Genomic DNA, 55,260 nt, shown 5'->3' with positions numbered 1-55,260 from the left:
TCGAGAACCACAAGGACGGCGGCGATGTCGGCCGCCACGTCGGCCCGCATTTCTTCGGCGAGGAAGACAGCCACTTCTTCCAGACCTTCAACCGCAACAAGCGCAGCATCACGCTCGACCTCAAGCATCCCGAAGGCATGGCGGCTTTCCGCAAGCTCGCGGGCGGCGCCGACGCGGTGCTCGACAACCTGCGCGGCGACCTGCCGGTGAAGCTCGGTCTCACCTACGCGGCGCTCAAGGACGTGAACCCGGCCATCGTCTGCACGCACTTGTCGGCGTATGGCCGCGAAGGCTCGCGCAGGGCCTGGCCGGGCTACGACTACCTCATGCAGGCCGAGGCCGGGCACCTCACGCTGACCGGCGAGCCGGAAGGCCCGCCCACGCGCTACGGCCTGTCGATCGTCGATCTCATGACCGGCCTGGTGGCGGCCTTTGCGCTGCTGGCCGGCGTGACGCGCGCGCGGCAGACGGGCGTAGGGCTGGACATGGACACGTCGCTGTTCGACGTGGCCCTGCACAACCTCAACTACCCCGGCACCTGGTTCCTCAATGCGGGCGTGGTCACGGGTCGCACCGCGCGCAGCGGGCATCCGAGCCTGGTGCCGAGCCAGCTCTACCGCACGCAGGACGGCTGGATCTTCATCATGTGCAACAAGGAAAAGTTCTGGCCGATCCTGGCGCGCGAACTCGGGCACCCCGAATGGGCGACCGACCCGCAACTTGCCACCTTCGCCGTCAGGCTCGCGAACCGTGATCGAGTGACGCGCCTGCTGGACGACGCCCTGATGCAGGCGCCGACGGCCCACTGGATCGAGCGACTGTCCGGCAAGGTGCCGGTGTCGCCCGTGTTCGACGTCGCGCAGGCGCTGGAGAACCCGTTCGTCCACGAGCGCGACGGCGTGGTCGACTATGACTACGAAGACGGTCGCGCCGCACGCATGATCGCCAATCCGATCCGCGTTCCGGGCGTCACGTTGCCGCACCGCGCCGCGCCATGCATGGGCCAGGACAATGACGCGCTGCTGCGCGAAGCGGGGTTCGATGACACGGCGATTGCCAAGCTGCGCGACCTCGGGGTGATTGCCGAAACGCGCGAAGAACATGCCCTTGCCGAAGACGTCGGCCACGCGGCTGGCCCCTGAGCCGCAAGCTTTAAACCCGCAAGCAAAACGGCGCCCTGAAGCGGGCGCCGTTTGTCCTTGAGATGAGGCTTATTCGGCCGCAGCGGTCTTGCGCGCGCTCTTCTTCACCGGTGCCTTGCTGCTTGCCGCTGCCTTCGCGCTGGCCGGTGCCTTCTTGCTGGCAGCCACTGCCGCGGCCTTCTCCTTCGCGGGCGCCTTGCGTGCCGGCGTCTTCTTCGCCGGTGCGTCGATCACGGCGACCTCTTTCTTCGTCGCTTCAGGCGCGGGCGGCGGCGGTGCGGCGGTCTTCCTGGCCGCGGCCTTGCCGGCAGCGCCGGCCGACGTGGCATCGCCCGGCAGCGTCTTCGTGAGTTCCAGCAACAGGCGGTGCTCGGCCAGCATGTAGTCGCCCAGGTCCGTGAGGTCGGGCAGTACGCGGCGGCAGGCGATCAGGCCGTAGTCCATGCGGCCGTTGTAGCTCTGCACGGTGATGTTGAGCGCCATGCCATGGCTCGCGATCGACACCGGGTAGTAGCAGGTGACGTAGGCGCCGGCAAAGTACATCGGGAACGGCGCGCCCGCCACGTTCGAGATGGCCACGTTGGCCATGGGCGGCAGCACGTTCACCAGGCCGGAGCGGCCGTACATCGATGCCATGCCCGACATCAGCCACGGCGCCGCGAACATCGGGAAGTCGTCGATCATCACCGACTTGAAGCGGTTCATCACGCCCTTCGAGGCGGTCGACGAGACATTGATGGCCCGCAGCCGTTCGATCGGGTCGACGATGTCGGTCGCCAGGCTCACCAGGATCATGCTGGCCTGGTTGTTCTGGGTATCGTCGCCGGCTTCGCGCGTGCTCACCGGCACACCGGCCACCAGCGACTTGTCGGGCAGCTCGTTGGTTTCCTTGAAGAAGTTGCGCAAGGCGCCGGACACCGTCGCCATCACGACGTCATTGAGCGACACGCCGAAGTGCTTGCCGATTTCCTTGGTCTCGGAGAGCGGAATGGTGCGGCCGGCAAAGGTGCGCTGGTTGGTGATGGCAACGTTCAGTACCGTGCGCGGCGCGAACAGGTTGAATTTCTTCGGCGCCGACTTGGCGTCCTTGCCTTCCGCGCTTTCCACCGGCTTGGCCAGCCCCGCGACGGCCTTGGCCAGTGCCGGCGCCATCTTGTACAGCTTGATGTATTGCTGCACCGTGTTGCGCATCGCCGCGCTCGCGAGTTCGGCCATGCCGAGCTGGTACTTGTTGCCGCGCGACTTCACGCGTGGCGGCTTGATCACGCGGCCGGTCGGCGCGGTGTCGAAGATCGCCTTGCCGACCTCGACGCCGGCCTGCCCGTCGATGCCCGCATGGTGGACCTTCGTGTAGAGGGCAACCTGCCCGCTCTTCAGGCCGTCGATGATGTAGAACTCCCACAGCGGGCGGCTGCGATCGAGCAGCGCCGAGTGCAGTCGCGCCACGACCTGCTGCAATTGCCGGTTGCTGCCGGGGCTGGGCAGCGTGACGTGGCGGAAATGGTGGTCGATGTCGAGATCGTCCTCCTCCACCCAGACCGGGTTCGACAGGTCGAACGGCATCAGCGCCAGCTTGCGCGTGAACACATCGGCCAGATGGATGCGGGCGAGCATGTTGGCCTTGGCGTCTTCGAAGAAGTCGCCCTTGTAGCCCTCGGGCAAGTCGAGCACGTTGAGCGAACCGACATGCATCGGCATCTCGGGCGTCTCGAGGTGCAGGAAGGTTGAGTCGAGTCCGCTCAAATGCTTCATGGGTTGTCTCCTCTTCTCGTCATCATTGAAATGTGGCGTCCGCCGGTCAGTCTCGACGGTCCGGACTGCCGGCAGGATACAGGGCGCGCTCGATGCCGGTGGGCTTGAAGTGTGACCATCCGTCTTCGGTCTGCGCCAGGCGATTGCCGATGGCATAGAGCGCCAGCGGGTGCACGCCGAGCCCCGAATGCGAGGCGCCGACGATCTCGATATTGTCTGTGAGCGGACCCTTCTTCTCGATGCTGCAGCCCCAGCCGACGATGCCGTCGGTGCGCGTGAAGATCGCGGTCATCGGTACGCCGGGCGGCGGGCCGTCGCCGCGTTCGCCGCGGTCGACATCATTGCGGCCGCTGACGAACTTGTAGAGGCCCGACGCGTTGCTGCTGGTGTCCGGGTTGCCATACAGCGGGCTGCCGAGCGAGATGACCTGGCGCACCTTGTCAGGCGATTCACGCGCCAGCTCGCGCGCATAAACGCCACCCAGGCTCCACCCGATGACGCTGACCTTGCGGCCGGTGCGCGCGTGGAAGTCGTCGAAGGTCTGGCGCAAATTCGAGAGCACGCCCCTGCGCGGGCCGAGGTTGCGGCCCTGCCTCCAGCCGCTGGTTTCGTAGCCGCGCGACCTGAGAAAGCGGCGCAGCGGAATGGTGGTGGCGTCGTCGGCCAGCAGTCCCGGAAGCACCAGCACCGGATGCCCGTCGCCGCGCGGCACGCGTGACATGAGCCAGGGCATGGCCAGCGGCAATGCCGACAGCTCCCAGAGCGCCCGCCCTTCGAGCAGCAGCAGCAGCCTGGAGGGCCGGCTCTCGTCGGGCGTGTTCGTGAAGATGCCCTTGAAGGGCAGGACGTCATTGAGCTTCAAAAGATACTCCCCGTCGGATATATGGGCGGCAAGCCGCATTCTGAGAGCATGCGCTCAAAAGTGGAGCACTGCCCGGTCGCCGCCGCGACTAGGGTTTACCGCAGGCAAGGAGGGCGATGCGGTGGATGGGGCGCCCCGGCCATTGCGCCCCGGTATGAATCGGACAGAAACGCTATATTTCGTCACCGTCACTGCACAGTTCCCGCCCGCATGGACAACGACGAGGTCAAACAGCTGCTCGTACGCATCGGCCGCGAAGACCAGGCGGCGTTTCGCCAGCTGTACAAGGCGTTCAGCCGCAAGGTGTTTGCCTACGTGCTCAACATGCTGAACGATCATGCGCGGGCCGAGGAAGTCGTGGTGGACACGCTTTACGAGGTCTGGCGCCATCCCCAGCGCTTTCGCGGCGATTCGCAATTTTCCACGTGGCTCATCGGGATCGCGCGCCGGAAGGCCCTGATGGTCTACCGTGCACGCCGGCCCGACGAGGTGCATGGCGACCTCGACGACATCGCCGAGACGACTGCCTCGGACACCCCTGACGCCTACGCGGAACTCGCGGACAAGCAACGGCGCGAAGGCGTGCAGCACTGCATGGGCAAGCTGTCGGACGAGCATCGCGAATGCCTGCACCTGGTGTTCTACGAGGGCATGAGCCTGGCGGAAGTGGCAGAGGTGCAAAACTGCCCCGAGGGCACCGTCAAGACGCGGCTGTTCCACGCCCGCCAGAAGATCAAGAATTGCCTGCAATCGCTGCTGCGCAGCGAAGGTAGTAGTCCAAACGTCAAGGGCGCGCTCGCATCCTGAACTTGCAGCCGAATTGACAAGCGCGCAGAAAAATAATTTGAACCATTCGCGGATCCCGCGCAACCCAGCGGCGACACGGGCATGCCCCGTGCAGGTTGATCGGGGTCCCATGGACATCGATTGAGTCAGTTACGGGCTCGCAGGAGCCAAAGAATTCTGGTGATCACCATGGTCGAGAACTTTTCATCGCAGCCGCACCCCAAGCGTGCGACCCTTGCCGCGGGAGCGCACACATCATGAAAGAACGATTCGAAGAACTTCTTCCCTGGTATGCCAACGGCTCGCTGGGCGCCGAAGACCGCGCCTGGGTCGACGCCTACCTGAAACAGAATCCCGAGGCCCAGGGCGAACTGGACTGGTATCGCTCGCTACAGGCGCGCGTCCAGGAAAACGCGCCGGCCGTGCCGGCAACGATCGGCCTGGCCCGCGCCATGCGCCTGATCCAGGGCGACCGTCCGACCCTGGTCGAGCGCATCGGCGCCTTCTTCGGCAACTTCGGCATGCGCCCGAGCTATGCGATGGCCGCGCTGGCGGTCGTGGCGGTGCAAGGCGGCGTGATCGTGAGCCTGCTCGGCGATGTGCGCGACAACGACGCCGAAATCCGCGCACTGCACGCGGTTCGCGTCGAAGAGGGCCCGATGCTGAAGATCAGCTTCGCGCCGGACGCGAAGGAGACCGACATCCGGATGCTGGTGGTCCAGGTTCAGGGCGAGTTGGCGGGCGGCCCCGGCCAGCTCGGCGACTACTACCTGCGGGTGCCGGCCGGCAGCGAAGCCACCGCGCTCGCCCGCGTGCAGGCCGCGCCGATCGTCCAGGCCGCCTCGCTGGCACCCGGCGTCCCGCCGCGGGAGTAGCCACCATGACCACGCTGTTGACCCGCCGTATGCTGCTGCGCTGCGCATTGGGCGCTGCAGCGCTGCCTTTCGGACCCGCCATGGGCGCCCCCGCCAATGCCAATGCCAGCGACGCCGCGTCGCGCATCGCCCTGGTGATCGGCAACGGCGCGTATCGCGCTGCACCACTGAAGAATCCGCCCGGCGACGCCACCGCCGTCGCCGCGTCGCTGCGCAACCTTGGCTATGACGTGACCCTGCGCCAGAACACGCGGTTGACGGAATTGATCGAGTCGCTGCGCGAGTTTTCGATGCGCGCGTCGAAGGCGTCGGTTCGCATGCTGTTCTATGCGGGCCACGGCGTTCAGGTGAAGGGTCGCAACTACCTGGTGCCCATCGACGCCGACCCGAAGTCGGAAGAGGACATCCAGCGGCAAAGCGCGGACGTCGGCGAGTTCGTCGACCGGCTCAGCGCCATTCGCACCGGCACCAACATCGTGGTGCTCGACGCCTGCCGCGTGAACCCGTTCGCCGGCGGTGTCATCGTCGGTCCTGATGGACGGCGCCTGAAATTCCGCGGCGCGACGCCGGGCGGCCTGGCGACGCTGGACGCGCCCGTGGGCACGCTGGTGGCTTTCTCCACCGCACCGAACGGCGTGGCGCTCGACGGCGCGAACAGCGAGCACAGCGTCTACGCGCGCCACCTGCTGGCCAACCTGCCGACACCGGGGCTGCAGATCGAGCAGCTTTTCAAGCGGGTGCGCATCGGCGTGGCCGAAGACACCGGCCGCGCGCAGGTGCCCTGGGAATCGTCGAGCCTGACCGCCGACTTCTGCTTCAAGCCGGACGACAAGGGGCGCTGCGGGTAGGTCATGCGTGGTCGTCCAGGAAGCGCTCGAGGTCGCGCGAAAAGCGCAGCGGCTCGCTGACATGCGGCGAATGGCCGGCATGCGGGTAGATCGAGACCTGCGCGTGCTTCACCGTGTCGCGATACCAGGCATCGAGCGGCAGGCCCGCATAGTGCGGGCTGCGCGCCCCGAGCACGACGAGCAACGGGGCGTCGAGGCGCGCCAGCGAAGCGCGGAAGTCCGCCAGCGCCATCGATTCGGCGAGGTCGAGCAGCGGCTGGACATCGATGCGTCCCAAACGCCGGCGCAGCAACCGCCCGAGCGGTGCCTCCGCACTCAGCTGGCGCCTTAACCAGCTGCCGCCGAGTGCGCCGACCTCGTTCAACAGCGTCTCGGCCAGATCCCGGCGCGCGCCCGCGATCAGCCCCGACAGCATCGCCGCGCTGCAGCCGCCAAACAACCCGAGACGCCAGCTGTCGTCCGTCACGATGCGCGGGGACTGGTCGACCAGCGTGACCGCCGCGACGCGCTGCGTGCCATAAAGATGCAAATACTGCATCAGTGTCAGCGCGCCCATGGAGTGGCCGACCAGTACCGAGCGCTGCAGCCCGAAGTGGTCCAGCATCTCGGCCAGGTCGGTTGCCAGTCGCGCCAGCGTGATGCTGCCGTGCACCGGGCGGCAACTGCCATGGCCGCGTGCGTCCCAGGCGAGCACGCAGTGGCGCCGCGCCAGCCGTCGCGCCACCGGCATCCAGTCGCGATGCGAGCACCCGACCCCGTGCACCAGCACCAGCGGCGACCCGTCGCCGAGCACGTACACGGGAACGACCTGGCCATCGCTGGCGGTGAAGCTGTCGTATTCGCCGGCACCCGGCGCGCCGAGGCTCACCAGTCCGAAATTGCGCAGCGCGCTCCAGGCGCCGCGCAAACCCGTCAGGCGGGATGGGTGCGGAGGCGGGTCAGGCGGAACGCTGTCGGGCATCGCGGGCGATCCTACGCCGGCAAGTCATCCGCCCGAAATTTGTTTGAACCGATTCCGGACGGGCCGCAACCCATGAGCGGGAAGGCAAGCAGTTCCGCAAGCCCCACCGCAATCCCTGTCACCATCCTCTGGAGTTCATCATGCAAATCGTTCGCAAAGCTTCCATCCTCGTGGCCCTCGGTTTCGCCTTCAGCGGCGCAATGGCGGGCGAAATCTCTGGCTCGACCGTGCTGTCGACCAACTCGACGAACGGCGCGTCGGGCTTCCTGTCCAGCGCGAAACAGAACGTCGGCGTGGCCGAGCAAAACGGCAAGATCACCAACAGCACGGTGATCTCCAACGGCGCAAACAACAGCGCCTCCGGCTTCCTGTCGTCGGCCAACCAGAGCGTCGGTCGCGCCACGCAAAACGGCAAGATCACCAACAGCACGGTCATCGGCACGAACCTGAACAACTCGGCGTCGGGCTTCCTCAGCAGCGCCAACCAGGAAGTGGGCTTCGCCAAGGGCAACGGCACCGTGCAGAACTCGACGGTGATCGCCAACGGCGCCACGAACCGCGCCTCCGGCTTCCTGTCCTCGGCCAACCAGCAGATCGGTGGCGCGCAAGGCAACGGCAAGCTGACCAACTCGACCGTCATCGCCACCGGCACGGGCAACTCGGCGAGCGGCTTCCTGTCCAGCGCGGACCAAACCGTCGGCGTCGCCAAGTAAGCCTGCGCCGGTCGCTCCGGCCCCCTCGACCACCTGCCCGCCCGCGCATCCGCGCCGGCGGGCTTTTTTCCTTGATGGTGGTCGCAACGGGGCACGGATTCCTGCGCAGCAGCTGCAATGCCTTTGAACCGATTCCGCAGCAGGCGCAACCCATGAGCGGGAAGGCAAGCAGTTCCGCAAGCCCCACCTTCAACCCCCTCTTCATCACTCCCTGGAGATCATCATGCAAATCGTTCGCAAAGCTTCCATCCTCGTGGCCCTCGGTTTCGCCTTCAGTGGCGCGATGGCCGGTGAAATCGCTGGCTCCACGGTGCTGTCCACCGGCGCCAGCAACACCTCGTCGGGCTTCCTGTCCACCGCGCGCCAGAACATCGGCGTGGCCGAGCAAAACGGCAAGATCACCAACAGCACGGTCATCGCCAACGGTGCCACCAACTCCGCCTCCGGCTTCCTGTCGACGGCCAACCAGAGCATCGGTCGCGCCACCCAGAACGGCACGATCACCAACAGCACGATCATCGGCACGAACCTGAACAACACGGCGTCGGGCTTCCTCAGCACGGCCAACCAGGAAGTGGGCTTCGCCAAGGGCAACGGCAAGATCGAGAACTCGACGGTGATCGCCAACGGCGCCACCAACCGCGCCTCCGGCTTCCTGTCCACGGCCAACCAGCAGATCGGCGGCGCGCAAGGCAACGGCAAGCTGACCAACTCGACCGTCATCGCCACCAACTCGGTCAACACCGCCTCCGGCTTCCTGTCCACCGCGGAACAAAGCATCGGCGTCGCCAAGTAAGCCAGCTTCCCCGCTTTCGTCCCTTCCCCGCCGGCGCCACCCACGCCGGCGGCCCTTTCCCCAGGAGATCCGACATGAACGCCAACTTCGCACGCAGCACCCGCATCGTCCTCGTCGCAGTCACGCTGGGCGCCTGCGCCAGTGCATTCGCAGGGCAGGAACTGCTGGGTGTCGACTCGCACTTCCGCGCGAAGATCGCCAAGGAAAAGATCCGCGCGTCCGCGCAGGAGCGCAGGACCGAGGAGCAGGAGAAGAAGCTGGGCCTGAGCCAGGACCAGGGCTTTGGCCAGAACCAGAACAGCAGCTGCGGCAGCCAGAACATCGGCAACGTCGACACGGGCGGGCGCATCGGAGCCCAGCCGCGCGAGGTATTTGTATTCGCGCCAAATGCGATCAATATCGTCGGCCGCGGTGGTTGCAACTGATCCCCAACCCTCTGATAAACGGAGCTGTCATGAACCCGCCCCTTTTCGTGCGCGTCCTCGCCCTTGCCGCTGTCGCGACACTCGCAGGCTGCCAGACGCTCGAGGTCAAGAAGCCCACGGTCGAGCAGACCGCCGAGATTCGCAAGGGCCCCGAGGATCGGCCCCAGCGCTCGATCACTGGCTTCTCGCATGCGCTGCGTTGCATGGACACGCTGCTGCTGGACTACGGCGTTCGTGACGTGACCATGCTGACCGAGGAAATCACCGACGAAACCAAGAAGCTGAACGCCGGAACGCGCGACATGCTGATCTCGTCGGTGTCCGACATGTCGCGCCGCAGCCGCGCGGTACGGCTGGTCGCGTTCGGCAAGGACACCCTCAACGTGGTGACGTTCCTCGCGTCGGCGCAGACCACGGCGGCCTACCAGGCGATCCCGCTGTACGACATCAAGGGCTCCGTGTCGCAGTTCGACGAGAACCTGATCAAGAACCAGAAGGACATGGGCTTCGGAATTTTTCCCTACCTCAACCTCGGCATTGCAAAGGACGCAGCCTCCAGCATGCTGGCGCTCGACCTGAGCGTCATGACGACCAGCGACATGGGCGTGCTGCCGGGTGTCACCTCGCGCAATTCGGTGGTGATCCTGAAGCAGGGCAGCGGCTTCGACGGCGATGCCGCGTATCACAAGTTCGGCATCAACTACAGCATGAACCTGGCGCGCTCCGAAGGCCAGTCGCAGGCATTGCGCGGGCTGGTCGAACTGGCGGCGGTCGAGCTCATCGGCAAGCTGACCAAGACACCCTACTGGACCTGCCTGGGCGTTTCAGACCCCAAGGCGAACGAAGAAACCAAGCTCGAGATGTTCGACTGGTACCACGCGATGGCCTCGACGCGCATCGAGCTGATCGCCTACTTCCAGAACCAGCTGCGTCGCCGCGGCTTCTACGACGGCCCGATCGACGGGGAGTTCAATCCCGCCATCGACGAGGCGATCTCCAACTATCGCGCTGCGCTCGGCCTCAGCCGCGAAGCCTTGCTCAACGAGGATTTCTTCTACGCCTTCCTGGCCGCCGACCACACGAAGATCCAGCGACCCGCACAACCGGCCCACTACGTGGCGCCTGCAGCGGTTGCCGGAGCGCCGGGAGCGCCAGGATCGCCTGGGGCACCCGCCCCCGCTGCACCGGCTGCGCCGCTGAAGCTGTCGGTGTCGGCACCGAAGCAGCAAACCCGGTTTGCCCGCGGGGAGGCGATCAACCTCTCCCTGCAACCGTCGCAGGACGCGCATGTCTACTGCTACCTGCAGGATGAGGACGCCAAGGTCATACGCTTCTTCCCCAACCGGTTCGCCCGCGACTCACGCATCGCCGCGGCCAAGCCGCTCACGCTGCCCGGCGCGATGCGCTTCCAGCTCTCGATGAATACGAAGGGCGTGCCCGAGACCATCGTCTGCTTCGCCACGACACGCGACGTGATGGCCTCACTGCCACAAGCGATGGTCGGCACCGACTTCGAACCCTTGCCCGGCGCCACGCTCGAAATGGTCAGCGCCGCCTTCGACAAAGCCAGCGGCGGCACGCTCGCCAAGGAGAACTTCCGTGTACAAGCCAAGTGACTTCATCGATGGTCGGAAACAGCACGGCGGCCTGCTGGCCGCGATGACCGGGGTTGCCGTGGTCGCCGCGGCCGGCGTGATGCTGCAATGGCATCCCGGCGCGAGCGCAGGTATCGCAGCCACCCGAGGCGACGACCTCGTCGTGACCCAGGTTCCGCCCGCGCCGCTCCCGCCGCCGCCTGCCCCGCAGGCACCGACCCGCAAGGCATCCGGCACCTATCAGCTCCGCTGCTGGCAGTACGGGCGCCTGCTGTTCGAGGAGGGGCCGGTCACCCTGGGCTCCGATGTACGGCAGGGTGCGAAGCTGGTGGCGTTCGACCGCCATGGTGGGGCCTTGTTGGTCACCGCCGATCTTGGCGGGACCACCTGCCTCGCGCGCCCCTCGGCGCCGGCGCCCAGCCTCGCGCTGCCGCGCTGAGGCCCGCGCCCGCCGCAACCAGGAGCCGCACCATGCGCTGGTTTACCCACGCGATCCCGACACCGCGGCCGCTCCGGGCCCTGGTTGCTGGCTGTGCCGCGGTTCTTGCCGCGAGCCTTTCCGGGCCGGCGCAGGCGGCCACCGAAACCCGCAGCGTCGCCGACTTCGACGAGGTCGTGTTCGCCGTCGCCGGAGAAGTCAGCATCGAACAGGGTCCACGCGAGTCGCTGACCCTGGATGCCGAGCCCGCGGTGTTGCGAAAAATCACGACAGAGGTCCGCGACCGGCGCCTGCTGATCGGCCTTTCGCCCGGCCGGACCGAGACCAAGCAGCCGATCCGGATGAAGATCGGCGTCCGGACGCTGCGCGCCTTCGAGTCGCGCACCGCCGGTGAAATCAGCATCGGACCGCTGCGCAGCGACGCGCTTGCGCTGGTGCTGGCGGGCGGCGGCTCGATCCGCGTCGATCGCCTGGACAACGCGGCCAGCCTCAAGGTGCGGATCACCGGCGCCGGGGAAATCGCTGTCGGCGGTGGCAAGGTGACGGCGCAGCAACTGGCCATCACCGGCACCGGCACCTATTTCGCACCCAGGCTCGCCAGCGAGCGCGCCGAAGTCGCCATCGATGGCAGCGGCGAAGTGCAACTCGCCGCCAGCAGCACGCTGGCGGTACGCATCGACGGTATCGGCAACGTGCGCTACCACGGCAACCCGGCCGTCACGCGTTCCATTCACGGCATCGGATCGATCGAGAAAGATTGAACCGGCGAGGCGGCGCGCGCAACCCATGGGCATCGACGAATCCACCGCCCAAGGAGCTCCGAAATGATCCGCTACCTCAGCACCCTCGCCCTCGCCCTCGCCGCCGCCGCCGCCCTGATCGCCATTCCGGCGAAGGCCGAGAAGGTGGTCGTCTATCGCGAAGGCCAGCTCGTGCTCCCGCAGGACGTGGCGGATGTGCTCGGCAACACCCGTTCGATCCGCCTGCTCGACGATGCGCCCAAGGCTTCGGCCCCCGCCCCGGCGCCGGCGAAGCCCATCGTGGTGGCGGCGGCCTCCAAGGCGAGCACGTCGGCGCGACCATCCGCCCCTGTGCACGCCGCCCCCGCCCCACGCGTCGTGCGTGATGACCCGAGTTCCGAGGCCCCCTCGGCGCTGTCCCTCCCGGTGCAGTTCGGCTTCGACTCCGCCGAGATACTTCCGGCCGCACGGACCCAGCTCGACGCACTCGCGGCAGGCATCAAGCTGCTGTCGCCGGAAAGCATTGTCACGATCGAAGGCCACACCGACGCCTCGGGCAGCGCGGCCTACAACCTGGAATTGTCGCGTGTCCGTGCACGCGCCGTGCGCGACTACCTGGTGCAGCGCCACGGCATCGACGCCGCACGGCTGAAGACTGTCGGATACGGCAAGGACCGGCCGATCGAAGACTCCGACCCGCACGCCGCCATCAACCGTCGCGTGCAGTTCCGCGGCTCCTGAACCGCGCCCGGCAGACTCCGCAGCGGTGCCAGGGCGGGGTCGCGGCGGCCTCGCACTCCCCTTGTGCCGCCGCAGCGCTCCACCGAGAATGGGATGCGAGCGCCAGTGGAGTCCGCCACACTGTCTGGTCACTGGATCTCTCTCTCTCCGCGCCGGTCCGCAGCACACACTCTTCCCGCCGCACCATGAGTCGCCGTCGCCTGCTCGCCTGCCTTGGCCTCAGCCTCTTGCCAATGTCGTGGAACGCGGTCTGCCAGGCGCAACCCAAGGTCAAGGTCGACGCCCCCGGACAACGCCGCGTCGCACTCGTGATCGGCAACGGGCGCTACCCTGAAATGCCCCTGAACAATCCCGAGCATGACGCTCGACTGGTCGCTCAGACATTGCGCACCCTCGACTTCGAGGTGGGCGAATACCTCAACCTCAACGCCCGTGACTTCAAGCGCGTGCTGCGGGAATTCGCGCGCCGCATGGACGACGACCAGGTCGCCTCGGTCTTCTACTACGCCGGCCACGGCGTGCAGATCGGCGGACGCAACTTCCTGCTGCCGGTCGACATCGCGCTGCGCGATGAGGCCGAAGTGCGCGACGAGGCCATCGACATGCAGGAAGCGCTGCTCTCGCATGTCGAGCGGGTGCGTCCACGCGCCCGCATCTTCATCATCGACGCCTGCCGCAACGACCCCTTCGCGACGCGCGGCCGAGGTTCGCGCAACGCCAACGGCCTGGCCGAGATGGCGGCGCCGGGGGCCCTCATTGCTTTCTCCGCAGCGCCCGGCCGCGTCGCCGAGGACGGCCCGGTCGGCGGCAACAGCGTCTACACGCGCCACCTCGCGGCCGAGCTGCGCACCCCTGGCGTGGATGTCGAGGACATGATGAAGGCGGTACGCATCAAGGTGCTGCGCGACACCGAGGAGCGCCAGATCCCCTGGGTCAATACGTCGATGGTGGTGAATTTCATGTTCAACCCCGGTCCGGCGCCGGCATTGGCCGGGCCCAAGCGAAACCTGCAGTTGCTGGTGCAGGCGCAGCGCAGCCTGAATACCGATGCGCGCAATGCCTCGGCATCGTTGGCGCTGCGCATCTATGTGCTGCGCGATGCCAGCGGATTCGAGAAGGCGACCTTCGACAGCCTCTACGACGATGACGAGGCGACCCTCGGGTCGAACGTTCTGGTGCGCGAGAACCTGTTCCTGCGCCCCGGAGAAGCGCGCGAGCTGGCCCTGGAGATCGGCGGCGACGCGCGTGCCGTCGCGGTGTTCGGCGCGTTCAGGGAACTCGAGCGCTCCCAGTGGCGCGCCATCCTGCCGCTGCCGGCCGGAACGCTGGCGCCGCGTGCGCGCGTCGACGCGCAGGCGCGCCAATTGCAACTGGGGTGGGCCAAGTGAGCGGACCCGGCGCCGCGCTCGCGTCGCCGGCTGTCGGCGGATCGGAAAGCGTCGACGAGCCGCCCGCCGTGCGCGCGCTGCGCGCCGAGGCCCTCCCCCTCGTCGCATTGATTTCACGCTTGCGCGATGCGACGCCCGTCGACGTGGCCGAGCTGCGTCGCTCGCTGTCCGCGGCGGTGGCCGAATTCGAAGCCGAGGCGCGCGTCGCGGGCGTCGCCGAGGGCAGCGTGGCGGCCGCGAGCTACGTGCTCTGTGCCTGGGGCGACGAGCAGTTCGCCGCGGCGCCGTGGGGCGCTGGCGGCGCCGGATTGCTGCAGCGTTTTCACGGCGAAGCCAACGGCGGCGACAAGCTGTTGCGCCTGCTGTCGCGGCTCGCCGAAAAGCCGCGCGAACACCGCGCGCTGCTCGAACTCTTCCACGCCTGCCTGAGCCTCGGGTTGCGCGCGGGCATGGCCCCCGGCAACCGCGACCACGAAACCCTGCGCGCACGCGTGCAACTGGCGCTGCAACAGGTGGCGCCGGTGCCGACGCTGGTGCCTTCATGGCACTGTGCCGCGGCGGCCGCCAGTCCACCGCGGGCGCCGCGCATTGCGTTGCCGGCGGTCCTGCTGCTCGGCGTGCTGGCCCTGGCCATCTACAGCGCCAGCCAGCTTCAGCTGGCGGCGCGTGTGGACGGCGTGCTGGCGTCGTTGCAGCAACTCGTGCCCGCACCAAGCGTTTCCGCGCAGGCCGTCGCAAGCACGGCGGCGCCGGCGCCGCCGCGGCTGGCCTCGAACCTGCGCGACGACATCGAAGCGGGTCGCCTGTCCGTGCGCGACGAGGCGCTGCGCAGCGTGGTCGTGGTCGGTGCCGATGCACTCGGCAACGCCGCCGGCCCCTTGACGCGCCTCGGCGCAGCGCTGAAGAAGCTGCCGGGAAAGGTGCTCGTAGTCGGCTACACCGATGGCAGCGATCCCCCGACGGCGCGTACGCCATCGGCCTGGCATCAGGCGATGGAATGGGCGCGGGGCGCCGCCGACGTCTTGCGACCCCAGCTCGGCGATGCGCGCCTCGCTGTCGAGGCCCGTGTCGATGCCTCGGGCAGCGCGCCACTCCGGCGCGTCGAGATCGTCCTGTTCCCGGAATGAAGGCGTCGAACCGCTTCGTGCAAGGCGCCGTGAACTTCGGCGCGACAGGCGTCTTGCTGTGGTTCGCGGCACCGCTGCTCACCTTCGGCACTTGGCATCCCTTCGACGACATCCGCGCCCGCCTCGCCTTGCTGGCGCTGGCCGCGCTGTTGCTGGCTGGCCTGCAGGGGCTGCATGTCTGGCTGAGCCGGCGACGCAACGAGCGTCTGCTGAAGGGCCTCGAACAAGGCGATGCGGGCCAGGAACTGAGCCAGCGCTTCCGGGAGGCGCTGGCCATGCTGCGACAGGGCGTCGAGGCCAAGGGTGCCCGCCACTGGTGGCAGAGCCGGCGACAGGTGCAGCAACTGCCCTGGTACCTCATCATCGGCGCGCCCGGCGGCGGCAAGACCACCGCGATATGGCATTCGGGCCTGCGCTTTCCGCTTGCCGAGAAGCTCGGGCGCGACCCGCTCGCGGGCATCGGCGGCACACGCCAGTGCGATTGGTGGTTCAGCCAGGACGCCGTATTCATCGACACGGCAGGACGCTATCTGACGCAGGACAGCGACGCTGCGGCCGACGCCCGGGAATGGCAGCAATTCCTCGCGCTGCTGCGCCGGCACCGGCCGGTGCAGCCGATCAACGGCGTGATCGTCAGCGTCAGCGTGCCCGACCTGCTGCATGGCGGCGCGGAACTCGCGCGCCAGTCGGCAGCGGTCGCGGCACGCCTGGACGAACTGCGCCGCGTGCTCGATCTCGCCTTCCCCATCTACCTGCTGGTGACCAAGGCTGACCTGCTCGCCGGTTTCGTCGAAACCTTCGGCGATCTCGACGCCGCGCAACGCGAGCAGTTCTGGGGCCTGGTGTTCGACGCCGATGTCGCCGGCGTGCCGGCCGATCTCAGGGCGCGCCTGGACGACCTGGCGCAGCGCCTGGCACAGCGCGGTCCCGAGTCGCTCCAGCGAGAACGCATGCTGCCTCGCCGCCTGCAGATCTACGCATTCGCGGCACAGTTCGAAGCCCTGCTCGCGCCGCTCGAAGGGTTCGTGCGCGAGGCGTTCGCCGGCATTGCCGTCGAACCGGCGCAGCGCTTGCGCTCCATTGCGCTGACGAGCGGTACGCAGGAGGGCAATCCGATCGACCGGGTGATCGGCGAACTCGCCCGCAGCCATGGCTTGGCGCTGAAGGCGCTGGCGCGGCCCGATGCCCGCGGCAAGTCGTACTTCCTGAGCGCACTGCTGAAGGGCCTGGTGATCGCGGAAGCGCCGCTGGCGGGCCTGCGATTGCAGCGGCTGCGCTTGCGTCGGCGCGTCGTCATGGTCGGCGCAGGCATTGCGGCGGTCGCGCTGCTCGCCGTCTCCGCGCTGTGGTGGCAGAGCTATCGGCGCAACCTCGACTATGTCGACACCGTGCGCACGCGCCTCGAGCAATTGACCGAGCGCATCGGTCCGCTGGAATCGGCAAGTCTCGAACAGGTGTTGCCGCTCTACGCGCTGCTCGAGCGCCTGGCCGCGAACGACGGGGTCGATCCGGATGAGCCGCCCGCCGGCTTCGGCTTCGGCCTGTTCCAGGGGCCGCGCCTGGCGCGTTCGGCAGAGCAGGCGTATCGCGAGATGCTCGATCGAAGCCTGGCGCCGCTGCTCATCGAACGGTTGCGCCGCGACCTGCGCGGGGCCGAGGACAGCGCGACTCGCTACGAGGCGCTGCGCGCCGCATTGATGCTCTCCAATCCGGCGCGCCTGGTCCGCCCGGAGTTGCGGGGCTGGGTCGAGCAGGCGCTGGTGCCAGCGAGCGGCGCCGGCGAACGCGCCGAATGGACGCGCCACGTCGAGACCCTGATCGAGCGCAGCGGCCTGCCCGAGGCGATGCGCCCCGACGAGGCCGGAGTGCGCGCGGCGCGCAGTGCCCTCGCGGCGCTGCCGCCGGCGCAACGCGTGCACGACCTGCTGCTGCAACGCGTTCCCGATCCCGACCCGCCGCAGGACTTGCCGACGCGCCTGGGCGCGACGGGCGCCCTCGTGTTCACGACGTCGAGCGCTGGCCCGATGCCGGCGCATTCCACTGCCGCCGACTGGCGTCGCAACATCTTGCCGGCGGTCGAGCCGACCTTCGACGCGCTTGCGAACGAGGCCGACTGGGTGCTCGGCGACGCCAGCAGCGATATGCGGCGACTGCAGAAGGACCGCGGCTGGCGCGACGACATCGCCGCGCAGGTCGGCAAGCGCCAGGCGCAGCGCGTGATTGCGGCCTGGTCGCGCCAACTCGATGCGCTCGCGTTGGCGCCCGTCGCCGATGCGGAGAGTGCCTCGCGCAGGGCAACGGAACTCACGGCGCCTGATTCGCCACTGCGCCGCCTCTTCACGCGCCTGGCGGACGAGTTCAGCGCACCGCTCCAGGGCGGCAGCGCCGCCGAGACCGGCTTCAATGGCGCCTTGCGGGCACGATTCGGCACCCTCGGCGACTATGCCGCCGGCGCCGGACCGCAGGCGCTCGACCGCCTTCACGCCCTGGCCGTCACCGGCAAGCGCGACGAGAGCGCGGCTGCCGAACTCGACGCGACACTGCGCGCAGAAGCCGCCCGCGCGCCGGCCGAACTGCGCAAGCTCTACGTCGACCTCGGCACGTTGATCCGCTCGCGCGGCGGCGCCAGGCCGGGATTCGACGCGGCGCTGGCCGAGCTGGCCCAGGCCTGCGGCGCACTGACACGCGAGCGCTTTCCGTTCGGCTCGACCGCTTCGCGCGACATGGCGCCGTCCGATTTCGCGCGCCTGTTCGGGCCGGGTGGCCTGTTCGACGACTTCCGGCGCAATCAGTTGGGCGAACGCGTCGACACGTCTAGCCGGCCGTGGAAGGCGCGCGGCGCGAGCGTCGATGCCGGTGTGCCGGCCGCCTTCGAGCGGGCGGCGGCGATCAGCACCCTGTTCTTTCCCCAGGGTGCGCCGTTGCCCGAACTCAGGCTGCGCCTCACGCCGCAGCGCATGGATGGCGCGCTGCTGCAGTTCAGCATCGACGTCGATGGCCAGTTGCTGCGCTTCGAAAACGGCCCGGCACGCGCCAAGGAGCTGGTCTGGCCGGGACCGGCCACGACGCAGAAAGTGCTGTTGCGCATCTTGCCGCCCGGGCCCGCCGGCGTCGGCGCCGAAGTCCATGAAGGTCCGTTCGCCTGGCTTCGGGTTCTGTTGCGCAACGACTGGAAGGGCGAGCGCGGCGCGCCGGCCCGGCTGACCTTTGTCGTCGACACGCGCACCCTCGACGTCGAGGCGAGCGCAGCAGCCGGCGCGCCCGACGCCGACATCTGGACGCTCCAGGAGCTGGCACGATTTCGTTGCCCGCCGGCATCATGGTGAAGACCCCGCCGCGTCGCGTCTGCTGGTACGGCAAATTGCCCGCGCGTGGAGACTTCGCCGGCCGCGGCCTGCCGCCACGCTGGCGCAGCGACTGGGACGGCTGGCTGCAGCGTGGCCTCGCCCTCGCCGCCGCGAGGCTGGACAGCACCGCACTGCGCGAACGCCTGGGCGCCTTCGCGCCGTGGCGCTATCTCGCGCTGCCTGCGCCCGGCGAGATCTGGTGCGGCGTCATCGTGGCGTCGCACGATCGTGTCGGCCGGGCTTTTCCACTGACGTTGGTGGAACGCCTTGATGCGCCGGCCTCGCCGGCTGAAATCGCTGCACGGCTCGCGCTCTTGCTCGACGCGGTCGCGGAGGGGCCCGATGCGCTCGAGGCCGCGATTGCCGCCTTGCCGCCGCGTGCGAATCAGGTTTTCGAACAACTTCCTGGCTGGCCGCCGGCGCCGGCCAGCCTCTGGTGGCCGCTCGCCGCTGCGCGCGGTGCCGTTGCACGGCCCGCGGCCTGGCCGCCGGAACCCGAGTTGCTGCTCGAACTGCTCGACGTTCAACCCTCCTCGCACCAGATCGCGAGCGCTGAATAGTTGTCCTGGTTGCTGCGATCGGCTTGCTGCACACCCGCCTCGAGGCGATCGAGCCAGGCTTCGACGCCGTTGCAGCCGATCACGCTGCGCGCCATCGCCGCATCGTCGAAGGCCGACCAGAGGCCGTCGCTGCACAGCAGCAGCGCATCGCCGCCAGCGAGCACCTGTGGCGTTTGCACGACCTCGAAATCGAAGCCTCCGGGCGAGCCGAGCGCCGAGGTCAGCTGCCCCGACGATACGGCGGTCGTACTCAGCCCGGCATCCCGCAAGCTCTGTTCGAGGCTCTGGTCGCGCGTGCGCCCCAGCAGCCGGGCCTCGTGCCACCGGTACAGGCGCGAGTCGCCGGCATGGGCCCAGAGCGCCGTGCCGCTGTGGAGGTCGAGCAGCAGCACCACGATGGTGGTGCGCATGTCGGACGTCGGCGTGCCGGCAACCTGTTGCGCGACGACGGCTTCGTTGGCCCCCTTGACCAGCCATTGCAGGGCATTCAGGCTGACCTCGGGCCGCAGCGCAAAGGCTTCCAGCACATGCGTCACGGCGGCGCGCGACGCCGTCTGCCCGCCACCATGCCCGCCGGCGCCGTCGCACAAGGCGGCGACAAGGGAATCGGCGCCTTCCCAATAGCCGAAGGCATCTTCATTGCACTCGCGCCGCCCCGTTTCCGACAGCGCAGCGAGCGAAACGCTCAATGCGCGCCCGGCCATGGCGGCGACTCCAGCGGCGAGGGATTGGTGTCATCGTCGTCGCGCGACTGGGCTTCGTAGGCGCGGAGGAATTCGCGTCCGAAGATGGCCTCGAAGTCGTCGTCCAGGTGCTCGAGCAACTGCGCGTGCTGCATGCAATGCCGCTGCCAGAGCGCCGCGGCGCGCAACGAGGGCAGGCGTCGCGACATGCCATGCGCGGGCCCTTCCATGCCTTCGGCAGCCTCGGGACTCAGCCTGGAGAAAAGCTCGAACACCGCGGCGCGCATGCCGGCCACCATCGCCACCTGGTGCACCAGCAAGTCGTGATGCGCGTCCCGCAACGCCGCCACCGGGTCGAGGAAGCCGGGGCTCGGGTCACGTTGCAGCATGCGGGTCAACGCTTCGGTCGCGTCCGGAGAGAACTTCAGGGGGTTGTTCTCGCGTGGCGCAATCACCGTGCGCTCGGCGCGCATGTGGCGTTTCGCGACCGCGCGGCTTTTCAACAGCGCGAGCGTGCCCTCGGCGGTTTCCCGCAGCAGCGCGCCGAGATGCTCCATCCACTCCGGCGTCATTGGCGCCACCCCGGCGCCAAGCCGGGCGCCGCGAGCGAAAGCCGCCGCAAGCTCCTGCAATTCCGGCGAACGGGATGCCGCGGGGGCCGGCGCAGGCGAAAGCGGCGTGGGCGCAGCGGTGGGCGGCCACGATGTCGACGCCGACGCGACGCCCTGCACATGCGGCGCGGGCGGCGGTGGCGTCGAGAGCGCACGCAGCATGGCCGGCGTGCCGGTACGCACCACATGCCGGCTCGTCTGCCAGGACACGACCGCGCTGGCCGACGGCGCCTCGGCCGGCGATGCAAGTGGCGACGCCGAGGGTGCGTGGGGTGACGGTGACGATGCAAGGGGCGGTAGTGACGGCACGGGAACCGACGGCGACGGCGCGGGAACCGACGGTGCCAGTGGCGGCAGCGGCGACGCGGCAGCGAGCGGGTCCTCCACGCTGTCCAGATCGAACCAGCGATCCAGACGCGCGCGCGGCGCGGCCGCGGCGGCAGCGGTCTCGACCGCGAGCTCGAACCCACCGAGGCGCAGCCGGTCGCCCACCGACAGGGGCAGTTCGCCCCCTGGGGCAACCTGTGTGCCGTTGACCCACAAGGGTGCGTTGCTGCTGACGCAGCGCACGCGTCCGCCTTCACCCACCGCGACCACCAGTGCGTGCTGGCGCGACACCATGCGCAACGGGTCGGCCAGCACCAGGCCGCAATCGACGGCGCGGCCGATCACGAGTCCCTTGGGCGGGAGCGGAAGCGCCGTCTCATCGGGTACTGTGGCGCCAGGGCGGCGCGTGACACGCAACGCGATCACGGCAGGCTCGATCTCAGCCGAAGGCACGCCACAAATCGGCCTGCACGCGGCGGGCATCGACGTTTGGCGTCAGTTGTTCGAGCACGTGGGCAACGAACTGCTCGCGCGTGGTTGACTTCGCGGCGCAGCGCTTGGCGACGATCCGTGCGATCGGTCCCATGGAGGACAGCAGCGCGGCAGCCGCCTTGTCGACATCGCCCTGGCGCATCGGCGCCCCGCCCGGCGCCCCGTTCGGCACTTCGCCCGCGACCTGCGAGGACTGGAAATCGGTGACCGCTTGCGCGGTCGCAGTGATGACGGTGCGGGTCCCACCGGCCTTCGCCAGGAAGTGTTCTCTCGCTTCGAAATCGACGATCGCACCGGCAACGGCATGCCGCACCTCCGCCGGCGAGGTCAACCCACGCGCAGCGCGGCGCACCAGCACGCGCGCCACCGCCCCGACATGCTCGGCCAGTTCGTGTTCGATCTCCGCCAGTGTGCCGACGTCCCATCCGGTCGGTGCAGGAACCGATGGCGGGCTGGTGCCGGCCAGCGACGTCGCGGCTGTCCGGGGGGTCGTGGGGGGAGCATGGGGAGTCGTCGCCGAGCCCGTGACCAGCGGCAAGGATGGAGAGGATGGCGGGGAGGATGGCGCGGGGACGGGCACGTCCCGCGCCTTCGGGGCAGCCCGCGTGACATCGGGGTCTTCGAGCACAGGCGCCAGCAGGATGTGGGCCGGGAGCACCTCCGGCAAGGTCTCCGTGGCAAGCGCGAGCAGCGCCGTGCGCATCGCCAGGGCGCTCGAATAGCGCTCTGCCGGATTCTTCGCGAGCGCCTTGTCCAGCACCGCATCGAAGGGCGCAAGCGCGGCGTCCTTGGCCTGCTCGCTCAGCGGCTTGTGCGCCTCGTAGACGATCTTGTACATGATCGCGTCGTCCGTGCCGACGAATGGCGTCGTCCCGCTCAGCATCCGGTAAAGCAGCACGCCTGCGGAGAAGACATCCACCCGGCGGTCGATGTCGCGGTCGGTGTACTGCTCGGGCGCGATGTAGCCGGGCGAGCCGATGATCGAAGTGGCGCGGGTCAGGTTCGACGATTCGGTTCGCGCGATACCGAAATCGGTGATCTTCAGACGCCCCTCATCGGTAATCAGGAGATTTGCCGGCTTGATGTCCCGGTGCACGATGCCGCGCTCGTGGGCGTAGTGCAGGCCGTCGAGCAATTGCTGCATCACGCACAGCACCTGCGGCACCTCCAGCTTGCGCGGCGGCTGTACATACTCGCGCAGGTTGCGCCCGGCAACGTACTCCATGACGATGTAGGCGCAGTCGCTGTCCTCTCCAAACTGATAGACCGACACGATGTTGCGGTGCGTCAGCCGCCCCGCCGCCTTGGCTTCCACGCGAAAGCGCGCCGCCACGCTCGTTTCGTCGCTCGACTCGAGCAGGCGGCGGTGAATCGTCTTGATGGCCACGGGACGGTCGATGACCGGATCGTGCGCCAGGTACACCATGCCCATCGCGCCCTGACCAATCACGCCGCGGATCGGGTACGGACCGACATGGGAGGGTACCGACATAAGGGTGGCGGACCTCAGGTATCTATCATTTTGATGGCCTGGTCGAGGCTGTTGCGCATGCGCGCGAACGACTTCGCCAGTGTCCCGATTTCGTCACGCCCGCCCGTCGCGAATTCCGGCACATCGGCTTCGCCCAGGCTGACGCGGTTGGCCACCTTCGCCAGCGCCGACACCGGTCGGATCACGAGCAGGTAGAGCATCAGGTTCAACACGATGCCGATGGCCACGAAGATGGCGACGAGCGAAGTCATGAAGACCCTGAAAGTCTGCTCGGCGCGCGCCAGCGGCACCGTCATGGGGACCGACACGACCTGCGCGCCGATCACTTCATTCATCTGCCAGCCGAAGCCGTTGGCCGGCCCGTACTTGTCGATCACCGTGCGCGGCGCCGCCTCGACCGTGCTGTGGCATGCCAGGCAGGCGGCATTTGTTATGCGCAACGGGCGCGCGATGTAGAGCGCCCGTCCGGTACCTGACTCGCGCTCGCCGATGAACTCCTTCTGGTCGGCCTGGGTGCGAAAGCGATTCACGATGTCGGCTTCCCAGTCGACCGCCCGATCGCGCGGGTTGGTCGGATTCAGGGTGGCTTCCTTGTAGGTGTAGTCGGGGAAGGTCTTGGACAGCGTCGCCAGCACTTCCGTGGCGGAATAGGCGGGTACGGTTTGCGGCAGGAAGGTGTACTTCATCTGCGTTTCAAGCAAGGGGCGGATCTGGTCGTTGGTGTAGGCGCGTACCGCGATCGCCTTTTCCATCGTGAGGCGCGCATGGTTGAGCACTTCCTGCTTGGCGTTGCTTTGCAGGAGGTCATGGGAAACCTTGCCTGCGCCGAGCACGCCGGCGACGAAGACAACCAGGAAGATCAGGTTGAACTTGAGTAGAAGGCGCATGAGATTCTCCAGTCCTGCATTTCAGTTTCCACCACGCTATCGCGTGACCCGCGGCGCATGAAACCGGCGCCGTCGGTCCCGGGGATACCGTGGAACCGGCTTTGCCGGGCCGTGTATCGCCCCTTCGAGGGAAGGCGCCGCAGGCGCTTCGGGGGTGTTTCATTTCACTCCGCTGAGTTGCGGTACGACGTGCAACGGTTCACTGAGATTTGTCCCGCCCGGCGTTGTTGGCCGCTGCTGCCGCTGCCGCCGCAGCGGCAGCAGCGGCCTTGGCCCGTGCCGCAGCAATTGCGGCTTCCCGCGCGCGGCGGCGTTCGGCCTCTTCGGCCATGCGGCGCGCATAGCCCTCGGGGTCGGCATACTGCTCCCATTCGGGGTGCTGCGCCAGGTCCGCCTTGGCCCCCGCGCGGAAGGCCGGATCGGCGACTGCACGCGCTTTCCACAGCGGCAGCAACGGAAGCCGCAGCGCCGGTTCGGTGCGCAGCCACGGACCCACATCGGCGTAGCTGATATCGCCGAGCGCCTTGGGTGCGACGTTGCGCTTGGCGAACTGTTCGCCGCGAGAGGGTAATCGGTCGCGAAACTGGCGCGGCACCTTATTCAGGAATTCGGGCGGGGCGCGCGACCCGACCGTCGGCGTGGCGCCTTCACGCCGTTGTGCGAAGTCGCCGGTGGCCAGTTGCGCATTCGCCTGGGTGCTATCGCGCAGCGTCAGCTTGGCAGTGCCGCTTTCGAGAAACACCTCGTACTGCATGCCCTTGGTGTAGATCACGGTGATGGCGGCTTGCGTCGCAACCTCGAAGGCGGGGCTTGCGTAGCCGAAGGCCCCGCTGGCGCTGGTCTTGAGCCAGCCTTCGAGCAGGTACAGCGGCGGTGCCGTCAGCCCCTTGCCCACGCGGGGCCGCAGCATCAGCCGCGTCGACTCGCCGATACCGACAAGAACGCCCCCCGGGAGTTCGATCTGGGCAAATGCGCCGGGCGCAGTCTCGATGATGTCCTGCTCGTTCAACTGCACGCCCTCGGCGAGCGTGTAGCGTGTGGTCTGGCGGATCAGCGTGGCAGCGCCATCGACGATGCCGACGATGCTGGTGGATTGCGCCCACGGCAATGTGGCGCCAGTGGATTGCGCGCAGGCCAATGACGACGCGAGCACGCTCGCGCCGCACAGCAGGGATCCGAACAAGATCTTGGTGAGCCGCAAGACGTTACTCCGTTGGCGTCGAACATCGTTGGTCTGGTTGTAAGCCAAATGACGAACGATGTTACCTAAGTCCCTTGCGCCATGTTCGTCTTTTTCCAGGGCGGGAGCCGCGCGCCCTCGCCGCGGCGAGCGCCCTGCTGACAGCCTTGCTCTCTCGCATGCCTTTTGCCGGCGCGGATGCCTTGGTGGCCTACGGCGGGCTGGATCCGCGTGCCCATGACTCGGGACGCAGTCGAGGTCGTCGGCGCCTGTCCAAGCGCGGCGCCCCGGCATTGCGCTACCAGATGTACATGGCGGCCATGTCCGCCTCCAAAACCAAAACATTTGCGCCGACATACCAAGCGCTGCGCGCGCGAGGACTGCAAGCCACAGAGGCATTGGTGATCCTGGCGCGCAAGCTGTTGCGCATTGCCTTTGCCATCTTGCGCTCTGAGAAACCCTTTGAGGCTCATCGCTTCAGCCCAGGTACTGGACAAATACCATGGAACCCTTTGCCGGGCCGGCGGGTGCGCCCCTCAAGGGAGGCGCCGCGGGCGCTTCGGGGGTGTTTCATTCCCTTCAAGTGCAACCTCATGCAAAGAATGTTGGTGGCGGGTGGGCGCCGCGCCGGGGAGACTCGCCGCGCCCGTTAGACTTCAACGCTTTCCGCAGAGACGTTTTTCATGGCAGATGCATCCGCCGCGCGTACCCGAGCGGTTTTCGAATTCAAGAGCGCGACGCTTCCGCTGATTGCGGTGATCCTCAAGACAGCCGACCTGGCCGTCCTCACCGAGGCACTCGACGCACAGCTGGCCGACTCTCCCGATTTCTTCGAGCAGGAGCCGGTGGTCATCGACCTCTCGCAATTGCAGGACGAGGAGGCCGCGCCGACGCTCGATTTCGCCGCATTGCGCACTTTGCTGGCGCGCCACCAGACGCAGCCCATCGCCGTGCGTGGCGGCAGCGACGGGCAGAACGCGGCCGCACGGGCCGCGGGCCTGTCGATCGCGGCCATGCCGGTGGCGCCCCCGGCCCGCTCCTCGCCCCCTGCCGAAGCACCCAGCCCTGCGCCGCAAATCGTGCGCGAGGTGCCAGTGCCGGCCAATGGCACCCTGATCATCGACAAGCCGCTGCGCTCCGGCCAGCAGGTCTATGCGCGCGGTGGCGACGTCATCGTGACCGCCGTGGTGAGCTATGGCGCCGAAGTCATTGCCGACGGCAACGTGCACGTTTATGCGCCGCTGCGCGGCAAGGCAATTGCAGGGGCCCGTGGCAACACCGAGGCGCGCATCTTCACGACCTGCCTGGAAGCGCAGCTCGTGGCCGTTGCGGGCATCTACCGCACCGCCGAGGTGCCCTTTCCGCCTGATGTGGCGGGCAAGGCGGCGCAGATCAGCCTCGACGACAAGAAACTCGTGATCGAACCCATATGAATGCGGATCTTGCGGCGGCGACCGCATCCCCATTCGACAGCATTTGAAATTGAAGGAACGTAGATGGCCAAAATTGTGGTGGTGACCTCGGGCAAGGGCGGTGTCGGCAAGACGACCACGAGCGCGAGCTTTGCGTCGGGGCTCGCATTGGCGGGCAAGAAGACCGCGGTGATCGATTTCGACGTCGGCCTGCGCAACCTCGACCTGATCATGGGTTGCGAACGCCGCGTGGTGTACGACCTGATCAACGTCATCCAGGGCGAGGCCAACCTGCACCAGGCCCTCATCAAGGACAAGCAGTGCGACAACCTGTTCGTGCTGGCTGCTTCGCAGACGCGCGACAAGGACGCGCTCACGCAGCAAGGCGTCGAGAAGGTGCTGAAGGACCTGGCCGACATGGAGTTCGACTACATCGTCTGCGACTCGCCGGCCGGCATCGAGACCGGCGCGCTGATGGCCATGCACTTCGCCGACGAGGCGCTGGTGGTGACCAACCCCGAAGTCTCTTCGGTGCGCGACTCCGACCGCATCCTCGGCATCCTCAGCAGCAAGACCAAGCGCGCGATCGAAGGCAAGGAGCCGATCAAGGAACACCTGCTCATCACCCGCTACAACCCGAACCGCGTGGCCGGTGGCCAGATGCTGTCGCTGGAGGACATCCAGGACATCTTGCGCATCAAGCTGATCGGCGTGGTGCCCGAATCGGAGACCGTGCTCAACGCGTCGAACCAGGGCATCCCCGCCATCCACGACAAGGGTACCGACGTGTCCGAGGCCTACACCGACGTGGTGGCCCGCTTCCTCGGCGAAGACAGGCCCTTGCGCTTCGTGGACGCGCAAAAGCCCGGCTTCTTCAAGCGCATCTTCGGGAGGTAAGCCATGTCTTTTCTCTCGTTCCTGCTCGGCGAAAAGAAGAAGACGGCAACGGTTGCCAAGGAGCGGCTGCAGATCATCCTGGCCCACGAGCGAGGCAGCCGCGGGGGCAGGCGCCCCGAATATCTCGCCGACCTGCAGCGCGAACTGGTGGCAGTGATCTCGAAGTACGTGTCGATCAAGCCGGAGGACATCAAGGTCAACCTGGAGCGCCAGGACGAGCTTGAAGTGCTCGAAGTGAAGATCGAACTGCCCGATGCCATCGTGCCCGCACGCTGACGCACCGTAGTTGCACCAGCTATCGTTTTGATAGCAATAGACGCCCGCCAGCCCTGCGCTCGCGGGCGTCCTTGTTTGCGGCGCCGGTGCATTGCGCGTGTCTGTCCCGCACAAGACAGCGGGAAACCCCGATGCGAAATTATTGTGGCGAGTGTCCACGAACCGGCGCTCTCAGCGTATCGTGTCAGCCCATTTCATCCACACCCCAGAGGAGACACACGCCATGGCAACAACCAAGAAGACCGCCGCCAAGAAAGCGCCGGCCGCAGCCAAGAAAGTTGCGGCGGCACCCGCTGCAAACGCAGTTCAGGACATGCAGGAAGCAATGACCAAGCCTTTCAAGGGCGCGGTCGAAAAGCTGAAGAGCCTGAAGCTGCCGGGCGTGCCCGAAGCATTCAAGAACGTGAACCTGCAAGGGGCGGCGAGCGCCGTGCTGGACAATCGCCGCAAGGATCTCAAGGCGCTGGTCGAAGCCAACGAGAAGTCCTACAAGGGACTGCAGGCGGTGGTGCAACGCCAGGCTGAAATGCTCAAGAGTTCCATCGGCGAATGGCAAAGCACCGTCAAGGAAATGCCGGGCAAGGATCCGAAGGAAAACCTGGCCAAGCTCGACGAGATGGGCCGTGCCGCCTTCAAGCAGGCGCTCGCTGACATGAAGGAACTGGCCGAGCTGGCGGCCAAGTCGCAGGCCGATGCCTTCAACGTGGTGCGCGACCGCATCAACGACAACGTGAAACAGGTCAGCGACCTGCTCAAGTCCGGCGGCAAGTGAGCCGGCCGAACTTCGCAAAGGCCAACGGCGTCGATCTCGCCTGGGACAGCTTCGGCGACCCGGGCGCGACGCCCTTGTTGCTGATCATGGGGCTCGGCGCCTCGATGATCGCCTGGGACGAAGTGTTTTGCGCGCACCTGGCCGCCGCGGCTGGCGTGCACGTGATCCGCTTCGACAATCGCGACGTCGGGCTGTCCACCTCCCTGTCGCACTTGGGCGTGCCCGACGTGCAGGCGCTGATGATGAAGGCGCTTGCGCGCCAGAACTTCACGGTGCCCTATACGCTGCAGGACATGGCCAACGACGCAGCTGGCCTCATGGATACGCTCGGCATCGCGCGCGCCCACATCGTCGGCGCGTCGATGGGCGGCGCGATCGGCCAGGAAATGGCGATCCATCATCCGGGCCGCATGCTGTCCTTCACGAGCATCATGTCGTCGACCGGCGATCCGACCTTGCCGCCGCCCACTCCCGAAGCGATGGCCATGCTCTTCACGCCGGCACCGCCGACACTGGAAGCCTTCATCCTCCATTACGCCAAGGTGTGGCGTGTGCTGCGCGGACCGCATTCGTTCCCCGATGACGAAGCGCGCGACGCCGAACGTGCGCGTGCGGCCTTTGCGCGCGGGCTCAACCCGGCCGGCACGGCGCGCCAATTGGCGGCCATCTTCGCCTCGGGCAACCGCAAGCCGGCGCTGCGCAATACGCATGTTCCCACGCTGGTGATCCATGGCGACGCCGATCCGCTGGTGCCGGTGGAAGCCGGCATCGACGTGGCCGCGGCCATCCCCGATGCAAAGATCCTGCGCCTGCCGACCATGGGCCACGCCCTGCCGGTGTCACTCTGGCCGCCGCTGATCGAAGGCATTGGCAACCACACCGCACGGAACGTGCTGACCCGCTGATCTCGACCCGGCCGCGGCATTCCCTGCCGCCGGCCTCGTCGCCAGAACATCCCCCGGAGACAAGCTCATGTCCACCAACGTGCATCCCTGGATCTCTTCGTATCCTGCCGGCGTTCACTGGGACGCAGCGCTCGCGATCACGCCGGTGCAGCAGTTGCTCGACGAGTCCGTCGCGAAGTGGCCCGACCGCCCCTTCCTGGACTTCATGGGCCGGCGCATCACCTACCGTGAATTCGGCGCGATGGTGGACCATGCCGCCAGCGGATTCCAGAAGCTGGGCGTGGGCCCGGGGGTACATGTCGGCCTGTACCTTCCCAATTCGCCTCACTATCCGATCGCCTTCTTCGGGGTCATGAAGGCCGGCGGCACGGTGGTCAATTATTCGCCGCTCGACGCCGAGCGCGTGCTCGAGCACAAGGTGGAAGACAGCGAGACCGACGTGCTCGTGACGCTCGACCTGGCTGCGCTGTATCCGCAGATGTCGCGACTGCTCGGCCATTCGCGCCTGAAGAAGCTGATCGTTGGCACGCTCGGCGAATACTCCGCCGCGCCCGGCCCGACGCGCGCCCACCTGGAGGCCACGAAGATGCTGGCGCCGGTGGCCACCGACGACTTTCACATGAGCTTCGCCCAGTTGCTCGACAACGACGGCAAGTACATCGCGCACCTGATCGCCAACCCGGCTGAAACGGTCGCGGTGTTGCAGTACACCGGCGGCACCACCGGGTTGCCCAAGGGCGCGATGCTCACGCACGGAAACCTTTCGGCGGCTTGCAGCCAATACGTCGAAAGCCTGTCTGGCGACGACCCGATCGTCAACTTCGGCGAAGAGCGCGTGCTCGCAGTGCTGCCGCTGTTCCACATCTATTCGCTCACGGTGAACATGCTGATGGGTATCCGCCTGGGCGCCGAGATCGTCCTGCACACGCGCTTCGACCTCGAAACCGTGATGAAGGAATTCGAAGCCAAGAAGATCACCATGTTCGCCGGCGTGCCGACCATGTACACGGCCATCGCCAATCATCCGAAGGCGAAGGAAATCAACATGACTTCGCTGAAGTCATGCGGCTCCGGCGGCGCGCCGCTGCCGGTGGAGGTGGCGCAGAAGTTCTTCGCCATGACCGGCTGCAACCTCAACGAGGGCTGGGGCATGACCGAGACCTCCCCCACGGGCAGCTTCACGCCGGCGCGGGGCCGCCGCAAGGCCGGCTCCTGCGGCATGCCGTTGCCGGGCATCCTGCTCTCGATGCGCAGCCTCGACGACCCCGACCAGCAAGTGCCCACCGGCGAGCGCGGCGAACTGTGCATATCGGGTCCGAACGTCATGAAGGGCTACTGGCACAACGACAAGGCCACGAAGGACAGCATGACCAGCGACGGCTTCTTCCGCAGCGGCGACGTGGCGATCATGGACGAGGACGGCTTCGTCTTCATCGTCGACCGCACCAAGGACATGCTGCTGTGCGGCGGCTTCAACGTCTACCCGCGCACCGTAGAGGAGGCCATCTACGAGCATCCGTCGGTCGAGGAGGTTTCCGTCATCGGCGTTCCCGACGAATACCGCGGCCAGTCGCCAAAGGCCTTCATCAAGCTCAAGGCCGGCGCCGAGCCGCTCACCCTGGAGTCGCTCAAGGCCTTCCTGAAAGACCGCCTTGGCAAGCATGAGATGGTGGACGAGATCGAAGTGCGCGGCGAACTGCCCAAGACCGCCGTCGGCAAGCTCTCGAAGAAGGAGCTGTACGATGAGGAAAACGCAAGACGGGCAGCCGCCGGCAAGGCATCGGCGTAACTCTACGCAGCGATTGCGTACTGGCAGTTTCAACAGTCAGAAAAAAGAATACGCCGGCAACCTCGTACGGCGTACATTGGGGTTCTCATTTCAGGTTCCAGAACGGACAAGTAATGGCAGCAATTTCTCGTGCCTCCAAGTCGCTCGCAGAAGCGACCGAGCGGGCAGCACAGCGTGAACGATTGAGGCAGGCCCTGCCGGAGACAGTCGACCGGCTCAAGCGGCGCCATGCGGACCAGATCGATGCAGCCGACATCGAAGCCTACGTGGCACTGAACTGGCTCGAATGGCACGGCGGCGGCCTGCGGCTGACCATCACCGGCAGCAACATCCGCGCCCAGTTGGCCCCCTCGTCGCTCTGACCGAGCCCCTGTCTCCGCCCCGCCCCGCCCCGTCCCGCCCAACTACGCGGCCGGGCCGGTGGCACCCCGGCTCAGCGGACTAGCGCCCCGGCTTGGCAGCGGCATCCACCGATGTCCGTGTGAAGCCCCCCGTGGCGCTCTCTTCACCCACCGCCGTTGCACCGCGCGGCTCGGCGGGCGCCTCGGTCATGCGCAGCAGCGCCGCGACCGCGAGCACGCCGGCCAGCCCGATCGCCAACGCCATTGCCAGTTGGGCCGCGAGCGACCTCGACGGCGTGTGCGGCGCAACGGGCCAGGTCGGCGGCGCGGGCGAGGCCATCCCGGTCAACGGGTCGAACGGATCGCGCGAGGCCAGCGGCAAGGGCGCCGAGGTGCTGCCCCAGCCTTCGGGCGGCGCCTCGGGCGTGAGCCAGCCGAGGTGATAGCGGGCCGACGCGGCGAGCGAATGGTCCTCCACGTGCTCGGCCAGGGCAAAGGATTCGCGCAGCAACTGGGCGGCCAGCGGTGGATAGCCTTGCGCCAGTTCCAGCGTGCCGCGCTGATGCAGCGCCCAGGCACGTTCGTACTCGTCACCGAGCTTCAGCGCGGCCTTGGCATGCCAGCCGAGCATGCGCTTGGCCGCGTCCCACTGGCACGCGAGGACAAGCGGCACGTCCCAGGCGCGCACGATGGCCATCACGTCGAGCCAGGCATGCGCCTCGCGCGCGGCACTCAATGCAAACCACAGCAGGGGCAGCGTGACGAGGCCGTTCGCCATGGCGCGCGGCTGGCGCCCAGCGTGGTGCGCGAGCCGTACGAGGCCGTCGATACGGCGCTGCCGAGCCCGCTCGGGCGGCGCCTGAAGGGCGGCCACGACATGCGGCATCAGCCGCACCTGGCCGTCGTCCTGATAGACCCAGCCGGCGCCTATCAGCATCTCGACCGCGGGCAAGGCATCGCGCTTGCCGCTGAGCTCGCTCATCACCGCAGCCTGGACGCCGTGCGGATTGAACGCCGCCAACATGTCGAGTACCGCGCGTTGCGTCGCGCCGAGAAGGTGCAGCGACGCCGGGTCGGCGGGGCCGCGTCGCGAGAGCCGCTCGGGATGGCCGCGCGTCGCGTGGCACTGTTCGAGCGCCTCGCCGAGTTCGGCGCCGGCGAACGGCGCGCCACGCACGCGTTCGAGCAGGGCCATGGCGTCGGAGGCGGACAGCCCGCCCAGCACGATCGGCCCGGCGTCGCGCTGCAGCAGCGGATGGCCTGTGGTGAGCAGCACGGCGCATCCCGGGGCCACGTCCTGCAGTTGCTCGATGGCCGTGTCGTCGAGCACCGCGTCGTCGACCACCAGCAACGCACGCGTGCCCACGAAGCGTTCGCGCAGTTCGCGCCTTGCCGGGCGGCATCGCTCGTCGACGCTGTAGAACGCTTCGAACAAGGCTTGCAGCAAATCGGCGCCGCCGAAGGTGCCGGGCGGCACGCGCACCACGCCGCCGTCAAACAGTGCCTGGGCCTCGGCGCCCGCACGGCGCAGCATCCAGCTCTTGCCAATGCCGTGCTCGCCAGTGACCTCGACCGAGGTCAGGCCGATCTTCAGCGAGCCGACGACGATGCCGGTGGCTTCCTCGCGATCGATGAAACCGTTGGGCGGGGCGAGTGCGCGACGACAGTGGATTTCGCGCTCGACCACTTCTCGCTCACGCAGCGAGACGTAGACGTTGTCGCCATTCCCCGCCGACAGCACACCCTTCTGCCGCTCCCTGCGGTAGTGATTGGCGCCCTCGGCGCGTGGGAGTGAAGGGGCTGCGACCGGCAAGAACTTCCTCCGGGGAACCGTGAGCGCCTCCAGCGCGCCGTGGTTGGTAGCGCTCCCTTGTGACCGCCTCAAATGTAGATCACAAGTATGCAAATCTCCAACGGGGGCTTCACGTGGCCGGTTTGTCGTTCGGCGCCTTGATGTTGTCCTGCAATTGAGGGCTCATCGGCAGGCCGATCGGCAGGTTCTTCGGCGGGATCGGCTGCACGAACCACTTGTCGTAGAGCCTCGCGAATTCTCCCGACTTCATCATCCCGGTGATGACACCGTCGACCAGCGCCTTGAACTGCGGATCGTCCTTCGGCAGCATGCAGGCATAGGGTTCGACCTGCAGCGATTCGCCAACGACTTCCAGGTCGGCCGGCGACTTGGAATTGGACCGGAGGCCGAACAGCAGAATGTCGTCCATCGCGAACGCATCGGCGCGGTCGCTTTCGACCAGCAGCAGTGCGTCTGCATGGTCCTTGGCCGAGATGATGTCGATGTCGAGTTTCTTCTCTTCGTTGTACTTGCGCACGACCTGCATGTTGGTGGTCCCGGCGGTGATGGCGACCTTCTTGCCCTTGAGGTCAGCGTAGTCCTTGACGCCCGAGGCCTTCTTTACCAGCAGTCGCGTGCCGGTGTAGAAGTGATTGACGGCAAAGCTCACGTCCTTGGCGCGCGCGGTGTTGTTTGTCGTGGAGCCGCACTCGAGGTCGATCGTGCCGTTGGTGATGAGCGGGATGCGATTCTGCGAAGTCACCGCCATGAGGCCGACTTCGAGGTTCGGCTTGTTGAGTCTCTTCTTGACCTCGGCGGCTACCGCGCTGGCAATTTCGACCGAAAAGCCGATCGGCTTCTCGGGACCGTTGAGGTAGCTGAACGGCACCGACGACTCGCGGTACGCCAGCGAGATCTTGTTGGCGGCGCCAATCTTGGCGAGCGTGTCGGCCGCCTGGGCGCCTCCCGCCAGGCTGGCGAGGCCCATGACGACCAGGGCCCGGAGCACGGCAGAAATCTTCATGAGTCGGGTGTCCTTCGGGTTACGGCGATGTTCGGTGATGGTCAGCGAACGGTCAGTCTAGGAGCGAAGCGCGCCTGCAGGCCCCCTCCTTTTCCCGAACGCCCGGGCTACAGTGCGAGGGGACAAGCAACCACCTCGATTAGAAGGACGACGAACCACCTCATGCAAGTCGCAGTGCTCGGTGCCGGCATCGTCGGCCTTGCTGCCGCCTGGGAGCTTTCGCTGCGCGGCCACTCCGTCACGGTGATCGACCGGGCCGCGCCCGGCAGCGGCGCCAGCGGCGGCAATGGCGCGCAGTTGAGCTATTCGTATGTGCAGCCGCTGGCCGACCCGTCCATCTGGGCCCAGTTGCCGAAGCTTCTGCTGTTGCGCTCCTCACCGCTCAAGCTGCGCCCGCAACTCGATCCGCACCAGTGGCGCTGGGGACTGGAATTTCTGGCTGCGTGCAATGCCGAGACCTCGCGCAACACCACTGCGCAATTGCTGTCGCTCGCGATGCGCAGCCGTGCGGGCTTCGAGGCCATGATGGCAACCCTGCAGCCGGACTGCGACTTCTCTGCCACAGGCAAGCTGGTGATCTACCGCAGCCAGGCGGCCCTCGATAGCGCCGCGCGGCAAGTCGAGTTGCAGCGCGAACTGGGCGGCGCGCCGCAGCGCACCGTGTCGCCCGACGAGTGCATGGCGATCGAGCCTGCGCTCGTCGGCGTGCGCAATGAGATCGCCGGCGCGGTCCACACAGAAAGCGAATGCGCCGCCGACTGCCTGAAACTTTGCATGGCGCTGGTCGATGCGCTGCAAACGCGCGGCGTGCAATTCATGCTCGGCGACACGATCGACGGCTTCGCGTTGCGCGGCGACAGTGTCAGCGCGGTGCTGACGTCGCGCGGCGCGGTCGATGCGGATGCGTTCGTGCTTTCGCTGGGCAGCGCGTCGCACACGCTTGCGCAGCGGCTCGGGCTGCGGTTGCCGGTGTATCCGCTGAAGGGCTACAGCATCACGCTGGCCGTCGACGAGACGCCGGGCGCGGCGCCATCGGTGAGCGTGACGGACAGCGCGAACAAGGTGGTGTTTGCGCGGCTCGGCAAGCGCTTGCGCGTAGCTGGCATGGCGGAGCTGGTCGGGCCGGATGCATCGATTCCCGCCTCGCGCATCGAATCGCTGGTGGCCTCGACACGCGCGCTGTTTCCGAAGTGCAGCGACTTCGCCGAACTGAATCCGTGGACCGGCATGCGGCCCGCGACGCCGACGGGTCTGCCGATCGTCGGCCCCCTCCCCGGTACGCCGAAGAACCTGCTGTTCAACACCGGCCACGGTGCGCTTGGCTTCACGCTGTCATTCGGCTCGGCCGGCCGCATCGCCGACGCCATCAACCTGCTCGCTTGACCTTCAAGAAGAACGGCCTGCCTGCTCGGGAAACACCGCGGAACCGGCTACGCCGGGCCGCTGGTGTTGCCCCCGGTAGGGGGAAGGAGGAGCGCACGAAGTGCGTGGAGCCTGGGGGCGAGTCGGAGATTCGAGCCATCAACCCTCGCGGGCCATGCGCTCGCTCTTCCAGTACACGTCATCGCCGCCATCGAAACGGTTCAGCACGCGTGCCAGCACGAACAGCAAGTCGCTCAGCCGATTCAGGTATTTGCGCGGCGCATCGTTGAGTTCCTCGCCATGCCCGAGCGCCACCACCGCGCGCTCCGCCCGCCGCGCGATCGTACGGCATACATGGGCATGCGACGCGGCACGCGTGCCGGCAGGCAGGATGAATTCGGCCAGCCGGGGCAAGGTGGCGTTGTGCTCGGCCAGTGCGTTGTCGAGTTGCAGCAGCGCATCGGGCTTGAGCAGCGTGAACCCCGGCATCGACAGTTCGCCGCCGAGATTGAACAACTGGTGCTGCACGTCGACCAGCAACTCGCGCACCGCGTCCGGCATGGGCTCGCACAGCAGCAGGCCGATGTTGGAGTTGAGTTCGTCCACGTCGCCCATTGCATGCACGCGCAGGTGGTCCTTGCGCACGCGTGTGTTGTCGCCGAGGCCGGTGGATCCGTCGTCGCCGGTACGCGTGGCGATCTGAGTGAGGCGATTGCCCATGTGGGTAGCTTTCTGAAGTGCGGTTCATAGAATGTTAGACCGCAAGTCGCTGCCTGCAGCCGCGACCGCCGGGAGGCCCTACTTTTGGAGACAAGCCGATGAACGCCCCAGCCGCCCTCGCCCACCTGACGCCCGAGATTGCCTTGCGCGAGGTGCCCGATGCGTTGATCGATTCGCTCAAGTCGCGCTTCGGTGGCAACTGCTCGACGGCCATGGCGGTACGCACGCAGCACGGCCGCGACGAGTCTTCGTTCGACGCGCCTCCGCCCTCCGCGGTGGTGTTCGCCGAATGCACGCAGGACGTGGCCGATGCGGTGAAGCTGGCGAGCGAGTACAGCGTGCCGGTGATTCCGTTCGGCGTCGGCTCCTCGCTCGAAGGCCATTTGCTCGCGGTGCAGGGCGGCATCAGCATCGACTTGCAGCGCATGAACAAGGTGCTGTCGGTCAACGCCGACGACCTCACTGTGACTGTGCAGCCCGGCGTCACGCGCAAGCAGCTCAACGATGAGATCAAGAGCACGGGCCTGTTCTTCCCGATCGATCCCGGTGCCGACGCATCGATCGGCGGCATGACCGCCACGCGCGCCAGCGGCACGAATGCGGTGCGCTACGGCACGATGCGCGAGAACGTGCTGGGACTCGAGGTGGTCACGGCCAGCGGCGACGTGATCCGCACCGGCACGCGGGCCAAGAAATCATCGGCCGGCTATGACCTCACGCGCCTGATGGTCGGCAGCGAAGGCACGCTCGGCGTCGTCACCGAGATCACACTGCGCATCTATCCGTTGCCCGAAGCGGTGTCGGCGGCGATCTGCTCTTTCCCGAGCATCGAGGCGGCCGTGCGCACGACGATCCAGACCATCCAGCTGGGCGTGCCGATCGCGCGCGTGGAGCTCATCGACGTGAACGCGGTGCGCATGGTGAACGCGTATGCCAAGCTCGGCCTGCGCGAGGAGCCGATGCTGCTGATGGAATTCCACGGCTCGCCGGCCGGCGTCAAGGAACAGGCCGAGACGGTGCAGGAAATCGCCAGCGACCACGGCGGCAACGCCTTCGAATGGGCGAGCACGCCGGAAGAGCGCACGCGCCTTTGGACGGCGCGGCACAACAGCTACTTCGCGGCGGTGCAGTCGCGACCCGGCTGCCGCGTCATCTCGACCGACACCTGCGTGCCGATCTCGCGGCTGGCGGATTGCCTGCTCGAATCGGTAGCCGAGACCGATGCCAGCGGCATCCCGTACTTCCTCGTCGGCCACGTCGGCGACGGCAACTTCCACTTCGGCTACCTGATCGACCCGAACATCCCCGAAGAGCGCGTGAAGGCCGAGAAGCTGAACCACGACCTGGTCAGCCGCGCGCTGGCGCTCGAAGGCACCTGCACGGGCGAGCACGGCGTGGGACTGCACAAGATGGACTTCCTCATCACCGAAGCGGGGGCGGGTGCGGTGGACATGATGCGCACGATCAAGCGGGCGCTCGATCCGAAGAACATCATGAATCCGGGGAAGATCTTCACCCTGTAGCATGGTCGTCTTTGGTCGGCATCTTGTTGACAACGGTTGTCAAGGCTCTACTAAAACCAGCGGGCGATCCGGCCTGACCTGCGCGCCGAACCATGGGCGACGCGGGCGCCCCCAGCAGGAACTTATGCCATTCCTCGAAAGCGGTCGATCAACCCGTTCAGTGCGTCGATCGAACCGAAATGGATGGCCAGTTCGCCACTCTGCTCCACCTTGCCGCCGCGCTTGCTTCGCTTCTTGATGCGGACCTCGATTTCGGCCATGAGCAAATCGGCAAGTTCTTCTTCCACGCGCTGCAAGTCGCGTGACTTTTCCTCGTTGTGCAGGTTGCGCGGCGAGGAAAGGCTGAAGTCGGCACCAAGCTTCTTGACCAGGGCCTCGGCCTCGCGAACCGACAGCTTGCGTGCGGCGATCTGGCTGGCCGCCGTGATTTGCATCGCCTTTTCGAGCGATAGCAGCGCGCGGGCATGGCCCATGTCGATGTCGCCTGCCATCAGCATCGCCTGCGCCGGCTCGGCCAGGTTCAGCAGGCGCAGCAGGTTGCTGGCGGCGCTGCGCGAGCGGCCCACGGCCTGCGCTGCGAGTTCATGGGTGAGGCCGAATTCGGAGACCAGGCGTTGCAGGCCCTGCGCTTCTTCCAGCGGGTTCAGGTCTTCGCGCTGGATGTTCTCGATGAGCGACATTGCCGCGGCCGATTCGTCCGGCACGTCACGCACCAGCACCGGCACGCTGTCCAGGCCGGCCAGCCGGGCTGCACGGAAGCGGCGCTCGCCCGCGATGATTTCGAATTCGGCGTTCTTGGCTGCCGCTGCCGCGGGGTCGAGCCGGCGCACCAGGATCGGCTGCATGATGCCCTGCACCTTGATGCTTTCGGCCAGTTCGTACAGCGCGCCTTCGTCCATGCGCGTGCGCGGCTGGTAGACGCCAGGCACCATCTGGTCGAGCGACAGGCTGTTCGGGTTCTGCGCCGCGCCGCCTTCGGGCTGGGGCTCACCGGATTCGCTGGCGGTGGGGCCGAGCAGCGCTTCGAGTCCGCGGCCGAGGCCTTTGGGTTTCTTGGTGACCATGATCAGGCCACCTTCCGTCGGGCCGCGCCGCGGGCTGTCGCGTGGCCCGCGCCCCGCGAAACCCAGGACGAGCACGGCGAAGTCTGTTCGTGGGCACCTGCGGAACCAGCTTTGCCGGCCCGCGGGGCGCGCCCCCTGGAGGGGGAGGCGCCACAGGCGCTTCGGGGGGGAATCACTTCCACCAGGGATACCGCGGAACCGGCTTTGCCGGGCCGCTGGTATCGCCCCCTGGAGGGGGAGGCGCCACAGGCGCTTCGGGGGTGTTTCATTTCCCCCGCGGAACCGGCTTTGCCGGGCCGCCGGGTACGCCCCCTGGAGGGGGAGGCGCGGTAGGCGCTTCGGGGGTATTTCATTTCTTGTCTTTCAGCAATTCGTTGAGCAGCTTTCGGCCTTCGGACCAGTCGCCCAGGCCGGATTCGCCGTTGAGATGGCCACCCTGCCCGGCATCTACGAAGCGAGCCCCCCAGTCGGCCGCCATCTGGCGCGAGCGCCTTTGCTCACAGTACGGGTCATCGTTCGCCGCGATCAGGATCGACGGGAATGGCAGCGGCTGGCGCACGATGGGCGCCCAGCCGGGGATCATCTGGCGAATGTCGTCGCGCTCCACGTCGCCGGGTGCGACCAGCAGTGCGGCGCGGACTTTTGCCGTGTTGCGCGAATGAGATGCCCAAGCTGCGACGAGGATGCAGCCCAAGCTGTGCGCCACCAGCGTTACAGGGGCCGGGGCCGCCAGCAATTCATCTTCCAGCCGCGCTTGCCAGTCGCCGCGCAAAGGGCGCATCCAGTCGTGCTGCTCGACGCGGTAGTCGCCATGCACGGCCTCCCAGCGGCTTTGCCAGTGGGGAGCGTCGCTGTTCTGCCAGCCGGGTAGCAACCAGATCGAAGAAGCAGTCATTTGCTATGAAATTGATAGCGCCACCCTTGAGAACTACACATCGTTTTGTGCCGGGGTTTCAGCAGGCGGTGCCGGTGCGACGGAAAACTGCGGCGCAGCCGCGGGCGCCGAAGCGGAGGCGACGGTATTCGGTGTGGCCGCCGGCATCTTGAGCACCATCTCTTCTGCGAATGCCAGGAAAGCCTGGCTGCCCTTGGCCGCCGGATCGAACACGACGCCGGGCAATCCGTAGCTCGGCGCCTCGGCCAGCCGCACGTTGCGGGGAATCACCGTATCGAACACCTTGTTGCCGAAGTGCGACTTGAGTTGGTCGCTCACCTGCTGCTGCAGCGTGATGCGCGGATCGAACATCACGCGCAGCAGACCGATGATCTGCAGGTTCTTGTTGAGATTGGCATGCACCTGCTTGATCGTGTTGACCAGGTCGGTCAGGCCTTCGAGCGCAAAGTATTCGCATTGCATCGGCACGATCACGCCGTGCGCTGCACACAGGCCGTTGAGCGTGAGCAGGCTCAGGCTCGGCGGGCAGTCGATCAGGATGAAGTCATATTCGGCGCCTACCGTCGCCAGCGCCGTTCGCAGACGCTTTTCGCGTCGGTCGATGGAGACCATTTCCACTTCGGCGCCGGCCAGTTCGCGGTTGGCGCCAAGCACGTCGTAGCCGCACTTTTCGGCGGTGATACGGGCCTCGGCCACGGTCGCCGATTCGAGCAGCACGTCGTAGACCGTGACTTCGAGCTGTCGCTTGTCGATGCCCGAGCCCATGGTCGCGTTGCCCTGCGGGTCGAGGTCGATCATCAGCACGCGCTGCCCGACCTTGGCCAGTCCGGCTGCGAGATTGACCGTGGTGGTCGTCTTGCCGACGCCGCCTTTTTGATTGGCGATGCAAAAGATGCGGGCCATTTCAGCTTTCTCTTCCAGGCTCTTTCGAACCAATTTGCGTGCTGGGGCCAGCAGGCGGCCATTGCCAGGAGCTCAACGGAGGTGGGTTTGCTAGACCGGTGACTTGGCGCTCGGCGACGAAGTGGGCGCTGCAGAATGCGCGCAACCTGAGGTTGTTTGCCATTACCTGGAAACGACGAGCTTGACGCCAAAGCCGATCAGGAAGACGCCGGCCAACTTCTGCAGCATCGACGATATGTGCGGATTGGCGCGGAGCCGCTCCGCGAGAAAGTGGGTCAGCAGCGTGGCCCCGAGACCGTAGAGGAAGGTGAGGAAAGCGATGGTCAGCGCCATGATGCCGAAGGTCGCCAAACCCTGGTGCCGTGCCGGATCAATGAACAGCGGGAAGAACGCCATGTAGAAAACGATCGCCTTCGGGTTCAGCAGCGTGATGGTGATTGCCTGGCGGAAGAACTGGCGTGGGCGGATGTTCAGGATCGGTGCCGCGCCGGGCTTTGCCAGCAACATCTTCGCGCCCAGCCAGGCCAGATAGGCTGCGCCGAGCCACTGGACGGCGTGAAAAACGGCTGGGTAGGCCGTCAGCAAGGCCGCGATGCCGGCCACTGCGGCCCACATCAGCACTTGGTCGCCGGTGATCACCCCGAATGTGGCGGCGAGGCCACCGCGGATGCCGCCCTTGCTGGTGGAGGTAATCAATGCCAAGTTACCCGGTCCGGGAATGGCAAGAAACAAAATGATGGCCGCGATGAACGCGCCGTAATCAGCAATGCCGAACATGAAAAAACTGCCTGGGGATGAAAGCATCGAGTGTACGCAAGGGCGATGCCGAAGCGACCGAGCACCTTCCCGGCGAGTGCGATTGCCGCTAAAAATCAGTCAGCAAGTGTTGCTTTTGGGCGCGCCCAGACGATGCAGCGTTCGGCGTCGAGACCGGGAACAGTCAATTGTTCCACGTGAAACACATCGACACCGGCCGGCAAGGCCTTCAGTTCGTCAGTCGGCACCTTGCCCTTCATGGCCATCCAAAGCGCTCCGGGCGCCAGCAGCTGCGCCGAACCGTTGAAGAAATCGGGCAGTGAAGCAAACGCGCGGGAGCTGACGACGTCGTACTGTCCTGCCAGCGTCTCTACGCGCGCGTGGACACCGCGGAGGTTGGGCAGCTTGAGTTCCGCCGCAACCTGCTGGACAAACGCGGACTTCTTGGCAACGGCGTCGAGACAACTGACGTCGATGTCCTCTCGCAGAATGGCGATGACCGCGCCTGGGAGGCCGGCGCCCGCCCCCACATCCAGCAGCTTGCCGCCAGCTGGGCGCTCACGGCCCAGCGGGCCGATCACTGCCATGCTGTCCAGCAAATGGTGCGACATAACCAGCGCCGAATCACGCAAAGCCGTGAGGTTGTAGACCTTGTTCCACTTCAGGATCAGCGCGGCGTAGGCCAGCAGGCGTTCAGACTGCCGATCGGTCAGCGTCAGCCCCAACGCGGCGGCACCCGCGTGCAGCGCGGCGACCTGCGTCATTCCGCGATTTCGGCAGCGGCCGTCAGGAATGCGCGATGTCCGCCCTTGCGCAAGTGAATCATCAACAAGGAAATGGCAGCCGGAGTAATGCCTGAAATGCGCGATGCGAGCCCCAGGGTTTCGGGGCGATGCTTGGCCAGGATTTGTCGCGCTTCGAAACTCAAGGCGGTGACCAGGCTGTAATCGAAGTCGGCCGGCATCTTGAGATTTTCGAAATGCGCGGCACGCTGCACTTCGTCATGCTGGCGATCGATGTAGCCCGAGTACTTGGCGGCGATCTCGATCTGCTCGATTTCCGTGGGGTCGAGCGTCACACCCTCCCCCGCATATTTGCCACCGTCCAGCGACATCAGCGATCGGTAGCTCACGTCCGGCCGGCGCAGCAAGTCGGCCAGGTTGTATTCGTGTTCGATCGCCTTGCCGAGCACCCGCTCGGATTCAGCGGCCGGCAGATTGCGCGGATTCACCCAGATCGACTTGAGCCGTTCTGTTTCACGTGAAACAGCGTCGCGCTTGCGCGAGAAGGCATCCCACTGCGCGTCGCCCACCAAGCCGAGCTTGCGCCCTGCCTCGGTCAATCGCATGTCGGCGTTGTCTTCGCGCAATTGCAAGCGGAACTCGGCGCGGCTGGTGAACATGCGGTATGGCTCGGTCACACCCTTGGTGATCAGGTCGTCCACGAGCACGCCCAAATAGGCCTGATCCCGACGCGGCATCCAGGACTCTTCCCCACGGCATTGCAGTGCAGCATTGATGCCAGCGAACAGGCCTTGCGCCGCTGCCTCTTCGTAGCCAGTCGTCCCGTTGATCTGCCCGGCAAAGAACAGGCCCTGGATCGCCCGAGTCTCGAAGCTGGACTTGAGCGCCCGCGGATCGAAGTAGTCGTACTCGATCGCGTAACCGGGCCGCAAGATGTGTGCGTTCTCCAGCCCGACCATCGAGCGCACCAACTTGTATTGCACGTCGAACGGCAGACTGGTCGAGATCCCGTTCGGGTAGTACTCGTTGGTCGTCAGGCCTTCGGGTTCCAGGAAGATCTGGTGGCTTTCCTTGTCGGCGAAACGGTTGATCTTGTCCTCGACGCTCGGGCAGTAGCGCGGTCCGACACCGTCGATCTTGCCGGTGAACATCGGGCTGCGGTCGAAACCGGAGCGGATGATCTCGTGCGTGCGCTCGTTGGTGTGGGTGACCCAGCACGGCATCTGCCGCGGGTGCATGTCGATGCGGCCCATGAAGCTGAACACCGGCAGCGCGGTGGTCGTGCCGCCCGGCATGCCGTCGCCGGGCTGCTCGGTGCACTTGGAGAAGTCGATGGTGCGGCCGTCGAGCCGCGGCGGCGTGCCGGTCTTGAGCCGGCCCTGCGGCAGCTTCAGTTCTTTGAGCCGCGCCGACAGGCTGATCGCCGGCGGGTCGCCCGCTCGGCCGGCCTGGTAGTTGTCGAGGCCGACGTGGATGCGGCCATCAAGGAAAGTGCCCGCCGTCAGCACCACCGTCCGCGCGCGAAACGCAATGCCGACTTGCGTGACGGCGCCGACGACACGATCGCCCTCCACCATCAGGTCATCGACCGCCTGCTGGAACAGCGAGAGGTTCGGCTGGTTTTCCAGCCGGCGACGGATCGCGGCCTTGTAGAGCACGCGGTCGGCCTGCGCTCGCGTCGCCCGCACGGCCGGACCCTTGCTCGAGTTGAGGATGCGGAACTGGATGCCCGACTCGTCCGTCGCAATCGCCATCGCGCCACCAAGCGCATCCACTTCCTTGACCAGGTGCCCCTTGCCAATGCCCCCGATCGACGGGTTGCAGCTCATCTGCCCCAGCGTCTCGATGTTGTGGCTGAGAAGCAGCGTCTTCGCTCCCATGCGCGCCGAGGCCAGCGCAGCCTCGGTGCCGGCATGGCCGCCGCCGACGACGATCACATCGAATTCTTCAGGGTAAAGCATGAGAGCAGGCGCACAGGAGATGCGCGGCAGAACGGGGCACCAATTTTAGTCGGGCACCTTCGTCTTTGCGGTGCACGTGGTCAAGTGGCCCGGCGGCGGCGTCGTCAACCAGCCCGAGCTGCGAAGCCCAGGGGGCAATCATGCGTTGCTATCATTTCGATAGCGAAATCCACGACTCAGCTTGTCGGCTCCAGCGTGTGCGCCGCTGCGTCGGAATCGTCAGCCCTGCACTTCACCGGCACCGGCTTCTCGATCCCGAGCAGTTCGCCCGTCGCCTCCGGCTCGCTCAAGGGCGGCGCGCTCTCGTCCTGGTACTCCCGAACCGTGATCCTCTTATCCGTCATGCAGACCGGGCCAAAGATGGTGCAGAACGCCACGTCCTTGGCGTCGCGCCCCGTACCCACGCGCACGATCCGGTCGACAGGCGCCATGCGCGTCGCGTCGAACAGCACCCATTGCCCGCCGAGCCAGGCTTCGAACACCGCATGAAAATCCTGCGGCGGTTCGTCAAACCACACATAACCGACAACCAGGCGCGCCGGAATGTTCAGCGCCCGGCAGAGCGTGATGCCAAGGTGGGCAAAGTCGCGACACACGCCGGCGCGCTGGACGAACACCTCCTGCGCCGTCGTCGTCGAATTGCTGCTGCCGGGCTGGTAGGTGATGCTTTCGTGAATCCAGTCGACGATGGCCTTCACACGCCCGATGCCGGGCGGCAGGTCACCGAACAGCTGCTGCGCCGCACGCGACATCACATCCGATTCGCAGTAGCGCGTTGGCATCAGGTAATGCAGCACGTCGTTGGGCACCGCGTTGATGGGCGACTCGGCGAGGTCCGTGCGCACGATCATGGGTGCGCGCTGCACGCTGGCGCGATAGCGGATCTTCAAAGGCCCCGGGTCCGCGTCGAAGCGAACGAAGCGGTTGCCGTTCCCCTCATCGCAAAACGTGTTCAGCTTCACCGGCGGATCGACCCTCAGTTCCTCGCTCAACACCGATTGCCCCAAGCACCGCGCCGCCTCGATATTGAGCAGCATGTGCGAAGGTCCGGTGACCTCATAGGCAAGGACCGTTTCAATGATGGAGTGGTGCATTCAGTGCAACGCCTTTTTGGCGGCGCCAACACCGAGCGCAGCGAGCACGAGGAAAACCACCGCAAGCAGGAGGAACACGCCGAACAGCACCTTTGCAATGGTGGCCGCACCGGCCGCTACGCCAGTGAAGCCGAGCGCGGCCGCAAGGAGCGAAATGATCGCGAAAACAATGGCGTACTTCAACATGACCCATCTCCTGAGTGGCGGCACTGCGTCCGCGGTGGCAGCAGCTTAGGCGCGCACTCGCGCGCCCCTGGCAGGCAACGCCCTGAAGCCCCGTAGGACAAGCCCGACCCACAAACCCGCTAGCATCGCCCTCGCGCATCAAGCATCAAATCACCCAAGGAGCATTCCGATGAAGCTGTATTACTCGCCCGGCGCCTGTTCACTGTCACCCCACATCGCGCTTCACGAAGCCGGCCTCGCCTTCGAACCCGTCCTGGCCAGCACCAAGAGCCACAAGCTGCCGGACGGCACCGACTACTACGGCATCAACCCGCTCGGCTATGTGCCGATGCTCGAGCTTGACGATGGCACGCGCCTGCGCGAAGGCCCGGCCATCGTGCAGTACATCGCCGACCAGGTGCCTGCCAAGAACCTCGCGCCTGCCGCCGGCACGATGGGCCGCTACCGTCTGCAGGAATGGCTGACCTTCATCGGCACCGAGATTCACAAGACCTTCAGCCCCCTGTTCAACCCGGCCACGCCCGAGGAATTCAAGGTCATCTCCAAGGACAAGCTCAAGAGCCGCTACACCTGGCTCGAGGGACAACTCGCCGGCAAGCAATACCTGATGGGCGACCAGTTCAGCGTGGCCGACGGCTACCTGTTCACCGTGACCAACTGGACCAAGCCGACCGGCATCGACATCAGCGGCTTCCCGAACCTGACGGCCTGGCACGCACGCGTCGGCGCCCGTCCGGCGGTGCAGGAAGCGATGAAGGCCGAGGGCCTGCTGAAGTAACGCACGCTTCACGACACGCTGCGCGGCGCGTTGCAGGCGACGACACGCGACACGCGACACGCGGCACACGGCACACGGCACACGGCACACGGCACAGGGCACAGGGCACACGGCACACGGCACACGGCACACGGCACGCGAGACTCGGCAAGCGGCAAGGGAGTCTCCCCTCATTTCCAAGAACACCGCGGAACCGGCTTTGCCGGGCCGCTGGTGTTGCCCCCGGCAGGGGGTGGGAGGAGCGCACGAAGTGCGCGCAGCCTGGAGGCGAGCAACAAGCCTTCCGGGCCGCTGGTGTTGCCCTCGGCAGGGGGTGGGAGGAGCGCACGCAGTGCGCGCAGCCTGGGGGCGAGCAACAAGCCTTCCGGGCCGCTGGTGTTGCCCTCGGCAGGGGGGTGGGAGGAGCGCACGCAGTGCGCGCAGCCTGGGGGCGAGCAACATCACCGCTGGCGGGAAGCCAGCGCCGCGCCGAGCCACAGCGTTCCGGCCGACACGACCAGGCCCCGCGCCAGCCCGCCCGGACCATCCGCGATCCATCCGGTTACCGTCGGTCCCACGATCTGCCCCAGCGCAAATGCGATCGTGAATGCACTGATGCCATGGGCCCATTGCGCCTGCGGCAAGTTGTGCCTTACCAGCGCAGTGGTCGATGCCACCACCGACAGGAACACGGCGCCGAACATCACTCCCGACACCAGCGCCACCGGCAATGAAGGACTCAGCACCGGCAGCAAGGTCGCGACGCCCAGCATCATGTTCAGGATCGCCTGCGGCTGGCCGCCGCGATAGCGGTCGAGCAAGCCGGCCCACAGCCGCGATGAGGCCACGCATGCCACGCCCAGTGCCGAATAGAACAGCGTGACGAAGCCCGCGCTTGCGCCCTGCTCGCGCAGCAGCGCGATGATGAAAGTCATGTAGCCGATGTAGCCCGCGCCGAAGAGCGTGTAGCCGCCAATGGCCCACCCGAAACGACGCAACCCCACCGGCTGCCGTTGCGCGGTGTCGCTCGCCGCCACGGTAGATCCGACCAAGCCCTGCTCCGCCATCACGCGCACTGCCCAGGCCAGCAGCGCGGTGCCTGTCGCGCTAGCCAACGCCAGCGCCCACCACGCCCATGCCCATCCGTGCGCAACGCCCCTGGCAGCCTGCAGCACAGCCGGAACGACCAACGCCGAGAGCGCGATGCCGAAGCCCGTCCCGCCGTAGTAAAGCCCCAGCAGAAAACTGCTGCGCGATGGCAGCGCCGCACCCAGCCGGGCGGCGAGCAAGCCGCCCGCCACGAACACCCATGCACTCGCCAGCCCCGCCAGCAGCCGCTGCAGCAACAGCGCCGGAGCGGCCGTCACGAAGCCGCTGCCCGCCATGAACAGGCTCGTGAGTACCGCGCCCAGAATGAGCAACCGCGCCGCGCCATGACGCCGCATGAGCATCGGCGTGATCAGCGCGCCGATCAGGTAGCCCACCGCATTGGCCGTGTTCATGCCGCCCGCCAACGCATAGCTCCAGCCGAGATCGGCACGCATCGGCGGCAACAGCAAGCCGTACGAAAAGCGAGCGAGCCCCAGCGACACTGCCGCACCCATCGACAGTGCGAGCGCAACCCACAGCGCGCGCAGGGGCGCCAGTGCAGGCTGCGTGGAAACGGCGGTCGAAGAGTTCGTCATCGGGCGAGCGGGCCATTCTGCGGCAAGGCACGGCACGCGCGCACTCGCTTCGCTTGCCTACCACCAAACCCGACAACCCCGCAACGGCACGGTTGCCCCCGCCGCCGTACGCTGGGGCCCGTCTTTCCTTGCAAACTCCGGAGCGCACAACAATGCCCACGCTTTTCGATCCCGTCCAGGCCGGTGACCTGCAACTCTCCAACCGCATCGTCATGGCACCGCTCACGCGCAACCGCGCACCCAACGCCGTGCCGCGCGACATCACCGCCACCTACTACGCACAGCGCGCTAGCGCCGGCCTGCTCATCACCGAAGCCACCGCGATCAGCCACCAGGGCCAGGGTTACGCGGACGTGCCCGGCCTCTACGGCAGCGAGCAGCTCGACGCGTGGAAACGCGTCACCGATGCCGTGCACGCCAAGGGCGGCAAGATCGTCGTGCAGCTCTGGCACGTCGGCCGCGTCTCGCACACGGAGCTGCAACCCGACGGCGGCAAGCCCGTCGCGCCGTCCGCCATCACGGCAAAGACCAAGACCGTGCTGATCAAGGACAACGTGCCCACCTTCGTCGAGACTTCCGAGCCGCGCGCGCTGAAGGCCGAGGAACTGCCCGGCATCGTCCACACCTACGCGGCCGCCGCACGCAACGCGGTGGAGTCGGCGGGCTTCGACGGCGTCGAAATCCACGGCGCCAACGGCTACCTGCTCGACCAGTTCCTGAAGACCGGCAGCAACCAGCGCACCGACGACTACGGCGGCAGCATCGAGAACCGCGCACGCCTGTTGCTTGAAGTGACGCGCGCCATCGTGGATGCCGTCGGCGGCGGCAGGACCGGCATTCGCCTCTCGCCCGTCACACCGGCCAACGACGTGCGCGACGACGATCCGCAGCCACTGTTCGACTACGTCGTGAAACAGCTCGCGCCGCTCGGCCTGGCCTACGTCCACGTCATCGAAGGCGCCACCGGCGGCCCGCGTGAAATCGAAGACCGGCCGTTCGACTACGAAGCACTGAAGTCTGCTTACCGTGCCGCCGGCGGCAAGGGCGCGTGGATGGTGAACAACGGCTACGACAAGCCGATGGCAGAGACCGCGGTGAAGGAAGGCGACGACCTCGTCGCGTTCGGCAAGCCCTTCATCTCGAACCCCGACCTGGTCCGCCGCCTGCGCGAGAACGCCCCCTTGAACGAACTGGACAAGGCGACGATGTATGGCGGCGGGGTGAAGGGGTACATCGACTATCCCGCCTTGGCTTGACGGATCGATGGGCCGCCGGCATCAGCGCGCGGGTCGCTCCTGCAGGAGATCCACGCAACCGCATGATGCTGGCGCCGCGCAGGTCGCCGATGTGCCGCCGGCAGCGGGCACGCTCGATCCGCCGATGCACAACGCCTGCTTCTGCGCCGGACAAGCCGTTGCGCAACTTGCGCACGCCCCTTCGGCAGGCGCGGCGCATCGTGGGCCTTGAATCTCCGTCTTCAGGAGGACGATGTCCGACGATGTCGTCGTCGACGTGCATCCGCACAGCAGGATGATGGTGATCACCGGCACCAGCAGCAGTCTCATTTGCTCGCCCCTTTGATTGCATTCATGGCCCTGCCCGGTCGGCCGGACAGGTGCAACACATGATGCACTCCATTCGCCAGCCCGCATTCATCGAATTGCAGGCGGCGAACGTCGGGGATGCCTTGCTACCGAGAGATCGGCGATGGCCGCGGCGCCTGTGCCCGGGCGCGCGGCCGGCTGTTCAGTTGCTGCTGCCGTGTGGCTGGTCGAGCTTGGCCATCGCCATCTCGATGTTCTTCTTCATGCTCAGCGAGTCCGCGCCCTGCGACGGCGGGAACTCCATCAGACTCTGCAAGTGCGCCGCCAGGAACGGCCCCGCCGCCGTCGGCGCCCAGAGCTTGGAGGCGAAGAACTTGCGCCCCACGTAGCCCCACTCGTGCGACTCCGGATCCATCTTCTCCATCGGATCCATCAGCAGGTTGAACACGTACGGCACGCTCGGATAGCTCTTCGCGTTGAACCAGCTACCCTCCTTCTTCACCCCGATGTGCATCTTCCAGCCGTCGACGCGCACCGCCATCAGGTCGGTCTCGTCGTAGTAGTAGATCTCGCGGCGCGCCGACTTGGCCGATTTGCCCGTCCAGTGGTCCAGATTGTTGTAGCCGTCCAGGTGCACCTTGTAGGTGGTGCCGTTGGCCGCCTTGTAGCCCTTGAGCAGTTCCTCCTTGACGTTGGGCATGCCCGCCGCCGCGCACAGCGTGGCGAACAGGTCCTCGTGGTTCTGGATGCCGTTGGACAGGCTGCCCTTCGGGATCTTGGCCGGCCACTTGGCCACGCATGGAACGCGCACGCCCCCCTCCCAGGTGGTGCCTTTCTCGCCGCGGAACGGCGCATAGCCGCCATCGGGCCACATCATCAGCTCGTTGCCGTTGTCGGTGGTGTAGATGACGATGGTGTTGTCGTCCACGCCCATGTCCTTGAGCTTTTGCAACAGCGCGCCGACCTGCTCGTCATGCTCGATCATCTTGGCGCGCACCACGTCCTCCTCGGCGCGGCCTTCGTCCACCGCGGCCTGGAGGTACTTCTTCGGCGGGTGCGACCAGATGTGGATCGCGGTGGTGTTGAACCAGCAGAAGAAGGGCTTGTCGGTCTTGGCGGTGCGGTCCAGCCAGTCCAGCGTCTTGTCCAGCACTTCGCTGTCGAAGGTCTCCATGCGCTTGCGGGTCAAGGCACCGGTGTCCTCGATCTTCTGCTTGCCGATCTTGCCGAACTTCGGGTCCTCGGTGGGGTCGTCGACATCGGTGGCACAGGCATGCAGCACGCCGCGCGGGCCGAACTTCTTCCTGTACTCGGGGTTCTTCTGGCCGGGGTAGTCAAGCTCTTCCGGTTCCTCCTCCGCATTCAGGTGGTAGAGGTTGCCGAACCATTCGTCGAAGCCGTGGTTGGTGGGCAGGAACTCGTTGCGGTCGCCAAGGTGGTTCTTGCCGAACTGGGCGGTGGCATAGCCGCCCGCTTTCAGAATCTCGGCCAGTGTCGGGTCTTCCTTCTGGATGCCGCGCGTGGAACCGGGGATGCCAACGGTGGTCATGCCGGTGCGCACCGGCAGCTGGCCCATGATGAAGGCGGCACGCCCCGCGGTGCAACTCGGCTGACCGTAGTGGTCGGTGAAGAGAATCCCGTCGCGCGCGATGCTGTCGATGTTGGGCGTGTGGCCCATCATGCCGTGCGTGTAGGCTCCCACGTTCCACATGCCGATGTCGTCGCCGAAGATGACCAGAATGTTCGGTTTGCCTTGTTTTGCCATCGCTAACTCCTTCGGTTGAAAAGATCAGGCAAGCGTTTTAGTCGGTCGCCACTGCGCGCGAAACTAGTCTTTGGTCAAGGAGCGTCGTTGCGCGGGCCAATCGCGGTGCCGATCGCCTCGAGCAACTCGTCGCTGGAAAACGGCTTGCGCAACAGACCCCGTGCGCCGAGGTCGAGCGCCGATCGGTCGAGCCCGGGATCGTCGCTCGCGGTGATGAAGACCACCGGTACCTTCAGCTTCGCGGCCCGCAGGCGCGACTGCACCTCCAAGCCCGACAGGCCGGGCATGTGCAGATCCACGATGGCGCACAGCGGGAGCTCCGGGCCATCCAGCGAAGCCAGGAAGTCCTCGCCGCAAGCGTATTCGCCCACGCGGTAGTCGGCCAGCCGCAACAATCGCCCGAGCATGATGCGCACAGGCGTTTCGTCATCCACCACGGCAATGAAGGGCTCTGTGCTGACCACGACCGAACACTACCCCGCCCGCGGCCACGCCGGGGACTGGACTTTGGTTCAGTGTGCGGTCAGCATGACCGACATCTGTATCAACGGGAAGGATGATCCACGTGGCACGTATCGAACAACGCCTCACATGACCAGCAGACTCATGTCGCTTGCCGCGGCGGTGTTCGTCGGCTACTGGCTGGCCGGTTGCACGACCACCGCACCGCTCGCGCCCGATGCGGCTACCACCGCTCCGACTTCACCCGTGCCCTCTATCCGGCCACCGGCTGGCGTCGCATGGCAGCCGGCCGGCTCGCATGACTACGAGCCGCAGCGTCCTGGCCTGGGCAGCAGCCAGCGCTTCGAAAGCGCGGTCGGCTGGGTCGATGTCTACCGCTACGGCATGGGCCGCAGCAACTGGGCGATGGGCGTTGCCGACCCCGCGTTCGACGCGCAGTTCCGCAGCACGATCAGCGAGGTCCGGCAACTTGCGCAGGCCGGCCAGTACACCGAACTGAAGGTCGGTCCCACGCGCGATCTGCGCATCGCAGGCCTCGTCTTCCGCACCGTGAGCTACCAGTTCCGCCGCCAGGGCCGGCCGCACGAATCACGCACCTTCATGACCGGCCTGCAGGGACAGTTGCTCAAGTACCGCATGACCTTCCCGAGCCCCGTCGAAGGCAATGTCGACGACATCGCGCGCGACTTCATCGAGAAGCACCTGCGCAATGCGACCGGGGCCATCGATGCCGCGGCGCCACAGACCGTCGAGCCCCGCCCGCAAGGATGAACAACGAATGGCGCACACGACCATGAACGACGACACCGGCCCCTACCTCGGCGACATGGTCACCATCGCGCGCGACCTTACGCCGACCGATGCCCACATGCTGTGCGCCTGCCTCGAGGCGGCACGCGTGCCGGCCGTCGTGGCCGACGACAACCTGGTCCAGGCCAATCCGCTGTGGAGCGTGGCCGTCGGCGGCGCCAAGCTGCGCGTGGCCGCGTCGCATGTCGAAGAGGCCAGGCGCGTGATCGAGGCATTCGAGCGCGGCGACTTTGCGCTCGACGACGATTTCGACCCAGGCAACGCCGCGCCGCGATAAGCGACGCATTAAACCGACGCTGTCGGATACGAGGCGAGCACTGCGAAGTCTGTTCGTGGGCACCTGCGGAACCGGTTTGCCGGGCCGCTGGGTGCGCCCCCCCAGGGGGAGGCGCCGCAGGCGCTTCAGGGGTGTTTCAAAACGCCACGCTGGCGCGCAAGCCGCCGGTGACCGCATCGTTTTCCAGCGTCAGCACGGCACCCAGCAATCCCGCATAGCGCGACACGATCGACAGCCCGAGCCCGGCCCCCTCGCCCAGCTTGTGGCCGGCCGCGCCCTGGGCCCAGCGCTGCATCAGGTCGCGCCGGGCGTCCTGCGGAATGCCGGGGCCATCGTCGATCACGCTCAGCACGGTACCGGCCAGCTCGACGGTGATGGTGCGGCCGCCGTAGCGCAGCGCGTTGTCGATGAGGTTGTCCAGCACACCTTCGATCAGCGCCGCGTTGGACTGCACCACCACGCCGGCACCATCCTCGATGCCGCGCGCGCCCAGGTCGACGCCACGTGCGTCGGCCCGTGCCAGATGCCGCAGCACCGTCTGCTCGACCAACTCGGCCAGGTGCACCGGCGACCGCTGTTGCGCCGCATGGGCTTCGTCGGCCAGCGCAATCGCCAGCAGCTGGTCGACCATGTGGCTGGCGCGCGCTTCGCTCTTCGCCACGCGCTCCAGTTGCTCACGCCAAACACCCGGGTCCGACTGCGCGAGGCCGTAGTCGGCCAGCGCGCGGATGCCTGCCAGCGGCGTGCGCAATTCGTGCGCCACGTTGCCGGCGAACTGGCGCTGCGCCTGCACGCTGTGCCCGAGCCGATCGAACAGCGAATTGACCGCATCGCCAAGCCCTTCGACCTCACGCGAGGTGCGCACCACCGGCACGGGCGCGAGGTCATCTGCATCGCGCCGATCGAGCGCCCGCTGCATGTCGACCAGCGGCCGCAAGTCGCTGCGGATGCCACGCCACAGCCACACCGCCAGCAGCGTCAGCAGCAGCAGTTGCGGCACCAGCGTGTAGAGCACCAGCCGCTGGATGAGTGCGGCGCGCCCGCGTGTCGTCTGCGCAATCACCACGCTGTAGCCGTTCGGGTCTTCCTGGCTCAGCATCACGGCGCGAAAGGATTTGCCTTCGAAACGGATGTCGGAGAACAGGAAGCGGGTACCGGGCTCGGGCGCGGGCGCTGCCAGCCCGGCTTCGCCCGCGATGCGCGTTCCGTCGGACCGCAGCACCGCGAAGTGGACCTCCTCCACCTGGTCGAACAGCACCGTGGTTACTTCGCGGGGCGACAGCTGCAACTCCGGCCCGCGCTCGCCGAGCTGGATGTTGGCCGACACCGCCAGCGCATCGTCCAGCATCGCGCGATCGAAGGCCTGGTCGGTGAGGTAATGCGCGACACCGCCCGCCACCGCCGTACCGATGAACCACGTCAGGCCGAGCGGCCCCAGCACGCTGCGCAGCACCCTGCGCGTCAGCGACGGCGCGCCCGGCAGCTGCGCCGTATCAGGCTCGGGCACGGGGTTCGGGCTCGGCTTCCAGCAGATAACCGATGCCGCGCAGCGTGCGAATGCCAGCGCCGCTGCCAGCGAGCTTCTTGCGCAGCCGCGAGATGAAAGCCTCGAGTGCGTTGTCGCCGAGCGCTTCGTCGAAGCCCGACAGCTTGTCCGACAGCGCGCGCTTGCTCACTGCACGGCCTGGCGGGCTCATCAGTTCCCAGAGCACTTCGAACTCGCGCGCCGGCAGGTCGAGCGGACCGTCGGCATTGGAGAAGCGGCGCGCCTTGCGGTCGAGCTTCAGTTCGCCCTGCATGACGATGTCCTCGGTGCCTTGCGCGCGCCGCACCAGCGCACGCAGCCGCGCCTCCACCTCGGCCAGGTCGAAGGGCTTGCCGAGGTAGTCGTCGGCGCCGGCATCGAGGCCGGCAATGCGCTCGTCGGTGCGGTCGCGCGCCGTGAGCACCAGCACGGGCGTGCGGTCGCCCCGGCCACGCGCCTGCCGCAGCGCGGTGAGGCCACTCGCCAGCCCGCTGGTCGCGCTGCCGGTGGCCGGCAAGTTCAGGTCGAGCAGCACCGCATCGAAGGGCTGCACCCGCCAGAGGTGGTCGGCGTCCTCGACATTGGTCGCCACGTCGATGCGGTGTCCCGCGTCGGCCAGGCTGCGCAGCATCACGTCGCGCAGCACCGTATCGTCTTCAACCAGGAGGATTCGCATGGGCAGTCGTCAGGAAGTTGGTGGGCCAAGACAGGCGCGCTCCGTTTTCCACCACGCCATCGCGTGACCAGCGACGCATGAACCCGCGCCTGCAAATGCCCGGGATACCGCGGAACCGGCTTCGCCGGCCCGCCGGTATTGCCCCCTCGAGAGGGCTCGAGGGGGAGGCGCCGCAGGCGCTTCGGGGGTGCTTCATGTCAGTGCGCAGTCAGTGCGTTCGCGCGATAAACGGGGCATGAGCATACGACAGCAAGTCTCATTCGAATCGGTCGAGATGAGCACCCCTACATTCAACAGTATTGCCGCGGTCCTGGAGACCGATTTTCATCTCGATCGCAACCTGCTCAAGCCGGACGCGGTCCTGAAAAACCTCGGGCTCGACGCGCCGGCCATGGTCGACGTGGTGTCGGCGCTCGAGGACGCTTTCCATCATCGCGTGTACAACGAGCTGCGCGATTCGGACATCTGCGGCATCACCTTGCAGCGACTGTGCGAGGTGTTCGACGACATCACCGACCCGCCCGCCGCCAACGGCTTCTTCAGGCCTTCGGGCGCACAGGCTTCCAGCGCCGCAA

The 55,260-nt window shown here is 66.8% G+C and carries 56 protein-coding genes (3 of these 56 running past the window's edge); 30 read left to right on the top strand and 26 right to left on the bottom strand.

Going from position 1 to position 55,260, the window contains the following annotated elements; genetic code table 11:
* Nucleotides 1–1,142, top strand: the 3' portion of a protein-coding gene (locus WKW80_RS08285) for a CaiB/BaiF CoA transferase family protein (RefSeq protein WP_340363080.1). The gene continues 121 nt to the left of window position 1, outside the view; the window shows 1,142 of its 1,263 coding nt (coding positions 122–1,263); its start codon lies off the left edge, out of view; the stop codon is at nt 1,140–1,142.
* A 69-nt stretch (nt 1,143–1,211) separates the two neighbouring features.
* Here the strand turns inward: WKW80_RS08285 and WKW80_RS08280 are convergent, their stop codons facing one another.
* Both WKW80_RS08280 and WKW80_RS08275 read right to left on the bottom strand, forming a co-directional pair.
* On the bottom strand, nt 1,212–2,894 hold the full coding sequence (locus WKW80_RS08280; protein WP_340363079.1) for a WS/DGAT/MGAT family O-acyltransferase: 1,683 nt from the start codon (nt 2,892–2,894) through the stop codon (nt 1,212–1,214).
* Nucleotides 2,895–2,940: 46 nt separating this feature from the next.
* Entirely contained in the window at nt 2,941–3,756 is an 816-nt protein-coding gene (locus tag WKW80_RS08275; RefSeq protein ID WP_340363078.1) for a lipase family alpha/beta hydrolase, read from the bottom strand.
* A 210-nt stretch (nt 3,757–3,966) separates the two neighbouring features.
* Between WKW80_RS08275 and WKW80_RS08270 the strand changes: the two genes are divergently transcribed.
* The 3 genes from WKW80_RS08270 to WKW80_RS08260 all read left to right on the top strand — a co-directional run bounded on the left by WKW80_RS08270 (nt 3,967) and on the right by WKW80_RS08260 (nt 6,265).
* Complete coding sequence (locus WKW80_RS08270; protein ID WP_340363077.1) at nt 3,967–4,563, top strand: RNA polymerase sigma factor; 597 nt, start codon at nt 3,967–3,969, stop codon at nt 4,561–4,563.
* A gap of 236 nt (nt 4,564–4,799) precedes the next feature.
* Complete coding sequence (locus WKW80_RS08265; RefSeq protein ID WP_340363076.1) at nt 4,800–5,417, top strand: anti-sigma factor; 618 nt, start codon at nt 4,800–4,802, stop codon at nt 5,415–5,417.
* 5 nt (nt 5,418–5,422) lie between these two features.
* Nucleotides 5,423–6,265 (top strand): caspase family protein, encoded by an 843-nt coding sequence (locus WKW80_RS08260; RefSeq protein WP_340363075.1) that lies wholly within the window; start codon nt 5,423–5,425, stop codon nt 6,263–6,265.
* Between the two features lies 1 nt (nt 6,266).
* Here WKW80_RS08260 and WKW80_RS08255 read toward each other — a convergent pair whose 3' ends face one another.
* Nucleotides 6,267–7,226 carry an alpha/beta fold hydrolase gene (locus tag WKW80_RS08255; protein WP_340363074.1) on the bottom strand — a complete coding sequence of 320 codons (960 nt, stop codon included), beginning with the start codon at nt 7,224–7,226 and terminating at the stop codon, nt 6,267–6,269.
* Between the two features lie 140 nt (nt 7,227–7,366).
* Between WKW80_RS08255 and WKW80_RS08250 the strand changes: the two genes are divergently transcribed.
* From WKW80_RS08250 to tagF, 11 genes are all read left to right on the top strand, one after another.
* Nucleotides 7,367–7,939, top strand: coding sequence for a hypothetical protein (locus WKW80_RS08250; protein WP_340363073.1), 573 nt, complete (start codon nt 7,367–7,369; stop codon nt 7,937–7,939).
* A gap of 223 nt (nt 7,940–8,162) precedes the next feature.
* The gene (locus WKW80_RS08245) at nt 8,163–8,735 is read left to right on the top strand and encodes a hypothetical protein (RefSeq protein WP_340363072.1); all 573 of its coding nucleotides are present in this window, start codon (nt 8,163–8,165) and stop codon (nt 8,733–8,735) included.
* 74 nt (nt 8,736–8,809) lie between these two features.
* Nucleotides 8,810–9,160 carry a hypothetical protein gene (locus WKW80_RS08240; protein WP_340363071.1) on the top strand — a complete coding sequence of 117 codons (351 nt, stop codon included), beginning with the start codon at nt 8,810–8,812 and terminating at the stop codon, nt 9,158–9,160.
* 29 nt (nt 9,161–9,189) lie between these two features.
* Nucleotides 9,190–10,776 carry a DUF4384 domain-containing protein gene (locus WKW80_RS08235; RefSeq protein WP_340363070.1) on the top strand — a complete coding sequence of 529 codons (1,587 nt, stop codon included), beginning with the start codon at nt 9,190–9,192 and terminating at the stop codon, nt 10,774–10,776.
* Entirely contained in the window at nt 10,760–11,194 is a 435-nt protein-coding gene (locus tag WKW80_RS08230) for a hypothetical protein (RefSeq protein ID WP_340363069.1), read from the top strand. The genes WKW80_RS08235 and WKW80_RS08230 overlap by 17 nt, the downstream gene beginning before the upstream one ends.
* A gap of 32 nt (nt 11,195–11,226) precedes the next feature.
* Complete coding sequence (locus tag WKW80_RS08225) at nt 11,227–11,955, top strand: head GIN domain-containing protein (RefSeq protein WP_340363068.1); 729 nt, start codon at nt 11,227–11,229, stop codon at nt 11,953–11,955.
* Nucleotides 11,956–12,018: 63 nt separating this feature from the next.
* A complete protein-coding gene (locus WKW80_RS08220) occupies nt 12,019–12,675 on the top strand; it encodes an OmpA family protein (RefSeq protein ID WP_340363067.1) in 657 nt (218 codons plus the stop codon).
* Nucleotides 12,676–12,860: 185 nt separating this feature from the next.
* Complete coding sequence (gene tssJ / locus WKW80_RS08215) at nt 12,861–14,063, top strand: type VI secretion system lipoprotein TssJ (protein WP_340363066.1); 1,203 nt, start codon at nt 12,861–12,863, stop codon at nt 14,061–14,063.
* Nucleotides 14,060–15,190, top strand: a complete 1,131-nt coding sequence (icmH, locus tag WKW80_RS08210) for a type IVB secretion system protein IcmH/DotU (protein WP_340363065.1) — start codon at nt 14,060–14,062, stop codon at nt 15,188–15,190. Before tssJ ends, icmH begins: the two co-directional genes overlap by 4 nt.
* Nucleotides 15,187–18,516 carry a type VI secretion system membrane subunit TssM gene (gene tssM, locus WKW80_RS08205; RefSeq protein ID WP_340363064.1) on the top strand — a complete coding sequence of 1,110 codons (3,330 nt, stop codon included), beginning with the start codon at nt 15,187–15,189 and terminating at the stop codon, nt 18,514–18,516. The genes icmH and tssM overlap by 4 nt, the downstream gene beginning before the upstream one ends.
* Complete coding sequence (gene tagF, locus WKW80_RS08200; protein WP_340363063.1) at nt 18,510–19,097, top strand: type VI secretion system-associated protein TagF; 588 nt, start codon at nt 18,510–18,512, stop codon at nt 19,095–19,097. Before tssM ends, tagF begins: the two co-directional genes overlap by 7 nt.
* On the opposite strand, the gene WKW80_RS08195 is transcribed toward tagF, so the two are convergent.
* The 5 genes from WKW80_RS08195 to WKW80_RS08175 form a co-directional block, all read right to left on the bottom strand.
* Nucleotides 19,061–19,801: a PP2C family protein-serine/threonine phosphatase gene (locus WKW80_RS08195; protein WP_340363062.1), complete on the bottom strand. Its 741-nt coding sequence runs from the start codon at nt 19,799–19,801 to the stop codon at nt 19,061–19,063. The two genes, tagF and WKW80_RS08195, sit on opposite strands and share 37 nt — an antisense overlap.
* The gene (tagH, locus tag WKW80_RS08190; protein WP_340363061.1) at nt 19,783–21,144 is read right to left on the bottom strand and encodes a type VI secretion system-associated FHA domain protein TagH; all 1,362 of its coding nucleotides are present in this window, start codon (nt 21,142–21,144) and stop codon (nt 19,783–19,785) included. Before tagH ends, WKW80_RS08195 begins: the two co-directional genes overlap by 19 nt.
* 13 nt (nt 21,145–21,157) lie before the next feature.
* On the bottom strand, nt 21,158–22,702 hold the full coding sequence (locus tag WKW80_RS08185; RefSeq protein ID WP_340363060.1) for a serine/threonine-protein kinase: 1,545 nt from the start codon (nt 22,700–22,702) through the stop codon (nt 21,158–21,160).
* A 14-nt stretch (nt 22,703–22,716) separates the two neighbouring features.
* Nucleotides 22,717–23,589 (bottom strand): Tll0287-like domain-containing protein, encoded by an 873-nt coding sequence (locus tag WKW80_RS08180; protein WP_340363059.1) that lies wholly within the window; start codon nt 23,587–23,589, stop codon nt 22,717–22,719.
* 199 nt (nt 23,590–23,788) lie between these two features.
* On the bottom strand, nt 23,789–24,790 hold the full coding sequence (locus WKW80_RS08175) for a FecR family protein (protein ID WP_340363058.1): 1,002 nt from the start codon (nt 24,788–24,790) through the stop codon (nt 23,789–23,791).
* 74 nt (nt 24,791–24,864) lie between these two features.
* Between WKW80_RS08175 and WKW80_RS37290 the strand changes: the two genes are divergently transcribed.
* The 8 genes from WKW80_RS37290 to WKW80_RS08140 all read left to right on the top strand — a co-directional run bounded on the left by WKW80_RS37290 (nt 24,865) and on the right by WKW80_RS08140 (nt 31,182).
* Complete coding sequence (locus WKW80_RS37290; RefSeq protein ID WP_422822869.1) at nt 24,865–25,422, top strand: transposase; 558 nt, start codon at nt 24,865–24,867, stop codon at nt 25,420–25,422.
* Nucleotides 25,423–25,452: 30 nt separating this feature from the next.
* Nucleotides 25,453–26,202, top strand: coding sequence for a septum site-determining protein MinC (gene minC / locus WKW80_RS08170; RefSeq protein WP_340363057.1), 750 nt, complete (start codon nt 25,453–25,455; stop codon nt 26,200–26,202).
* 63 nt (nt 26,203–26,265) lie between these two features.
* On the top strand, nt 26,266–27,078 hold the full coding sequence (gene minD, locus WKW80_RS08165) for a septum site-determining protein MinD (RefSeq protein ID WP_340363056.1): 813 nt from the start codon (nt 26,266–26,268) through the stop codon (nt 27,076–27,078).
* A 3-nt stretch (nt 27,079–27,081) separates the two neighbouring features.
* Nucleotides 27,082–27,354: a cell division topological specificity factor MinE gene (gene minE, locus WKW80_RS08160; protein WP_340363055.1), complete on the top strand. Its 273-nt coding sequence runs from the start codon at nt 27,082–27,084 to the stop codon at nt 27,352–27,354.
* Nucleotides 27,355–27,577: 223 nt separating this feature from the next.
* Nucleotides 27,578–28,126, top strand: coding sequence for a TIGR01841 family phasin (gene phaP, locus WKW80_RS08155; RefSeq protein ID WP_340363054.1), 549 nt, complete (start codon nt 27,578–27,580; stop codon nt 28,124–28,126).
* The gene (locus tag WKW80_RS08150; RefSeq protein ID WP_340363053.1) at nt 28,123–29,031 is read left to right on the top strand and encodes an alpha/beta fold hydrolase; all 909 of its coding nucleotides are present in this window, start codon (nt 28,123–28,125) and stop codon (nt 29,029–29,031) included. Before phaP ends, WKW80_RS08150 begins: the two co-directional genes overlap by 4 nt.
* 67 nt (nt 29,032–29,098) lie before the next feature.
* Nucleotides 29,099–30,820 carry a long-chain-fatty-acid--CoA ligase gene (locus tag WKW80_RS08145; RefSeq protein WP_340363052.1) on the top strand — a complete coding sequence of 574 codons (1,722 nt, stop codon included), beginning with the start codon at nt 29,099–29,101 and terminating at the stop codon, nt 30,818–30,820.
* A 113-nt stretch (nt 30,821–30,933) separates the two neighbouring features.
* Nucleotides 30,934–31,182, top strand: a complete 249-nt coding sequence (locus tag WKW80_RS08140; protein WP_340363051.1) for a hypothetical protein — start codon at nt 30,934–30,936, stop codon at nt 31,180–31,182.
* Nucleotides 31,183–31,261: 79 nt separating this feature from the next.
* Here WKW80_RS08140 and WKW80_RS08135 read toward each other — a convergent pair whose 3' ends face one another.
* Nucleotides 31,262–32,974: an ATP-binding protein gene (locus tag WKW80_RS08135; RefSeq protein ID WP_340363050.1), complete on the bottom strand. Its 1,713-nt coding sequence runs from the start codon at nt 32,972–32,974 to the stop codon at nt 31,262–31,264.
* A gap of 109 nt (nt 32,975–33,083) precedes the next feature.
* Nucleotides 33,084–33,977, bottom strand: coding sequence for a transporter substrate-binding domain-containing protein (locus tag WKW80_RS08130; protein ID WP_340363049.1), 894 nt, complete (start codon nt 33,975–33,977; stop codon nt 33,084–33,086).
* 162 nt (nt 33,978–34,139) lie between these two features.
* Between WKW80_RS08130 and WKW80_RS08125 the strand changes: the two genes are divergently transcribed.
* Entirely contained in the window at nt 34,140–35,360 is a 1,221-nt protein-coding gene (locus tag WKW80_RS08125; RefSeq protein ID WP_340363048.1) for a D-amino acid dehydrogenase, read from the top strand.
* A 138-nt stretch (nt 35,361–35,498) separates the two neighbouring features.
* Here WKW80_RS08125 and WKW80_RS08120 read toward each other — a convergent pair whose 3' ends face one another.
* On the bottom strand, nt 35,499–36,059 hold the full coding sequence (locus tag WKW80_RS08120) for a cob(I)yrinic acid a,c-diamide adenosyltransferase (RefSeq protein WP_340363047.1): 561 nt from the start codon (nt 36,057–36,059) through the stop codon (nt 35,499–35,501).
* Between the two features lie 98 nt (nt 36,060–36,157).
* On the opposite strand from WKW80_RS08120, the gene WKW80_RS08115 reads away from it, so the two are divergent.
* Nucleotides 36,158–37,582, top strand: a complete 1,425-nt coding sequence (locus tag WKW80_RS08115) for an FAD-binding oxidoreductase (RefSeq protein ID WP_340363046.1) — start codon at nt 36,158–36,160, stop codon at nt 37,580–37,582.
* Nucleotides 37,583–37,704: 122 nt separating this feature from the next.
* Here WKW80_RS08115 and WKW80_RS08110 read toward each other — a convergent pair whose 3' ends face one another.
* The 8 genes from WKW80_RS08110 to WKW80_RS08075 all read right to left on the bottom strand — a co-directional run bounded on the left by WKW80_RS08110 (nt 37,705) and on the right by WKW80_RS08075 (nt 45,184).
* A complete protein-coding gene (locus WKW80_RS08110) occupies nt 37,705–38,646 on the bottom strand; it encodes a ParB/RepB/Spo0J family partition protein (RefSeq protein ID WP_340363045.1) in 942 nt (313 codons plus the stop codon).
* 349 nt (nt 38,647–38,995) lie between these two features.
* The gene (locus WKW80_RS08105) at nt 38,996–39,541 is read right to left on the bottom strand and encodes an RBBP9/YdeN family alpha/beta hydrolase (RefSeq protein ID WP_340363044.1); all 546 of its coding nucleotides are present in this window, start codon (nt 39,539–39,541) and stop codon (nt 38,996–38,998) included.
* A gap of 33 nt (nt 39,542–39,574) precedes the next feature.
* Nucleotides 39,575–40,444, bottom strand: coding sequence for a ParA family protein (locus WKW80_RS08100; protein WP_340363043.1), 870 nt, complete (start codon nt 40,442–40,444; stop codon nt 39,575–39,577).
* A 162-nt stretch (nt 40,445–40,606) separates the two neighbouring features.
* A complete protein-coding gene (locus tag WKW80_RS08095) occupies nt 40,607–41,221 on the bottom strand; it encodes a LysE family transporter (RefSeq protein WP_340363042.1) in 615 nt (204 codons plus the stop codon).
* Nucleotides 41,222–41,316: 95 nt separating this feature from the next.
* Nucleotides 41,317–41,964: a 16S rRNA (guanine(527)-N(7))-methyltransferase RsmG gene (rsmG, locus tag WKW80_RS08090; RefSeq protein WP_340363041.1), complete on the bottom strand. Its 648-nt coding sequence runs from the start codon at nt 41,962–41,964 to the stop codon at nt 41,317–41,319.
* Nucleotides 41,961–43,904, bottom strand: a complete 1,944-nt coding sequence (gene mnmG, locus WKW80_RS08085; RefSeq protein ID WP_340363040.1) for a tRNA uridine-5-carboxymethylaminomethyl(34) synthesis enzyme MnmG — start codon at nt 43,902–43,904, stop codon at nt 41,961–41,963. The genes rsmG and mnmG overlap by 4 nt, the downstream gene beginning before the upstream one ends.
* 176 nt (nt 43,905–44,080) lie before the next feature.
* Nucleotides 44,081–44,998 (bottom strand): transglutaminase-like domain-containing protein, encoded by a 918-nt coding sequence (locus tag WKW80_RS08080; RefSeq protein WP_340363039.1) that lies wholly within the window; start codon nt 44,996–44,998, stop codon nt 44,081–44,083.
* Nucleotides 44,999–45,184 carry a DUF1328 domain-containing protein gene (locus WKW80_RS08075; RefSeq protein WP_340363038.1) on the bottom strand — a complete coding sequence of 62 codons (186 nt, stop codon included), beginning with the start codon at nt 45,182–45,184 and terminating at the stop codon, nt 44,999–45,001.
* Nucleotides 45,185–45,353: 169 nt separating this feature from the next.
* Here WKW80_RS08075 and gstA point away from each other — a divergent pair, with 169 nt between their 5' ends.
* On the top strand, nt 45,354–45,962 hold the full coding sequence (gene gstA, locus WKW80_RS08070) for a glutathione transferase GstA (RefSeq protein ID WP_340363037.1): 609 nt from the start codon (nt 45,354–45,356) through the stop codon (nt 45,960–45,962).
* A 440-nt stretch (nt 45,963–46,402) separates the two neighbouring features.
* On the opposite strand, the gene WKW80_RS08065 is transcribed toward gstA, so the two are convergent.
* On the bottom strand, nt 46,403–47,626 hold the full coding sequence (locus WKW80_RS08065) for a YbfB/YjiJ family MFS transporter (protein ID WP_340363036.1): 1,224 nt from the start codon (nt 47,624–47,626) through the stop codon (nt 46,403–46,405).
* A gap of 152 nt (nt 47,627–47,778) precedes the next feature.
* On the opposite strand from WKW80_RS08065, the gene WKW80_RS08060 reads away from it, so the two are divergent.
* Entirely contained in the window at nt 47,779–48,882 is a 1,104-nt protein-coding gene (locus WKW80_RS08060) for an alkene reductase (RefSeq protein ID WP_340363035.1), read from the top strand.
* A gap of 21 nt (nt 48,883–48,903) precedes the next feature.
* Here the strand turns inward: WKW80_RS08060 and WKW80_RS08055 are convergent, their stop codons facing one another.
* From WKW80_RS08055 to WKW80_RS08045, 3 genes are all read right to left on the bottom strand, one after another.
* Complete coding sequence (locus tag WKW80_RS08055) at nt 48,904–49,191, bottom strand: hypothetical protein (RefSeq protein WP_340363034.1); 288 nt, start codon at nt 49,189–49,191, stop codon at nt 48,904–48,906.
* Between the two features lie 181 nt (nt 49,192–49,372).
* Nucleotides 49,373–50,935, bottom strand: coding sequence for an arylsulfatase (locus WKW80_RS08050; RefSeq protein ID WP_340363033.1), 1,563 nt, complete (start codon nt 50,933–50,935; stop codon nt 49,373–49,375).
* 74 nt (nt 50,936–51,009) lie between these two features.
* Nucleotides 51,010–51,399, bottom strand: a complete 390-nt coding sequence (locus tag WKW80_RS08045; RefSeq protein WP_340363032.1) for a response regulator transcription factor — start codon at nt 51,397–51,399, stop codon at nt 51,010–51,012.
* Between the two features lie 127 nt (nt 51,400–51,526).
* Between WKW80_RS08045 and WKW80_RS08040 the strand changes: the two genes are divergently transcribed.
* Together WKW80_RS08040 and WKW80_RS08035 are read left to right on the top strand one after the other, a co-directional pair.
* The gene (locus WKW80_RS08040) at nt 51,527–52,168 is read left to right on the top strand and encodes a hypothetical protein (protein ID WP_340363031.1); all 642 of its coding nucleotides are present in this window, start codon (nt 51,527–51,529) and stop codon (nt 52,166–52,168) included.
* 7 nt (nt 52,169–52,175) lie between these two features.
* Nucleotides 52,176–52,484 carry a putative signal transducing protein gene (locus WKW80_RS08035; protein WP_340363030.1) on the top strand — a complete coding sequence of 103 codons (309 nt, stop codon included), beginning with the start codon at nt 52,176–52,178 and terminating at the stop codon, nt 52,482–52,484.
* A 136-nt stretch (nt 52,485–52,620) separates the two neighbouring features.
* Here WKW80_RS08035 and WKW80_RS08030 read toward each other — a convergent pair whose 3' ends face one another.
* Both WKW80_RS08030 and WKW80_RS08025 read right to left on the bottom strand, forming a co-directional pair.
* On the bottom strand, nt 52,621–53,991 hold the full coding sequence (locus WKW80_RS08030) for a sensor histidine kinase (protein WP_340363029.1): 1,371 nt from the start codon (nt 53,989–53,991) through the stop codon (nt 52,621–52,623).
* Nucleotides 53,978–54,685, bottom strand: coding sequence for a response regulator transcription factor (locus WKW80_RS08025; protein WP_340363028.1), 708 nt, complete (start codon nt 54,683–54,685; stop codon nt 53,978–53,980). Before WKW80_RS08025 ends, WKW80_RS08030 begins: the two co-directional genes overlap by 14 nt.
* Nucleotides 54,686–54,959: 274 nt before the next feature.
* On the opposite strand from WKW80_RS08025, the gene WKW80_RS08020 reads away from it, so the two are divergent.
* On the top strand, nt 54,960–55,260 hold the 5' portion of the coding sequence (locus WKW80_RS08020; protein WP_340363027.1) for an acyl carrier protein. Its footprint extends 26 nt past the window's final position; 301 of the gene's 327 nt are visible here — the first part of the coding sequence; the start codon lies at nt 54,960–54,962; the stop codon falls past the right edge of the window.
* On the bottom strand, nt 55,225–55,260 hold the end of the coding sequence (locus WKW80_RS08015) for a heavy metal translocating P-type ATPase (RefSeq protein ID WP_340363026.1). Its footprint extends 2,205 nt past the window's final position; only the last 36 of its 2,241 coding nucleotides appear in the window; the start codon falls outside the window, past its right edge — the gene reads right to left on this strand; the stop codon is at nt 55,225–55,227. The two genes, WKW80_RS08020 and WKW80_RS08015, sit on opposite strands and share 62 nt — an antisense overlap.

Source organism: Variovorax humicola (genome assembly GCF_037889915.1).
Classification (GTDB): Bacteria; Pseudomonadota; Gammaproteobacteria; order Burkholderiales; family Burkholderiaceae_C; genus Variovorax; species Variovorax humicola.
This window is presented reverse-complemented; position numbering and strand designations above follow the sequence as displayed.

What these genes read in the sequence shown, in the direction of transcription:
- WKW80_RS08280 (WP_340363079.1), bottom strand. Translation starts at nt 2,894, where the DNA reads ATGAAGCATTTGAGCGGACTCGACTCAACCTTCCTGCACCTCGAGACG.
- WKW80_RS08270 (WP_340363077.1), top strand. Translation starts at nt 3,967, where the DNA reads ATGGACAACGACGAGGTCAAACAGCTGCTCGTACGCATCGGCCGCGAA.
- WKW80_RS08265 (WP_340363076.1), top strand. Translation starts at nt 4,800, where the DNA reads ATGAAAGAACGATTCGAAGAACTTCTTCCCTGGTATGCCAACGGCTCG.
- WKW80_RS08260 (WP_340363075.1), top strand. Translation starts at nt 5,423, where the DNA reads ATGACCACGCTGTTGACCCGCCGTATGCTGCTGCGCTGCGCATTGGGC.
- WKW80_RS08255 (WP_340363074.1), bottom strand. Translation starts at nt 7,226, where the DNA reads ATGCCCGACAGCGTTCCGCCTGACCCGCCTCCGCACCCATCCCGCCTG.
- WKW80_RS08250 (WP_340363073.1), top strand. Translation starts at nt 7,367, where the DNA reads ATGCAAATCGTTCGCAAAGCTTCCATCCTCGTGGCCCTCGGTTTCGCC.
- WKW80_RS08245 (WP_340363072.1), top strand. Translation starts at nt 8,163, where the DNA reads ATGCAAATCGTTCGCAAAGCTTCCATCCTCGTGGCCCTCGGTTTCGCC.
- WKW80_RS08240 (WP_340363071.1), top strand. Translation starts at nt 8,810, where the DNA reads ATGAACGCCAACTTCGCACGCAGCACCCGCATCGTCCTCGTCGCAGTC.
- WKW80_RS08235 (WP_340363070.1), top strand. Translation starts at nt 9,190, where the DNA reads ATGAACCCGCCCCTTTTCGTGCGCGTCCTCGCCCTTGCCGCTGTCGCG.
- WKW80_RS08225 (WP_340363068.1), top strand. Translation starts at nt 11,227, where the DNA reads ATGCGCTGGTTTACCCACGCGATCCCGACACCGCGGCCGCTCCGGGCC.
- WKW80_RS08220 (WP_340363067.1), top strand. Translation starts at nt 12,019, where the DNA reads ATGATCCGCTACCTCAGCACCCTCGCCCTCGCCCTCGCCGCCGCCGCC.
- tssJ (WP_340363066.1), top strand. Translation starts at nt 12,861, where the DNA reads ATGAGTCGCCGTCGCCTGCTCGCCTGCCTTGGCCTCAGCCTCTTGCCA.
- tssM (WP_340363064.1), top strand. Translation starts at nt 15,187, where the DNA reads ATGAAGGCGTCGAACCGCTTCGTGCAAGGCGCCGTGAACTTCGGCGCG.
- tagF (WP_340363063.1), top strand. Translation starts at nt 18,510, where the DNA reads ATGGTGAAGACCCCGCCGCGTCGCGTCTGCTGGTACGGCAAATTGCCC.
- WKW80_RS08195 (WP_340363062.1), bottom strand. Translation starts at nt 19,801, where the DNA reads ATGGCCGGGCGCGCATTGAGCGTTTCGCTCGCTGCGCTGTCGGAAACG.
- WKW80_RS08185 (WP_340363060.1), bottom strand. Translation starts at nt 22,702, where the DNA reads ATGTCGGTACCCTCCCATGTCGGTCCGTACCCGATCCGCGGCGTGATT.
- WKW80_RS08180 (WP_340363059.1), bottom strand. Translation starts at nt 23,589, where the DNA reads ATGCGCCTTCTACTCAAGTTCAACCTGATCTTCCTGGTTGTCTTCGTC.
- minC (WP_340363057.1), top strand. Translation starts at nt 25,453, where the DNA reads ATGGCAGATGCATCCGCCGCGCGTACCCGAGCGGTTTTCGAATTCAAG.
- minD (WP_340363056.1), top strand. Translation starts at nt 26,266, where the DNA reads ATGGCCAAAATTGTGGTGGTGACCTCGGGCAAGGGCGGTGTCGGCAAG.
- minE (WP_340363055.1), top strand. Translation starts at nt 27,082, where the DNA reads ATGTCTTTTCTCTCGTTCCTGCTCGGCGAAAAGAAGAAGACGGCAACG.
- phaP (WP_340363054.1), top strand. Translation starts at nt 27,578, where the DNA reads ATGGCAACAACCAAGAAGACCGCCGCCAAGAAAGCGCCGGCCGCAGCC.
- WKW80_RS08145 (WP_340363052.1), top strand. Translation starts at nt 29,099, where the DNA reads ATGTCCACCAACGTGCATCCCTGGATCTCTTCGTATCCTGCCGGCGTT.
- WKW80_RS08140 (WP_340363051.1), top strand. Translation starts at nt 30,934, where the DNA reads ATGGCAGCAATTTCTCGTGCCTCCAAGTCGCTCGCAGAAGCGACCGAG.
- WKW80_RS08130 (WP_340363049.1), bottom strand. Translation starts at nt 33,977, where the DNA reads ATGAAGATTTCTGCCGTGCTCCGGGCCCTGGTCGTCATGGGCCTCGCC.
- WKW80_RS08125 (WP_340363048.1), top strand. Translation starts at nt 34,140, where the DNA reads ATGCAAGTCGCAGTGCTCGGTGCCGGCATCGTCGGCCTTGCTGCCGCC.
- WKW80_RS08120 (WP_340363047.1), bottom strand. Translation starts at nt 36,059, where the DNA reads ATGGGCAATCGCCTCACTCAGATCGCCACGCGTACCGGCGACGACGGA.
- WKW80_RS08115 (WP_340363046.1), top strand. Translation starts at nt 36,158, where the DNA reads ATGAACGCCCCAGCCGCCCTCGCCCACCTGACGCCCGAGATTGCCTTG.
- WKW80_RS08110 (WP_340363045.1), bottom strand. Translation starts at nt 38,646, where the DNA reads ATGGTCACCAAGAAACCCAAAGGCCTCGGCCGCGGACTCGAAGCGCTG.
- WKW80_RS08105 (WP_340363044.1), bottom strand. Translation starts at nt 39,541, where the DNA reads ATGACTGCTTCTTCGATCTGGTTGCTACCCGGCTGGCAGAACAGCGAC.
- WKW80_RS08100 (WP_340363043.1), bottom strand. Translation starts at nt 40,444, where the DNA reads ATGGCCCGCATCTTTTGCATCGCCAATCAAAAAGGCGGCGTCGGCAAG.
- WKW80_RS08095 (WP_340363042.1), bottom strand. Translation starts at nt 41,221, where the DNA reads ATGTTCGGCATTGCTGATTACGGCGCGTTCATCGCGGCCATCATTTTG.
- rsmG (WP_340363041.1), bottom strand. Translation starts at nt 41,964, where the DNA reads ATGACGCAGGTCGCCGCGCTGCACGCGGGTGCCGCCGCGTTGGGGCTG.
- mnmG (WP_340363040.1), bottom strand. Translation starts at nt 43,904, where the DNA reads ATGCTTTACCCTGAAGAATTCGATGTGATCGTCGTCGGCGGCGGCCAT.
- WKW80_RS08080 (WP_340363039.1), bottom strand. Translation starts at nt 44,998, where the DNA reads ATGCACCACTCCATCATTGAAACGGTCCTTGCCTATGAGGTCACCGGA.
- WKW80_RS08075 (WP_340363038.1), bottom strand. Translation starts at nt 45,184, where the DNA reads ATGTTGAAGTACGCCATTGTTTTCGCGATCATTTCGCTCCTTGCGGCC.
- gstA (WP_340363037.1), top strand. Translation starts at nt 45,354, where the DNA reads ATGAAGCTGTATTACTCGCCCGGCGCCTGTTCACTGTCACCCCACATC.
- WKW80_RS08065 (WP_340363036.1), bottom strand. Translation starts at nt 47,626, where the DNA reads ATGACGAACTCTTCGACCGCCGTTTCCACGCAGCCTGCACTGGCGCCC.
- WKW80_RS08060 (WP_340363035.1), top strand. Translation starts at nt 47,779, where the DNA reads ATGCCCACGCTTTTCGATCCCGTCCAGGCCGGTGACCTGCAACTCTCC.
- WKW80_RS08055 (WP_340363034.1), bottom strand. Translation starts at nt 49,191, where the DNA reads ATGAGACTGCTGCTGGTGCCGGTGATCACCATCATCCTGCTGTGCGGA.
- WKW80_RS08050 (WP_340363033.1), bottom strand. Translation starts at nt 50,935, where the DNA reads ATGGCAAAACAAGGCAAACCGAACATTCTGGTCATCTTCGGCGACGAC.
- WKW80_RS08040 (WP_340363031.1), top strand. Translation starts at nt 51,527, where the DNA reads ATGACCAGCAGACTCATGTCGCTTGCCGCGGCGGTGTTCGTCGGCTAC.
- WKW80_RS08035 (WP_340363030.1), top strand. Translation starts at nt 52,176, where the DNA reads ATGGCGCACACGACCATGAACGACGACACCGGCCCCTACCTCGGCGAC.
- WKW80_RS08025 (WP_340363028.1), bottom strand. Translation starts at nt 54,685, where the DNA reads ATGCGAATCCTCCTGGTTGAAGACGATACGGTGCTGCGCGACGTGATG.